52 protein-coding genes and 1 tRNA gene (2 of these 53 running past the window's edge) are annotated in these 56,255 nt (G+C 68.2%); 28 read left to right on the top strand and 25 right to left on the bottom strand.

From position 1 onward, the window contains the following. The 7 genes from K7G19_RS19155 to K7G19_RS19125 form a co-directional block, all read left to right on the top strand. Positions 1-6 carry the end of a pitrilysin family protein gene (locus K7G19_RS19155; RefSeq protein WP_149320101.1) on the top strand. The gene continues 1,380 nt to the left of window position 1, outside the view, so 6 of the gene's 1,386 nt are visible here — the last part of the coding sequence; the start codon falls outside the window, past its left edge; the stop codon is at positions 4-6. A 17-nt stretch (positions 7-23) separates the two neighbouring features. Further along, on the top strand, positions 24-1,409 hold the full coding sequence (locus K7G19_RS19150) for a pitrilysin family protein (protein WP_149320102.1): 1,386 nt from the start codon (positions 24-26) through the stop codon (positions 1,407-1,409). Positions 1,410-1,561: 152 nt separating this feature from the next. After that, complete coding sequence (gene rsmD, locus K7G19_RS19145; protein ID WP_226108594.1) at positions 1,562-2,221, top strand: 16S rRNA (guanine(966)-N(2))-methyltransferase RsmD; 660 nt, start codon at positions 1,562-1,564, stop codon at positions 2,219-2,221. A gap of 210 nt (positions 2,222-2,431) precedes the next feature. After that, a complete protein-coding gene (coaD, locus tag K7G19_RS19140; RefSeq protein WP_006576803.1) occupies positions 2,432-2,917 on the top strand; it encodes a pantetheine-phosphate adenylyltransferase in 486 nt (161 codons plus the stop codon). Positions 2,918-3,112: 195 nt separating this feature from the next. Next, positions 3,113-3,373 carry a YfhL family 4Fe-4S dicluster ferredoxin gene (locus K7G19_RS19135; RefSeq protein ID WP_149320103.1) on the top strand — a complete coding sequence of 87 codons (261 nt, stop codon included), beginning with the start codon at positions 3,113-3,115 and terminating at the stop codon, positions 3,371-3,373. A gap of 243 nt (positions 3,374-3,616) precedes the next feature. After that, entirely contained in the window at positions 3,617-4,834 is a 1,218-nt protein-coding gene (locus K7G19_RS19130; protein ID WP_149320104.1) for a hypothetical protein, read from the top strand. Positions 4,835-4,954: 120 nt separating this feature from the next. After that, positions 4,955-6,532, top strand: coding sequence for a valine--tRNA ligase (locus K7G19_RS19125; protein ID WP_226108593.1), 1,578 nt, complete (start codon positions 4,955-4,957; stop codon positions 6,530-6,532). Positions 6,533-6,602: 70 nt separating this feature from the next. On the opposite strand, the gene pth is transcribed toward K7G19_RS19125, so the two are convergent. The 7 genes from pth to K7G19_RS19090 all read right to left on the bottom strand — a co-directional run bounded on the left by pth (position 6,603) and on the right by K7G19_RS19090 (position 12,859). Further along, positions 6,603-7,193, bottom strand: a complete 591-nt coding sequence (gene pth, locus K7G19_RS19120; protein WP_149320106.1) for an aminoacyl-tRNA hydrolase — start codon at positions 7,191-7,193, stop codon at positions 6,603-6,605. Between the two features lie 155 nt (positions 7,194-7,348). Then, positions 7,349-7,960 (bottom strand): 50S ribosomal protein L25/general stress protein Ctc, encoded by a 612-nt coding sequence (locus K7G19_RS19115; RefSeq protein WP_053821027.1) that lies wholly within the window; start codon positions 7,958-7,960, stop codon positions 7,349-7,351. 147 nt (positions 7,961-8,107) lie between these two features. Then, on the bottom strand, positions 8,108-9,061 hold the full coding sequence (locus K7G19_RS19110) for a ribose-phosphate pyrophosphokinase (RefSeq protein WP_149320107.1): 954 nt from the start codon (positions 9,059-9,061) through the stop codon (positions 8,108-8,110). 79 nt (positions 9,062-9,140) lie between these two features. After that, a tRNA-Gln gene (locus K7G19_RS19105) sits at positions 9,141-9,217 on the bottom strand. A 57-nt stretch (positions 9,218-9,274) separates the two neighbouring features. Beyond that, on the bottom strand, positions 9,275-10,147 hold the full coding sequence (ispE, locus tag K7G19_RS19100) for a 4-(cytidine 5'-diphospho)-2-C-methyl-D-erythritol kinase (RefSeq protein ID WP_149320108.1): 873 nt from the start codon (positions 10,145-10,147) through the stop codon (positions 9,275-9,277). A 7-nt stretch (positions 10,148-10,154) separates the two neighbouring features. Further along, complete coding sequence (gene lolB / locus K7G19_RS19095) at positions 10,155-10,763, bottom strand: lipoprotein insertase outer membrane protein LolB (protein WP_226108592.1); 609 nt, start codon at positions 10,761-10,763, stop codon at positions 10,155-10,157. A gap of 134 nt (positions 10,764-10,897) precedes the next feature. Then, a complete protein-coding gene (locus K7G19_RS19090; RefSeq protein ID WP_226108591.1) occupies positions 10,898-12,859 on the bottom strand; it encodes a tetratricopeptide repeat protein in 1,962 nt (653 codons plus the stop codon). A gap of 135 nt (positions 12,860-12,994) precedes the next feature. Here K7G19_RS19090 and mutM point away from each other — a divergent pair, with 135 nt between their 5' ends. Both mutM and mutY read left to right on the top strand, forming a co-directional pair. Beyond that, positions 12,995-13,972 carry a bifunctional DNA-formamidopyrimidine glycosylase/DNA-(apurinic or apyrimidinic site) lyase gene (mutM, locus tag K7G19_RS19085; protein WP_226108590.1) on the top strand — a complete coding sequence of 326 codons (978 nt, stop codon included), beginning with the start codon at positions 12,995-12,997 and terminating at the stop codon, positions 13,970-13,972. Between the two features lie 59 nt (positions 13,973-14,031). Next, positions 14,032-15,288 (top strand): A/G-specific adenine glycosylase, encoded by a 1,257-nt coding sequence (gene mutY / locus K7G19_RS19080; RefSeq protein ID WP_226108589.1) that lies wholly within the window; start codon positions 14,032-14,034, stop codon positions 15,286-15,288. Positions 15,289-15,375: 87 nt separating this feature from the next. On the opposite strand, the gene K7G19_RS19075 is transcribed toward mutY, so the two are convergent. The 11 genes from K7G19_RS19075 to K7G19_RS19025 all read right to left on the bottom strand — a co-directional run bounded on the left by K7G19_RS19075 (position 15,376) and on the right by K7G19_RS19025 (position 24,987). Next, positions 15,376-16,029, bottom strand: a complete 654-nt coding sequence (locus K7G19_RS19075; protein WP_150084691.1) for an LON peptidase substrate-binding domain-containing protein — start codon at positions 16,027-16,029, stop codon at positions 15,376-15,378. A gap of 85 nt (positions 16,030-16,114) precedes the next feature. After that, the gene (gene rapZ / locus K7G19_RS19070) at positions 16,115-16,996 is read right to left on the bottom strand and encodes an RNase adapter RapZ (RefSeq protein ID WP_149320113.1); all 882 of its coding nucleotides are present in this window, start codon (positions 16,994-16,996) and stop codon (positions 16,115-16,117) included. Between the two features lie 247 nt (positions 16,997-17,243). After that, on the bottom strand, positions 17,244-17,534 hold the full coding sequence (locus K7G19_RS19065; protein WP_149320114.1) for a PsiF family protein: 291 nt from the start codon (positions 17,532-17,534) through the stop codon (positions 17,244-17,246). A gap of 199 nt (positions 17,535-17,733) precedes the next feature. After that, entirely contained in the window at positions 17,734-18,705 is a 972-nt protein-coding gene (gene hprK, locus K7G19_RS19060) for an HPr(Ser) kinase/phosphatase (RefSeq protein WP_006576781.1), read from the bottom strand. A 73-nt stretch (positions 18,706-18,778) separates the two neighbouring features. Then, positions 18,779-19,234 (bottom strand): PTS IIA-like nitrogen regulatory protein PtsN, encoded by a 456-nt coding sequence (ptsN, locus tag K7G19_RS19055; protein ID WP_149320115.1) that lies wholly within the window; start codon positions 19,232-19,234, stop codon positions 18,779-18,781. Between the two features lie 402 nt (positions 19,235-19,636). Next, positions 19,637-19,990 (bottom strand): ribosome hibernation-promoting factor, HPF/YfiA family, encoded by a 354-nt coding sequence (gene hpf, locus K7G19_RS19050; protein WP_149320116.1) that lies wholly within the window; start codon positions 19,988-19,990, stop codon positions 19,637-19,639. A gap of 49 nt (positions 19,991-20,039) precedes the next feature. Beyond that, on the bottom strand, positions 20,040-21,518 hold the full coding sequence (locus K7G19_RS19045; protein WP_150084715.1) for an RNA polymerase factor sigma-54: 1,479 nt from the start codon (positions 21,516-21,518) through the stop codon (positions 20,040-20,042). A 177-nt stretch (positions 21,519-21,695) separates the two neighbouring features. Continuing rightward, positions 21,696-22,520 (bottom strand): LPS export ABC transporter ATP-binding protein, encoded by an 825-nt coding sequence (gene lptB, locus K7G19_RS19040; protein WP_149320117.1) that lies wholly within the window; start codon positions 22,518-22,520, stop codon positions 21,696-21,698. Positions 22,521-22,619: 99 nt separating this feature from the next. After that, positions 22,620-23,249, bottom strand: a complete 630-nt coding sequence (lptA, locus tag K7G19_RS19035) for a lipopolysaccharide transport periplasmic protein LptA (protein ID WP_149320118.1) — start codon at positions 23,247-23,249, stop codon at positions 22,620-22,622. 116 nt (positions 23,250-23,365) lie between these two features. Next, the gene (gene lptC / locus K7G19_RS19030; RefSeq protein ID WP_149320119.1) at positions 23,366-23,995 is read right to left on the bottom strand and encodes an LPS export ABC transporter periplasmic protein LptC; all 630 of its coding nucleotides are present in this window, start codon (positions 23,993-23,995) and stop codon (positions 23,366-23,368) included. A gap of 8 nt (positions 23,996-24,003) precedes the next feature. Further along, complete coding sequence (locus K7G19_RS19025; protein ID WP_149320120.1) at positions 24,004-24,987, bottom strand: SIS domain-containing protein; 984 nt, start codon at positions 24,985-24,987, stop codon at positions 24,004-24,006. Between the two features lie 276 nt (positions 24,988-25,263). Between K7G19_RS19025 and K7G19_RS19020 the strand changes: the two genes are divergently transcribed. The 3 genes from K7G19_RS19020 (at position 25,264) to K7G19_RS19010 (ending at position 29,932) form a co-directional block, all read left to right on the top strand. Next, entirely contained in the window at positions 25,264-27,243 is a 1,980-nt protein-coding gene (locus K7G19_RS19020; RefSeq protein ID WP_226108588.1) for a monovalent cation:proton antiporter family protein, read from the top strand. A gap of 182 nt (positions 27,244-27,425) precedes the next feature. Continuing rightward, complete coding sequence (locus K7G19_RS19015) at positions 27,426-27,998, top strand: adenine phosphoribosyltransferase (protein WP_149320122.1); 573 nt, start codon at positions 27,426-27,428, stop codon at positions 27,996-27,998. 170 nt (positions 27,999-28,168) lie between these two features. Next, positions 28,169-29,932 (top strand): Na/Pi cotransporter family protein, encoded by a 1,764-nt coding sequence (locus K7G19_RS19010; RefSeq protein WP_150084692.1) that lies wholly within the window; start codon positions 28,169-28,171, stop codon positions 29,930-29,932. Here K7G19_RS19010 and uvrA read toward each other — a convergent pair. After that, positions 29,919-32,840, bottom strand: coding sequence for an excinuclease ABC subunit UvrA (gene uvrA, locus K7G19_RS19005; protein WP_226108586.1), 2,922 nt, complete (start codon positions 32,838-32,840; stop codon positions 29,919-29,921). The two genes, K7G19_RS19010 and uvrA, sit on opposite strands and share 14 nt — an antisense overlap. 534 nt (positions 32,841-33,374) lie before the next feature. Between uvrA and K7G19_RS19000 the strand changes: the two genes are divergently transcribed. The 5 genes from K7G19_RS19000 to K7G19_RS18980 all read left to right on the top strand — a co-directional run bounded on the left by K7G19_RS19000 (position 33,375) and on the right by K7G19_RS18980 (position 39,906). Further along, a complete protein-coding gene (locus K7G19_RS19000) occupies positions 33,375-34,652 on the top strand; it encodes an MFS transporter (RefSeq protein ID WP_149320125.1) in 1,278 nt (425 codons plus the stop codon). A gap of 185 nt (positions 34,653-34,837) precedes the next feature. Continuing rightward, positions 34,838-35,353, top strand: a complete 516-nt coding sequence (locus K7G19_RS18995) for a single-stranded DNA-binding protein (RefSeq protein ID WP_149320126.1) — start codon at positions 34,838-34,840, stop codon at positions 35,351-35,353. A gap of 221 nt (positions 35,354-35,574) precedes the next feature. Next, positions 35,575-36,792 (top strand): acyl-CoA dehydrogenase family protein, encoded by a 1,218-nt coding sequence (locus K7G19_RS18990; protein ID WP_226108584.1) that lies wholly within the window; start codon positions 35,575-35,577, stop codon positions 36,790-36,792. A gap of 17 nt (positions 36,793-36,809) precedes the next feature. Beyond that, positions 36,810-38,174, top strand: coding sequence for an LLM class flavin-dependent oxidoreductase (locus K7G19_RS18985; protein WP_226108582.1), 1,365 nt, complete (start codon positions 36,810-36,812; stop codon positions 38,172-38,174). Between the two features lie 148 nt (positions 38,175-38,322). Next, complete coding sequence (locus K7G19_RS18980; RefSeq protein WP_149320129.1) at positions 38,323-39,906, top strand: TerC family protein; 1,584 nt, start codon at positions 38,323-38,325, stop codon at positions 39,904-39,906. A gap of 77 nt (positions 39,907-39,983) precedes the next feature. Here the strand turns inward: K7G19_RS18980 and K7G19_RS18975 are convergent, their stop codons facing one another. The 3 genes from K7G19_RS18975 to K7G19_RS18965 form a co-directional block, all read right to left on the bottom strand. After that, on the bottom strand, positions 39,984-40,376 hold the full coding sequence (locus tag K7G19_RS18975; RefSeq protein WP_226108579.1) for a hypothetical protein: 393 nt from the start codon (positions 40,374-40,376) through the stop codon (positions 39,984-39,986). Between the two features lie 20 nt (positions 40,377-40,396). Beyond that, positions 40,397-40,681 carry a hypothetical protein gene (locus K7G19_RS18970; RefSeq protein ID WP_149320131.1) on the bottom strand — a complete coding sequence of 95 codons (285 nt, stop codon included), beginning with the start codon at positions 40,679-40,681 and terminating at the stop codon, positions 40,397-40,399. A gap of 103 nt (positions 40,682-40,784) precedes the next feature. Beyond that, a complete protein-coding gene (locus K7G19_RS18965; RefSeq protein WP_149320132.1) occupies positions 40,785-40,988 on the bottom strand; it encodes a cold-shock protein in 204 nt (67 codons plus the stop codon). A 304-nt stretch (positions 40,989-41,292) separates the two neighbouring features. Between K7G19_RS18965 and K7G19_RS18960 the strand changes: the two genes are divergently transcribed. The 8 genes from K7G19_RS18960 (at position 41,293) to K7G19_RS18925 (ending at position 51,283) form a co-directional block, all read left to right on the top strand. Continuing rightward, a complete protein-coding gene (locus K7G19_RS18960) occupies positions 41,293-41,463 on the top strand; it encodes a hypothetical protein (RefSeq protein ID WP_190286441.1) in 171 nt (56 codons plus the stop codon). Continuing rightward, positions 41,460-41,549 (top strand): K(+)-transporting ATPase subunit F, encoded by a 90-nt coding sequence (kdpF, locus tag K7G19_RS18955; RefSeq protein WP_149320133.1) that lies wholly within the window; start codon positions 41,460-41,462, stop codon positions 41,547-41,549. Before K7G19_RS18960 ends, kdpF begins: the two co-directional genes overlap by 4 nt. Beyond that, positions 41,549-43,357: a potassium-transporting ATPase subunit KdpA gene (gene kdpA / locus K7G19_RS18950; RefSeq protein ID WP_226108577.1), complete on the top strand. Its 1,809-nt coding sequence runs from the start codon at positions 41,549-41,551 to the stop codon at positions 43,355-43,357. Before kdpF ends, kdpA begins: the two co-directional genes overlap by 1 nt. A gap of 147 nt (positions 43,358-43,504) precedes the next feature. Further along, a complete protein-coding gene (kdpB, locus tag K7G19_RS18945; RefSeq protein WP_370639577.1) occupies positions 43,505-45,739 on the top strand; it encodes a potassium-transporting ATPase subunit KdpB in 2,235 nt (744 codons plus the stop codon). 87 nt (positions 45,740-45,826) lie between these two features. Beyond that, on the top strand, positions 45,827-46,450 hold the full coding sequence (gene kdpC / locus K7G19_RS18940) for a potassium-transporting ATPase subunit KdpC (RefSeq protein ID WP_149320165.1): 624 nt from the start codon (positions 45,827-45,829) through the stop codon (positions 46,448-46,450). Between the two features lie 89 nt (positions 46,451-46,539). Then, positions 46,540-49,500 carry a sensor histidine kinase KdpD gene (locus K7G19_RS18935; protein WP_226108575.1) on the top strand — a complete coding sequence of 987 codons (2,961 nt, stop codon included), beginning with the start codon at positions 46,540-46,542 and terminating at the stop codon, positions 49,498-49,500. Positions 49,501-49,650: 150 nt separating this feature from the next. Further along, positions 49,651-50,346: a two-component system response regulator KdpE gene (gene kdpE, locus K7G19_RS18930; protein ID WP_226108573.1), complete on the top strand. Its 696-nt coding sequence runs from the start codon at positions 49,651-49,653 to the stop codon at positions 50,344-50,346. Between the two features lie 145 nt (positions 50,347-50,491). Further along, the gene (locus K7G19_RS18925) at positions 50,492-51,283 is read left to right on the top strand and encodes a TorF family putative porin (protein WP_255650829.1); all 792 of its coding nucleotides are present in this window, start codon (positions 50,492-50,494) and stop codon (positions 51,281-51,283) included. A 36-nt stretch (positions 51,284-51,319) separates the two neighbouring features. Here the strand turns inward: K7G19_RS18925 and K7G19_RS18920 are convergent, their stop codons facing one another. Next, entirely contained in the window at positions 51,320-52,138 is an 819-nt protein-coding gene (locus K7G19_RS18920; protein ID WP_226108571.1) for an anti-sigma factor, read from the bottom strand. Then, positions 52,135-52,668 (bottom strand): RNA polymerase sigma factor, encoded by a 534-nt coding sequence (locus tag K7G19_RS18915; protein ID WP_226108569.1) that lies wholly within the window; start codon positions 52,666-52,668, stop codon positions 52,135-52,137. Before K7G19_RS18915 ends, K7G19_RS18920 begins: the two co-directional genes overlap by 4 nt. A gap of 288 nt (positions 52,669-52,956) precedes the next feature. On the opposite strand from K7G19_RS18915, the gene K7G19_RS18910 reads away from it, so the two are divergent. Together K7G19_RS18910 and K7G19_RS18905 are read left to right on the top strand one after the other, a co-directional pair. Further along, complete coding sequence (locus K7G19_RS18910; protein ID WP_226108566.1) at positions 52,957-53,499, top strand: DUF305 domain-containing protein; 543 nt, start codon at positions 52,957-52,959, stop codon at positions 53,497-53,499. Next, positions 53,496-54,992 (top strand): YncE family protein, encoded by a 1,497-nt coding sequence (locus K7G19_RS18905; RefSeq protein ID WP_149320141.1) that lies wholly within the window; start codon positions 53,496-53,498, stop codon positions 54,990-54,992. The genes K7G19_RS18910 and K7G19_RS18905 overlap by 4 nt, the downstream gene beginning before the upstream one ends. A 133-nt stretch (positions 54,993-55,125) precedes the next feature. Here K7G19_RS18905 and K7G19_RS18900 read toward each other — a convergent pair whose 3' ends face one another. Further along, entirely contained in the window at positions 55,126-56,025 is a 900-nt protein-coding gene (locus tag K7G19_RS18900) for a LysR family transcriptional regulator (protein WP_226108564.1), read from the bottom strand. A 95-nt stretch (positions 56,026-56,120) separates the two neighbouring features. On the opposite strand from K7G19_RS18900, the gene K7G19_RS18895 reads away from it, so the two are divergent. Then, positions 56,121-56,255: the start of a cysteine hydrolase family protein gene (locus tag K7G19_RS18895; RefSeq protein ID WP_226108562.1), read on the top strand. Its footprint extends 471 nt past the window's final position; the window shows 135 of its 606 coding nt (coding positions 1-135); the start codon lies at positions 56,121-56,123; the stop codon falls past the right edge of the window.

The following is a 56,255-nucleotide window of genomic DNA, read 5'->3' as shown; positions in this document are numbered from 1 at the left end:
CACTGAGGACCGCGATGTTCGCCATGGATTCGCTCTCGTTTTCCCGTCCCTCGGCGCGGCTGCGCCGGGCACTGGCGGTGGCCGCCGGCCTGCTGGCCGGCCTGGGCGCCGCCACCGCGCAGGCCGCCATTCCGATCGAACACTGGACCGCGTCGACCGGCGCCCGCGTCTATTTCGTGCGCAGCCCGTCGATTCCGATGCTCGACATCAATGTCGATTTCGACGCCGGCAGCCGCTATGACCCGCCGGGCAAGGCCGGGCTCGCAACGCTGACGGCCGCGCTGCTCGACAAGGGCACCGGCGCCGTGGAAGGCCAGCCGGCGCGCGACGAGGCGCAGATCGCCGACGCCTTCGCCGATACCGGTGCCAGCTTCGGCGGCGCGGCCGGCGGCGACCGCGGCGGCATCGGCCTGCGGACGCTGACCTCGAACCCCGAACTGACGCAGTCGGTGACGCTGGCCGCGCAGCTGATCAAGGCACCGACCTTCCCCGAGGCCGTGGTCGCCCGCGAGAAGGAGCGGATGATCGCTGCCATCCGCGAGGGCGATACGCGTCCGGGCGTGATCGCCGACAAGCTGCTGTCCAAGGCCATCTACCCGAACCATCCCTACGGCATGTCGGCGACCGCGGAGTCGGTCGCCTCGGTCACGCGCGCCGACCTGGAGCGCTTCTGGCGCGCCAATTACGCGGCCTCGCGCGCGGTGGTCACGCTGATCGGCGCGATCGACCGCCGCCAGGCCGAGCAGATCGCCGAGCTGCTGACGCGCGGGCTGCCCAACGGCGCCGCACCGCCGGCGATGCCGCCGGTCAAGATGGACATCGGCGCCAGCGTGCAGCGCGTTCCGCATCCGGCCCAGCAGGCCACCGTGGTGCTGGGCCAGCCCGCCATCGCGCGCGGCGATCCCGACTATTTCGCGCTGCTGGTCGGCAACTATGTGCTCGGCGGCGGCGGCTTCAGCTCCCGGCTGACCGAGGAGGTGCGCGAGAAGCGCGGGCTGACCTACGGCGTCGACAGCTATTTCGCCCCGTCCAAGCAGCCGGGACCGTTCGGCATCGGCCTGCAGACCAGCAAGGCGCAGACCGACGAGGCCCTGGCGCTGGTGCGGCAGGTGCTCAAGCGCTTCGTCGAGGAAGGGCCGACCGAGGCCGAGCTGAAGGCGGCCAAGGACAATCTGATCAACGGCTTCCCGCTGCGGATCGACAGCAATCGCAAGCTGCTGACCAATGTCGCCAATATCGGCTGGTACGGGCTGCCGCTGGACTACCTCGATACCTGGACCGCGCAGATCGCCAAGGTCGATCGCCAGCACGTCAGGCAGGCCTTCCAGCGCCATGTGCGCCCCGACGCGATGGCGACTGTAATCGTCGGCGGGCCTGCCGGCGGCGCACCGACGGCGGCCGCCCGCTGAGCCTGGGGCCAGCCAAGCCCGGCGGTGCATCGCGCGAGCGCCGATTCGTCGCCCCTTCGTGGGCTGGACTCGGTGCGCTGGCGCGCATAGCGTTCCGGCGCCGCCCGCGCGCCGGCGCCAGCCGCCCGCCCGCCAGGCTCTACAATCACGGAATGAGTCCGCGTTCCCCCTCTCCGCAGCCCGCCGCCGGCGGGCGCACCCAGACCGCCCCCCGTGGGCGCGTTCCCTCGTTCTCCTCCCGTCAGACCCCGGCGCAGGTGCGCATCATCGGGGGCCGCTGGAAGCGCACCCCGCTGCCGGTGCTCGATGCGGAAGGCCTGCGGCCTACGCCGGACCGCGTCCGCGAGACGCTGTTCAACTGGCTGGGCCAGGACCTCAGCGGCCAGCGCTGCCTGGATCTGTTCGCCGGCTCGGGCGCGCTGGGCTTCGAGGCCGCCTCGCGCGGCGCCGCCCATGTGGCGATGGTCGAGGCCAATCCGCGCGTGGTGCGTCAGCTGCGCGAGAACCAGGACCGGCTCGGCGCCGAGCAGATCCAGATCCTCCAGGGTGATGCCTTCGCCATCGCGGCGCAGATGCCGGCCGCCAGCTTCGATGTGGTCTTTCTCGATCCGCCGTTCGCCGAAGACTGGATCGGACCGGCGCTGGCCCATGCCGAGCGGCTGACCCATGCGGCGGGGCTGGTCTATGTCGAATCGGAAAGCCCCCTGAACGGCGCCGATGCGCCGGTGCCCGCATCGCTGGAAATCGTGCGCCACGCGCGTGCCGGCGCAGTCCATTTCCACCTGCTGCGCCATCGCGGCGCGGCCGACTGAATCCGGCCGCTGGCGCTTCGCGCGCCGGTGCGCGATGATCGCCCAGGGCCCTCGCGCCCGCTCCGCGCAGCGGCTTTCAAGCCGCGCATTTAGGGGTACACTACGCCGCTGTCGCCAACGCTCGCCTGGCGGCATCGGCGCAAGCCGGCTGCAAAGCCGGTGCCGGTGCGGCTTGCCGGTTCACGGCAGCGGGCAGAACAAGGAGGAAGCATGGTCGTCGCGGTCTATCCCGGCACGTTCGATCCATTGACCCGGGGACACGAGGATCTGGTGCGCAGGGCGTCCAATATCTTCGATGAGCTGGTGGTCGGAGTCGCCCATAGTCCCAACAAGCGCCCCTTCTTTTCGCTGGAGGAGCGCATCGGCATCGCCAAGGAAGTGCTGGGCCACTATCCGAACGTGCGCGTCGACGGCTTTTCCGGCCTGCTGAAGGACTTCGTGCGCAAAAACAATGCGCGCGTGATCGTGCGCGGCCTGCGCGCCGTGTCGGACTTCGAGTACGAGTTCCAGATGGCCGGCATGAACCGCTATCTGCTGCCGGACGTCGAAACGATGTTCCTCACCCCGTCCGACCAATACCAGTTCATCTCCGGCACCTTCGTGCGCGAGATCGCGGTGCTGGGCGGCGACGTCAGCAAGTTCGTTTTCCCCTCCGTCGAGCGCTGGCTCAAGGAAAAGATCGGCAAGGGCGACTGAGCCCTCGATCGGCCGCCGCCTGCCGTCCGCCGTCCGCCGCCGCGGGTCGGGGCCAAGGCCAGGGCCGGCTCGGCGGGCCGGCCCGAAAACGCCTAGAATACGGGGTTCGGAAACCGTCAGGACGCGGCCAGTCGGGCGCGGGCGGACTCCGGCGGCGTATCGCGCGGCGATGGCCGGATAGCAGAAGGAACCACCATGGCGCTGATCATCACCGACGATTGCATCAATTGCGACGTTTGTGAGCCCGAGTGCCCGAACGAAGCCATTTCGATGGGGCCGGAAATCTACGAGATCGACCCCAACAAATGCACCGAATGCGTCGGCCACTTCGACGAGCCGCAATGCCAGCAGGTGTGTCCGGTCGCGTGCATTCCGCGCGACCCGAACCGGGTCGAGACCCATGAGGTGCTGATGCAGCGCTACCGGCTGCTGACCGCCGCCAAGCACGCCGCCTGAGGCGGCCCCGCCGCCCCGCGGCTCTACAGCCGCCTGCATCGAACGCCGCAGCAAGAAACCCCGCATCGACGATGGCGGGGTTTTTTATGTCATTGGCTGCCGCTGCGGGTCGTCTATCCCGCACCCGGATACATCTTCGTAACAATCGCTATCAAAAGTTGTCCGTCTGCGGTTCATTGTTAAGCGTTGGCACTCGCCGCCGTGCAACCGTGCGTGGCATCCCCCACAGCTCGGGAGAGCGCCATGCCGCAAGTCCGCACCGAGGGTTACCCGATCCCGGCATTGCCGGGTACCAGCACCTGTGAGACCGCGCCGTTCCGCCGGTGCGAGGGCCGTCTTCACTTCGATGGCACCGCCTTTGCCATGCGCGACGGTTCGCACGGCGTCATGGCCGCACTGGCGCGAATGTTTTCGCGGACCAGCGTTCCCAGAGGCACGCCGGAAGCCGAGAACGGGCACCTTGCCTGCTTGCCCAAAATGGCGACCGACAAGATTGTCGCCTGCCTCGGCGATCCCTTCGAACGAGCGACGCTTGCCATGACGTGTCGCCTCCTGCATCGGCAGCTCAAGCCATATTGGTCCGAGTTCCAGCTGTTTCGCGATCTGATTGCAAGCAGGAAGAGCCTGGGCTTCCGGTCGCAGCCGTCATGCATGACCGACGTGGCGCTCCTGCTCAATCTACTGACCGGCGACCGTTGGACGAGCTGGCGCGCAAGAACCGTATTCGTGGAGACGTTCAAGAGGCTGGGCAGGATGTACCCGCGAATACCGGAGCGCGTCTTTCGCGAGGTATGGCCATTGTTCAGGGCGCTCACCCGAAACGCGAAGCAAGTCGTGCTACAGGAGGTGTTTCATCTCGCCATGGAGCGTTGCCCAGGTTGGGCCGTGATGGTGCTGACCGAATTTGCACGCCGCACGATTTATCAGGATGACATGGACGCCGATTTCCACGACAAGCTGCTTCGCTTCGCGGTACCGCTTCTGCATGACCCTATTATCGGGAAAGAAGCGGCGCTGCTGGTCGGCGCCATTGCACAGCGGCTGCACGACGCTACGCGGGTGCGGGACGAAAGGAGGTGGAAAACCATACTGCGGCTGGTTCCATCCTCGACGCCGGTGGATTCGGCCGCCGTGCTTGGGTTGGCCAGGACTGCCCTCCTCATTCAATGCCGTTGGGAAAACGAGGGCCAGTGCGGCAGCGGCTTTGCAGCCGTATCGCTGATGCAGAGCCGGTTCAAGGAGTTTCCGTCGGACGCTGCGATCGATGCGTTCGCGGCGTGCATTTCCACCTCGGACGAGCCGGACTCCGAAGAGCGCCACATCGTCCAAGACAGGGATCGTTTGCGGAATGCCAAAGACTGTGCCCGCAGACAACGCTGCCAGCATGAGATCCAAGCGGCCAGGTACGCGCGTCGCGCTGGTCCCTTGTGCGAAACCGCAGGAGGCGGTGCCCAGCGATGACGATGTCTTGCCGTGGGATGCTCAAAAAACCCCGGAGAAAATCGGCGAAAAGAATCGAAGACGGATCCAGGGGGCTGTAGTGGATCGAGGCACCGGCCAAGGCAGAGGAGGGGACGCTCGATGAGCGAGGGATGCGGTCACATTTCATGTGCAAGCCGGATCGTCGAACGGACAGACGCGCTGCCTCAGGCCCGGCATGTCGCCCTTGCGAATTCGGTCTTGTACTTCGGATGGAGCGGCATTGCGCTATATAAGGCCGGCGCTTTTGCCGAGGCCATCGTCGCCTTCTTCCGCGCCAATCCCTCGTCGTCTGTCTTGACCGCACGATTCAGCACCGATGGTCCGAGGCATGCGATTTCGCAAGAGGCAATGGGATTAAGCACCGCGGCCTCCATTGTGGAAATCGTGATCACGACAGTCGTGTTCGGCAGGCACCTGCGCGCGCGTTTTCGAATCGCACGGCAGCTTGTCGCAACCGGTGAATTGCGCGCGATCTTTATTGAGCGAATCGCCCACCAAAAGCGGGCGGCGAGAATATCGAAGGCGATGGCGGTGACGGCCGCAAGCCGTGGAGCGGTTGCCGCCTGTCCGCCCGACGGCAGCACGTCGGTCCAGCCATGTCCAACCAGCGTCCGAGCCGACGGGGGCGCCATGGCGGTGTTGGCAACCGGCTATCTGCACTATCAAACCGCGCAGATGGACCGCCGGGAAGCCACCGATACCTTGAAGCACTCCTTCGTCATGTTCACGCGCGACGGCGTCTTGCAGGCCGCGGGGGTCGGCTGCAACCTGGCGCTGCTCTGGGACAGCCTGAAGGTAAGTGAGCTACTGCACCTGGCGACAGTGCCGATCCATGCCACGGCGACTGCCATCTGCGGCTTTGCCTTCAGTCTGGGCTGCGGCGCGCTTCATGTCATCGCCGGTGCAGTGCGATGGCGCGACGGACTCAAGAAGCTGGCGGCAGCGAGCGAAGTGCTGAACGCGATAAGGCGCGCCAAAAGAACCGTCAAGGAAGCAAAGGAGAGTCAGCAAGCCGAACTGGTCGACGCCGCGACGGTTGCCGAGTCCTTGCTCTCGCATGCCAAGCGCAACGAACGGCGTGCCGAGGATGACGCCAGGCACCAGATCCGCCTGGGCAAATGGCGGATGACCTATGGTGGGGCGGCGATGGCAGTCGGTGGGATTTCGCTGGCGCTTTTTCTTGTCGCGGGTGGAGTGTCGACCGGTGGCATCCTCTTCGGCATCGTCGGTGGCCTGGTATTGGCGGGCTGGACCCTCTATGCGGGATATCGCCATCGTCACGCTGCGAGTTCCATTCAGGCCGCGATCGACAAGGGCAACAATGTCGTCACGGCGGGGACGGGCACGCGGCCGGAGAAGGCGTTGGATGAACAGCCGGACACGCAGCCGCTGTCGCTTGATGACGCCATCGAGCAGGCGATTCTCCTGCTCGACAGGACGCGCAATCCCCATCCGGATGCGCGCAGGTTGATCAAGCAAACGTTGAAGGAGTTGGGCGTGAGCCCCCGGGATCTTTGGCCGCTGCGGTACTGCTCATCGGATCCCGCCGCCAGGGACCCTGTCATCGAGGAACTGAAAATAAGGATCCACAACGTCGTGGACGGCGATGGTGCTCGGTGCGCCGCCGAAAAAAGGTTGGCGCCCGATCGGGAAGCCAAGCCTGTGGCGGTATCGTGAACCGCCTGCGAACCACAATGGCAACTCGCACCGACTCACCGCAGGCGTCGGCGGGCGGCCACTCAAGCCGTCATTTGGCCGAATGCAACTGCATCATCGCGCGTTCGGCCTCGCCCTTGGCGAGCAGCGACACGGGCGCAATACTGCGATCGATTGCCTCGTCGATCGCCTGCTGCTCCTCGCGGCGCGGGGGCTTGAGCACGAAGTTGACGACGTCCTCGCGATCGCCCGCACCGCCGGCGTTGCGCGGATGCCCCACGCCGATGCGCAGGCGCCAGTAATCCGGCGTCGACAGATGCGCGGAGATGTCCTTCAGGCCGTTGTGCCCGCCCGAGCCACCGCCGCGCTTGAGCTTGACCGCGCCGGCCGGCAAATCCATCTCGTCATGCGCGACCAGGATCTCGTCGGGCAGGATCTTGTAGAAGCGAGCGAGCGACACCACGGCCAGGCCGGAGCGGTTCATGAAGGTCGACGGCTTCAGCAGCCAGATATCCTGATCCCACAGGCGCGCGCGCGCCGCCAGCCCATGGAAGCGGCCTTCCACGCGTGGCGTGGCACCGCCCATGCGGGCCAGCTGGTCGATCAGCCAGAAGCCGGCATTGTGCCGGGTGGCTTCGTATTCCGCCCCGGGATTACCGAGGCCGACGATGAGCTTGATCATGGTGCAAACGGGTTCGGTGACGGACACGCACGGCATCCGGGACGCGGCGCAGCAGGAAAGCATACGCGAAAAAAAACCGCCGGACGAACCGGCGGTCTTTGTGGCGGCGCCTGTCGATACGACAGTGCCGCCGGTCAGCCGAGGGCTGGCGCCGATCAGGCAGCCGGCGTCTCGCCTTCGCCTTCGCTGGCCGCTTCCGACACGCCGCCGGCCGGCAGGGCGATGCTCGCCACGGCGGGGTTGTCGTCGCCGTGCGTGATCGGGGTCACGCCCTTCGGCAGCTTCAGGTCCGACAGGTGAACGGTCTGGCCCAGTTCGACGGCGCCCATGTCCACTTCGATGAATTCCGGCAGGTCGCCCGGCAGGCACGACACTTCCAGTTCATTCAGGATGTGGTTGATGATGCCGTGGCCCAGCTTCACGCCAGGAGCGGTTTCCTGGTTCATGAAGTGCAGCGGCACCTTGACGTGGATCTTCTCGGTGGCCGACACGCGCTGGAAGTCGACGTGCAGCACCAGCGGCTTGAACGGGTGCATCTGGAAGGCGCGCAGCAGGGCCTTCTCGGTCGTGCCGCCCACTTCCAGGTCGAGGATCGACGAGTGGAAGGCTTCCTTCTTCAGCGCGTGGAACAGCGCGTTGTGATCGAGCTCGATCATCTTCGGTTCGGCGGTGCCGCCGTAGATGATGCCGGGGGTCTTGCCGGCGTTGCGCAGGCGGCGGCTCGCACCCGTTCCCTGTACGCTACGCTCGAAAGCGATGACTTTCATTGTGGACTCCAAAAAGTAAGAGGGCTGCCCGCGACCAGACAGCCCGATGAACCGGCGCCAGGTACGGTGACCGGGCGCCTCTGCGTCGCATCGCCGCTTGCGGACAAGCCGGCGGACGCGACAAAGCCTTGAATTCTAACAGGAAGCTCAGGAATCGGCGAACAGCGACATGATCGAGTCGCCCTTGACGATCCGGGTGAACGTCTCGGCCAGCAGCGAGGCGGTCGACAGCTGGCGGATCTTGCCGGTCTGGCGGGCGTCGTCGCGCAGCGGAATGGTGTCGCAGACGACCACTTCGTCCAGCGCCGAGTCCGCGATGCGGGCGGCCGCGCCGCCGGACAGCACCGGGTGGGTACAGTAGGCGAACACCTTCTGTGCCCCGCGTTCCTTCAGCACCTGGGCCGCCTTGCACAGCGTGCCGCCGGTGTCGATCATGTCGTCCATGATCACGCAGTTGCGGCCGTCGACCTCACCGATGATGTTCATCACCTCGGCCACATTGGCCTTGGGACGGCGCTTGTCGATGATGGCCAGGTCGCAGTTCAGCTGCTTGGCCAGTGCGCGGGCGCGCACCACGCCGCCCACGTCGGGCGAGACCACCAGCAGATCGCCGTAGTTCTTTTCGCGCAGATCGCCCAGCAGCACCGGCGAGGCGTAGATGTTGTCGACCGGGATATCGAAGAAGCCCTGGATCTGGTCGGCGTGCAGGTCCATCGTCAGCACGCGCTCGACACCGGCCACTTCCAGCATGTTGGCAACCACCTTGGCCGAGATCGCGACGCGCGCCGAGCGCGGGCGGCGGTCCTGGCGGGCATAGCCGAAGTAGGGCATGGCGGCGGTGATGCTGCGTGCCGAGGCGCGCTTGAGCGCGTCGACCATCACCATCAGTTCCATCAGGTTGTCGTTGGTCGGCTGGCAGGTGGACTGCAGCACGATCACGTGCTTGCCGCGGACATTTTCCTGAATTTCGACCTGGACTTCGCCATCGGAGAATCGGCCCACCAGCGCCTTGCCCAACGGAATGCCGAGGTGCTGCACGACAGCCTCCGCGAGTTTGGGGTTGGCGTTGCCGGTGAATACCATCAAGCCGTCGCTACTCATGAGGGGCACCTGTCTTGCTGCTGGGGGAGGGTCGCCGGCGCTGCCGGCGACGGATTCTGCAGATCTGCGAGGAATGTAATGGCAGGGGAGGAAGGATTCGAACCCTCGAATGCCGGAATCAAAATCCGGTGCCTTAACCGACTTGGCGACTCCCCTACACAACCGGGACCGTTCTTCGTTGCGCCGACTGCCACAACGCCGAACGAAAACTTGCTATGCGAACGCTGCGAGCGGATGGCGCGACAAACTTCTCACGCATCTGCCATCCCATTCGGATGGCAACCGGTCGAGCACCTGTTGCGCAGTTTGCTCGTCACGATAACGTGCAAACACACAGGCACCGGAACCGGTCATCCTCGCCTCCGGACTGAATTGTTTCAGCCAGGCAAGGGCTCGGGCAACTTCGCCGAACTTCGCTGTCGCTATCGCTTCCAGATCGTTGCGACCGAAACCGAATTTGTTTGTGCAAGCAGCGAAGTCCGCAATTATGGAGATGGGCGTATCCCTTGTCAAGCGTTCGTCGGAAAAAATTGCTGCGGTCGGCACATGCTGGCGTGGATGGATGACCACGAACCAGCTGTCCGGCAGGTCGACGGCGGTCAGCTCCTCGCCGATCCCCTGCGCGAAGGCGTTCTGGCCGAACACGAAGAAGGGCACGTCGGCGCCCAGGCCCAGGCCGATCCGCATCAATTGCTCGCGCCCCAGGCCCAGGCCCCACAGCCGGTTCAGCGCCAGCAGCGTGGTGGCGGCGTCCGAGGAGCCGCCGCCGATGCCGCCGCCCATCGGCAGCGCCTTGTCCAGCGCGATCTCGACGCCGTACCGGGTTCCCGTGGCGGTCTGCAGCGCCCTGGCCGCGCGCACCACCAGGTCGCTGTCGGCCGGCACGCCGGGTACGTCGGTCACGCGCAGTACCGCGCCGTCGTCGCGGCGTTCGAAATGCAGCGTGTCGCTCCAGTCGATCAGCTGGAACACCGTCTGCAGCGTGTGATAGCCGTCGGGGCGGCGCCCGGTCACATGCAGGAACAGGTTCAGCTTGGCCGGGGCGGGGCAGTCGCGCAGTTGCGCGGGGGGCAAGGGGGCCGACATCGGGCGATCAATGCGAAGCCGGGGCGTCGATCACCAGCTTGACCGACATCGGTCCGCCGGCGCCGTCGCGCGCCAGGTCGATCCGGCGCGGCAGCGTTTCGGCGCCGTTCGGCGCGGCCTGCCAGGCCGCGTAGCGCACGGTCCAGCCGTTTTGCGACAGCGTCTCGAGCCGGCCCTGGGCGTCGCGCGTGGCGCTGGCCGGGGCACCGGGTGCCGGCCGGGCGCGCAGCCAGTCGCGCATGCCGGCCACCGGCAGCGCGAAGCCGAGGCTCTGCTCCAGCAGCGCATCGACCTGGGGCGCGTTGCGCGGCGGTTCGTTGGGCAGGTCGAGCGTCGCGCCCGAGGGCGTCGCCGTGACCACCGCCAGCGTCTGGCCCAGCGGCGAAATCAGGTCCAGCCGCACGTTCTCGCCCTGCTCGCGCCAGTGGAAGCTGCCCTGCACGCCTTCGTCGCGCCCATAGCGGACGTAGTTGGCGGCAAAGCGCCCGGTCAATTCGCTGGCGCGGGCGCCGGCGGCGGCATCGAACTGGCGCGACGGCGTGACGCTGGCACAGGCGGCGAGCCACAGCGGCGCGGACAGGCAAAGCAGGGTCAGGGTACGGCGGGATCGGTCCATGCGGAAAACGCAGATCGGTACCGGGTCACGGCGCGCGCGTTGGCGCGGACCGTGCCGGCGATGGATGTCGATGGAGGGCGATGAATCTCGATGAAGGGCACAGCCTGCCGGGTACGGGCGGCACGCCGGCGACGCTACTGCGCCAATCGCACGTTGTAGCGCCGCAGCGTTTCGACCAGCGTCTCATTGTTCGGGTCCAGCTTGACGCCTTCCTCCCAGGTCTTGCGGGCCTCGTCGCGCTCGCCGAGCTGCCACAGCACCTCGCCCAGATGCGCGGCGATCTCGGCCTCGGGCGCCTTGGCGTAGGCGTCGCGCAGCAGCTTGGCGGCCGGTTGCAACTGCCCCAGGCGGAATTTGACCCAGCCCAGGCTGTCCATGATGTACGGATCGTCGGGGCCCAGCTCGGTCGCCTTCTCCAGCAGCTTCAGCGCTTCCTGCAGGCGGATGTTGCGATCGGCCAGCGAATAGCCCAGCGCGTTGTAGCCCTGCTTCTGGTCCGGCTGCATCGCGATGAACTGGCGCAGCCGGCGTTCCATGCTGTCGTAGCGCTTCTCGCGCTCGTCGAGCATCGCCAGCTCGTACAGCCATTCGGCATTCCTGGGCTCGGCCTTGACGCGTTCGTCCAGTACCTTGCGGGCGCGGTCGTAGGCCTTGACTTCCATCAGCATGCCGACCTCGGCCTGGCGTACCGCCATCATCCGCTGCGCGCGCTGGTCGGGATCGGGGATGTCCTCGGCATCGGCCAGCATGTCGCCGAAGATCGCCTGCGCATCGTCGAGCCGGCCCATGCGGCCCAGCATCTGCGCGCGCTTGACCGATGCCGCCCCCACCATGCGCTGGTCCTCGATCCGGTCCAGCCACTGCACCGCGCCCGCGTAGTCCTTGCGCTCCTCGGCGATCTGCGCGAGGTATTGGTACGCGACGTCGGGGTTGGAACTCGGGGCCTTTTCGGCCAGCCGCAGATATTCGTGCAGATAGCGCTCGGCCTCGTCGTAGCGGCGCGCCTGCAGCCCGGTCAGACCCAGCGCCAGCGGCACGCGCGGATCGTCGGGCGCGACCTTGCGCAGCGCCTCGAACTCGCGCCGGGCCGCGTCCATCTCGTTGCGCTGCAGATAGACGCGCGCCAGCGTGATGCGGCCGTTCACCGAGGCCGGCGCCTTGTCGAGGAAGCGCTTCAGGCCGGCGATCGCCTGTTCGGGCGAGTTGTCGGCGCGCAGCTCGGCCGCCATCAGCGCCGCGGCTTCGTAGTCGGGACGCAGGCGCTGCGCTTCGTCGAGCTCGGCCAGCGCGCCCGGCACGTCGCCGGCGGTTTCCTTGGCCCGTGCCAGCGCGAGCCGCGTCTCGGCCGACTGCATGTCGTTGGCGACCAGCCGCTGCAGCAGCGCGGCCGCGCCGGCCGGATCGCTGGTGCGTGACAGTTGCTGCTGCAATTGCAGGATGGCCTCGGGCCGATGGCTCGGCGGCACGCCGTTCAACTGCAGCGACAGCAGCGGTTCGGCTTCTTCCCAGCGTGCGTTGAGCACCAGCAAGGTCGACAGCACCTGGCGCGCGGCCGGCGAAGTCGGGGCCAGGTCGGTCCACAGGCGGGCGCCGTCGAGGGCCTGCTGCGGGACGCGCGCATTGAAGGCGATTTCGGTGGCGCGCTGCGCGAAGCGTGGGTCGCGGGTCGAGCGGGCCAGTTCCACGTAGGTGCGATAGGCCGGGCCCGTCAGGCCGCGCTGCATCGAGATCTCGGCGGCCAGCACGCGGTACATGATGTCGGCCGTCAGCGGCAGCTCGGGCAGCGGCATCTTCGGCGGCAGCGGCGTCGCCGGGGTCGGCTCGAGCTCGCCGTCGCTGCCCAGCGTGAACATCGGCCGGCCGGTTTCGGCGCCGTCGGACTTCGCCTCCGCGCGTGCGGCATCGGCCTGGGCCGACCGGGCATCGCGCGCACTGGCGCAGCCGGTCAGCGCGCCGGCGCCGACCAGGGCCGCCACCAGCAGCGGCAGCAGGCGCCGGCCCGGTGCCGCGCGGCGCGCGGCGGTCTGCGCGGGCGGCTCGTCAAGCGGTACGTGGGAAGGGAGCAGAGCGGAGATGCGGTCCAGGCGGTCCGGCATGGGTGGGACTCCGGCACGCGTGGTGCCATATGACAAGTTAGGGCCATTGTAACGTGCCGCTACAATGCCCGGCTGCGGTGCACCATGGCTGGCATGGCGTCTGCCGCTTGGAGTCGTGCGCAAAGGAGAGGTTCGATGCCGGAATTGCCCGAGGTCGAGGTGACCCGACGGGGACTGCTGCCACATCTGGAGGGCAGCCGCATCGCCGGGGTGGCGGTGCGCCATCGCGGCCTGCGCTGGCCGGTGCCCGAGGAACTGGAGGCCTGCCTGCCGGGGCGGGTCATCCGGCGTGTCGAGCGGCGCGGCAAGTATCTGCTGCTCGAGTGCGTGCGCGAGGCGGAGGTGGTGGCCGACGGCGTTGCCGGTGGCGTGGCCGGTGGCGTTGCTGGTGGCGTTGCTGGTGGCGTGGCCGGTGGCGTTGCTGGTGGCGTTGCTGGTGGCGTGACCGGGAGCGTGGCTGATGGCGATGACGCCGGCTGGCTGCTGATCCACCTCGGCATGACCGGCACGCTGCGCGTCTGGCACGAGCCACCCGCGCCGGGCACGCACGACCATATCGACCTGCTGCTGCACGATGCGGCCGGTCGGCCTCTGACGCTGCGTTTCCGCGACCCGCGCCGCTTTGGCGCGGTGCTGTGGACCACGCTGCCAGAGGCGCTGCTGCCCACCCATCCGTTGCTGCGCAATCTCGGCATCGAGCCGTGCGACCCGGCCTTCGACGGCGACTGGCTGTACCGCCATACGCGCGGGCGCAGCGCGGCGATCAAGACGGTGCTGCTGTCGGGCGATATCGTGGTCGGCGTCGGCAACATCTATTGCTCGGAGAGCCTGTTCCGCGCCGGCATCCGGCCAACCACCGCCGCGGGCCGGCTGTCGCGTGCGCGTTGCGAACGGCTCGCCGCCGCGGTGCGCGAGACGCTGGCGCTGGCGATCGAGCGCGGCGGCAGCACGCTGCGCGATTTCGTCGGCAGCGACGGCGCCAGCGGCTATTTCCAGCTCGACTGCCTGGTCTACGATCGCACCGGCAAGCCCTGCCGGCACTGCGCCACGCCGATCCGGCAGATCGTGCAGGGGCAGCGCTCGACCTTCTATTGCCCGCAATGCCAGCGCTGAGCGGAGCGACACGCCGCGCCTGACTCGAAAAACACCGCCGATCCCCTCGCTACTTATCGATGCCTCGCCGCTCTACCACTCGATCCACCATTCGCGCCACCACGGATTCCGCTGCCGATCCCGCCGCCGCCGAGGTGCCGTCCGCCGAGGTGCCGTCCGATTTTGGCGCCCGGGTCGTGCAATGGCAGCGCCGGTACGGGCGCCACGACCTGCCCTGGCAGAACACGCGCGATCCCTACCGGATCTGGCTGTCGGAGATCATGCTGCAGCAGACCCAGGTCAGCGCGGTGATCGACTACTACCAGCGCTTTCTGGCGCGGCTGCCGACCGTGCAGGCGCTCGCCGAGGCGCCGGCCGACGAGGTGATGGCGCTGTGGGCCGGGCTGGGCTACTACTCGCGGGCGCGCAATCTGCACCGCTGCGCCAAGCTGGTGGTCGAGCAGTACGGCGGTCGGTTTCCCGGCGATCCGGCCCTGCTGGCGGAGCTGCCCGGCATCGGCCGCTCGACCGCGGCGGCGATCGCGGCGTTCAGCGCGGGCGTGCGTGCGCCGATTCTCGACGGCAACGTCAAGCGGGTCTTCGCGCGCTGCTTCGGCGTGCAAGGCCATCCCGGGGAGAAGGCGATCGAGAACAGGATGTGGGCGATTGCCGAGGCCGCGCTGCCCGCGCCGGGCCCGCGCCAGTCCGAGGACATGGTGGCCTACACGCAGGGGCTGATGGATTTGGGCGCGACCGTCTGCTCGCGCGGCAAGCCCGCCTGTCTCGACGACGCGGCGCGCTGCCCGCTGTCGGACCTGTGCGTGGCGCGGCGAGAGGGGCTGACCGCGGTGCTGCCGACGCCGAAGGCGCGTGCGCCGATACCGGAGCGCAGCACGGTGATGGTGGTATTGCGGCATGGCCGCGAGGTGCTGCTGCGGCTGCGCGCGGACAGCGGCATCTGGGGCGGATTGTGGAGCCTGCCGGAGCTGCCCGTGCCGGCGCTGCCGTTCGATGCCGAACAGGCCGAGGACGATGCGCTTGCCTTCGGGCGGGCCTTCGGCACCCCGGCGCGCGCCGCGATGGTGGCCGAGATGACGCACGTTTTCACCCACTTCCGGCTGCTGATCCGCGCGGTGCGGGTCGACATGGCGGCATTGGCGTTGCGCGATGGAAGCGGTGTTGGCGGTGTTGGCGGTGTGGGCGGTGTGGGGCCGGGCGATGCAAGCGATGCAGGCGCGGCGGCGGAGCAATGGCGCTGGCTGTCGCTGGACCGGCTCGATGAGCTGGGCATGCCGGCACCAGTGCGCAAGCTGCTGGTCGGCGAGGGACTGCCGTAATTGTTCTGAAGCAAGGAGTGGTACTGGTCGGCGCCTGCCTGCAGCGGGGCGCACGGGCTCGCACCGGCCGCGGGGGGCGGCCGCGCGCTACAGCATGTGGTGCTGGCGCATGAAGCGATGCACGATCTCGATCCGCATGCCGGCGTCGGGCAGCGCCATCAGCATCTGCCTGGCCTTCATCGGCACCGGCAGCAGTTCGCATAGCCGGTTGGCGACCCAGCTCGGGTCTTCCCACTGCATCGGCTCGGCGAATGGCAGCTTGTGCGGCGGCGCATGCAGCGAGGCCACGATGCGGCGCAGTGCCGCCAGGCATTCACCCAGCAATTCCAGCTTGCAGTCGATCACGTCGTCGGGCAGCAGCTCGGCGCGCGCGACCAGCAGGCCGTCGTCGCGGGTATGGTGCTCGAGCACGCGGAAGCGCTGCCTGCCGCGCGTCTCGATCAGCAGCACGCCCAGCTGCTCCATATTGCAGTCGACGATTTCGGCCAGGCAACCGACCGCTTCCGGCACCGTGGCGCTGCCTTCCTGCGCGACCTCGGGGCCGCTGGCGATCAGGCAGACGCCGAACGCCGCGTTGTCGCGCAGGCAATTGCGGACCATGTCGACATAGCGGGGTTCGAATACGCGCAGCGGCAACCGGCCGCCGGGAAACAGCACGGTATGGAGGGGAAACAGCGGCAGGCTGTCGACTTCGACGTGGAGCGGTGCCGCGTGATTGGACGCTGGGGAACTGGAAGACATGCGATCCCGAGAAGACTTTCGCTCACGGGGCGAGGGCACGCAGGTGGCGCCGCCGCCGGGATCCACCGCCTTGGCGCTGCCCGGTTCAGCCTACCGGCACCAGCTCGCGGTGTCTGACCAGCACATTACCATGCGCGCGGAAGTAGTTGGCAAGTCTTTCCGCGATGTACACGGAGCGGTGCTGGCCGCCGGTGCAACCGATCGCGACCGTCAGATAGCTGCGGTTGTCCGCGACGAAGCTCGGCAGCCATTTCTCCACATAGGCGCGAATGTCCTCGGCCATCGCCAGCACCATCGGCTGGCTCTGCAGGAAATCGATGACGGGCGCATCGCGTCCGGTCAGGGGCCGCAGTTGCAGGTCGTAATACGGATTGGGCAGCGAGCGCACGTCGAACACCATGTCGGCATCGCTCGGCACGCCGTGCTTGAAGCCGAACGACGTGAAGAGCAGCGTCAGCTCCAGATTGTCGTCGCGGATGAAATCCTTGATCCATGCGCGCAGCGTATTGGTGCGCACATTGCTGGTGTCGATGCGATGCGCCGATTCGGCCAGCGGGCTCAGCAGCTCGCGTTCCATCTCGATCGCTTCGACCAGCGGGGTCTCGTTCGGTACGGGCGCGCCGTCCGCCTCGCGCGCAGCCAGCCGCACCGACAGCGGATGGCGCCGCCGCGTTTCGGAATAGCGCTGCACCAGCGAATCGGTATTGGCGGTCAGGAAGACCACGCGGACCTCGTGATCGGCCGACAGGCTCCGCAGCGTCTCCGGCAGCCTGGCCAGCGATTCGCGGCTGCGGATATCGGTGGCGATACCCAGATGCGTGTAGCCCTCGGCCGCAAGGTAGCGGGCGAGTTCGGGGATGAACTGCGCGGGCAGGTTGTCGACGCAGTAGTAGCCTGCGTCTTCGAGCACGTTCAATGCAACCGATTTGCCGGAGCCGGAAATGCCGGTGATGAGGACGATGCGCATAACGCTTGAAGGATAGCATCGCGTGATGATTGCGTCATGACGGTCCGATGAAATCCGCGGCTCGTGAGGCGGCCATCGGCGGAAATGGCGGCGAAAGCGTGCGAAAGCCGCGCAATGGGTAGTGAGCCGGCAAAGAAAAAGGCGAACCGCCGTGTGCCGCGCGATTCGCCTTTATTTCTTTCCGACTCTTGTTTCGCCGTCTATTTCGCTTTCCGGCGCTCCGGAACAATGCCGGCTCGGTGTGCCGTCATGCGGACAGGCATTCCTTCATGAACGCCTTGCGTTCGTCGCCCTTCTTGCCGCTCGCCTGCGCATTGCACGCCTTCATCTTTTGCTGCTGCGAGTTGCCGGCGGTGGCGGGTTTGGCCGACAGGCATTCCTTCATGAAGGCCTTGCGCTCGTCGCCCGTCTTGCCGGCCGCCTGCGTGTTGCACGTCTTCATCTTGCTCTGCTGGCTGTTGCCGGAGGCGGTCTGGGCAAAGGCGCCCGTGGCGACCAGAGGGCACAGCAGCACGCAGGTTGCGATCAGTGTCTTCATGCTGAAATCTCCTGACTGAGGATCGGGTCGCCAAGCGCAGGATGCGCAACGGCGCAGGCTGGGCGTGATGCCCATTACAGCACAAAACGCTGAAAACCCCAATCAGGTTGACGCTGTCGGCGTGTCCGGCACGCCGATGCGTCAAGGCGCAGTTGCGGCGCGGCCCGGGCTGCCGAAGGAATCGGGCTCGGTCAGACGCTCAAAGCAGGCGGCCCTGGCCGCGCGACGCCGCATCGGCCTGCATCGCCGCACGCTGGCGGTCCATGAAATCGCGCAGCGTGTCGATGCCGCGCAGGCGCAGGATGGTATTGCGCACCGCCGCCTCCACCAGCACCGCAAGGTTGCGGCCGGCCGCCACCTGGATCTTCACCATATGGATCGGCAGGCCGAGCACGTCGAGATATTGCGAATCGAGCGGCAGCCGCTCGAATTCGCCGTCGTTGCGGCGAACCAGCTGGACCACGAGCTTGAGCTTCATCTTCCGGCGCACAGCGGTTTCGCCGAAGATCGTCTTGATGTCGAGCAGGCCCAGGCCGCGCACTTCCAGCAGGTTCTGCAGCAGCGGCGGGCAGCGGCCCTCGACGAAATCGGGGCCAAGACGCACGAAATCGACCGCATCGTCGGCGACCAGGCCGTGTCCGCGCGAGATCAATTCGAGGCCCAGCTCGCTCTTGCCAAGGCCCGATTCGCCCATGATCAGCACGCCCATGCCGAGGATATCGAGGAACACCCCGTGCATGGTCACGCGCGGCGCGGAAATGCGCGACAGATACAGCCGCAGGTGGTCGATGACCGCGGCCGAGGATACCGGCGTCGTGAACAGCGGCGTGGAAGAGCGCGTGCAGCGCAGTTCCAGGTCCGGCGGCGGCTCCATGCCGTCGGCCACCACCAGGAAGGGCGGCTCGAGCAGGATCAGCTCGCCCATCTGGCGCTTGCGCGTTTCGTCGTCGAGCCGCTGGTAGTAGGTGATCTCCGGCTTGCCGAGCACCTGGATCCGGTTCGGGTGAATCAGGTTCAAGTGGCCGACCAGGTCGGCCGCCGAGGTCGCCTCGCGTGCGAAGTCGAGATCGAAGGCGCGATCGGCGCCCTCCAGCCCGGCCACCCAGGACAATTTGAGGTCGGCTGCGTTGTCGTCGAAGATCGACTGGGAGGTAACGCCGGTGAGTTCCATGCGGGATGAGGCGGGGCGCTGGGGCGGTGGTGAATGCGGGTGGCGCGGCGGTGGGCCGCTTACGCCGAGAGGGTCAAGGATGCCATTGCACCAGCAACTGGTGAACCGCATCGGGCGTCGGCAAAGCGGCGAGGCCTTCACGCATATCGCGATCGGACAATAGCTGAGCGATTTCCGACAGGATTTCGAGATGCTGCTGCGTGGCCTGTTCGGGGACCAGCAGGAAGATCAACAGCGAAACGGGCTTGCCATCGGGCGATTCGAACGGAATCGGCTCGGCAAGCCGCATGAAGGCGGCCAGCGGCTGCTTCAGGCCCTTGATGCGGCCATGCGGAATGGCCACGCCGGCGCCAAGGCCGGTCGAGCCGAGCGATTCGCGGGCGAACAGATTGTCGGTCACCGTGGCGCGCGCCACGCCATGGTTGTTCTCGAACAGCAGCCCGGCCTGTTCGAACACGCGTTTTTTGCTGGTGACGCTGACGTCGAGCGAGATATTGCCGGGCGGCAGCAGTTTGGCCAAACGGTTCATTTGAAATGCGCGGAATTCCTGATACTGGCGCCGCCATGCGGTTTCTTGCCGGCGTGGGCCGGTCTGCCGTTGCTGGGCGGTGCGTTCGTTGCCGCCGCTTCCCGACTATCAGCGTGCGGCACATTATAGTGCAGGGGGGCTCCCTGCCGTCCGATGCCGATCGCCCCGAGCGGCATTGCGCAAGGAAACGGGGCGGGCATTCTCTATATGTATTGCACAGCATACACCGGGAAGCCGGCCAGACGGAACCCCATCCCGGTTTCATCCTATAGGTTGCACGGCGAGGCGGCACCGCGGCCTCGCTCGAACGTCCACGCGGGGCGCAAAAAAGCCGTGCTCCTGGCACGGCTTCTTTCCTCACTTCAAGGCCGGCCGGCGTTGTGGCCGAGCCGAATCTTCAAGCTACTGCTGGGCCTGACTGGCCACGAAGCTGTGGTACTTCAGCGATTCGCGGTCGTGGCTCTGCACCTTGTCCTTGTAGCGGATCACTTGCCGGTCCAGCTTGTCGACCAGCATGTCGATCGCCGCATAGAGATCTTCGTGGTGCGCCTCGACAAAGATGTCCTTGCCCTTCAGATGCACATTGATTTCCGCGCGTTGACGGCGATCCTTTTCCTTTTGATTGTCGACCGATAGCAGCACGCTGACGTCAATAACCTGATCGAAATGCCTGAGGATTCGCTCCAGTTTCGTTTCCACGTACTCACGCAGCGAAGGCGTGATGTCCAAGTGGTGTCCACTGATCTTGAAGTTCATAGCGCTTCTCCTTCTGAAAGAGCCGCACCAGGCAGGCGATGCGACTCGGCTACAAAGACTTGCGAAGGTTCACGGCGGGGATCTTCAAGGCTTCACGGTATTTGGCGACGGTACGTCGCGCCACGACGAAGCCTTGTTCCCCCAGCAGTTCGGCAATCCGGCTGTCGGACAACGGGTTTCTGGGGTCTTCGGCTCCTATCAACTGCTTGATCAGCGCACGGATTGCGGTGGAAGAGGCGGCACCGCCGGTTTCGGTCGATACATGGCTGCCAAAGAAATATTTCAGCTCGAATGTCCCCATCGGGGTGGCCATGTACTTATTGGTAGTCACACGAGAAATGGTCGACTCGTGTAGACCCAGTGTATCGGCTATCTCCCTCAAAACCAAGGGGCGCATCGCAATTTCACCGTGCGTGAAGAAATTCTTTTGCCGCTCCACGATGGCTTGTGCGACGCGCAAAATGGTGTCGAAACGCTGCTGGATATTCTTGATGAGCCAGCGCGCCTCCTGCAGTTTCTGCTGCAATCCCGCGGCGCCGGTATCGCCTTTTGCACCGCGCAAGATTTGCGCATACATGTCGTTGATGCGCAGCCGCGGCATCACATCGGGATTGAGCTGGGCGATCCAGTTATGGCCGCTCTTGCGCACGAACACGTCGGGCACGACGAAATCCGCTTCCGGCCGGCTGTAGGCGTGGCCGGGATAGGGCGCGAGCGAGCGGATCAGCTCGTGCGCGGCCTTCAGCTGCATGTCGTCGACCTGCAGCGCCTTCTTCAGGCGGGTGTAATCGCGCGCGGCCAGCAGTTCGAGGTGATGGCGCACGATCGTCATCGCCAGCTCGCGCTGCGGATGTTCGATGCGGCGCAGTTGCAGCGACAGGCATTCGGCCGCGTTGCGCGCCCCGACCCCGGGCGGGTCGAAGCTTTGCAGCAGCGTCAGCATCGCATGCACTTCGTCGAGCTCGAATTCGAGCTCTTCAGGCAATTCGGAAAGGATTTCCTCGAGCGAGGCGCTCAGGTAGCCGTCGTCGTCGAGCGATTCGATCAGGAAAATCGCCAGGCCCTTGTCGCGCGTGGAGATTTTCAGCGGCGCCAATTGCTCCATCAGATATTCGCGCAGCGTGGGCTCGGCATCGCGCAATTGCAGCGGCGTTTTCTCGTCCTCGTCGCTTTGCGGACGGCGGGCGAAATCGTCCAGGCTCCAGTCGCCGCCATAATCGTCGCCCGCGCCGTCGGCATAGCCGTCGTCGGCGGACGCGGCGCCATCCGCGCGCGAATCGGCGGGGGCCGTCGGCTCGGAAGACGGGGTCGTGGTGGTGGTCTGGACATTGACCGACCCGTCGGCGGCGACCCGCAGCGGGCTTTCGATCCAGTCGTTTTCGCGTTCGAGCAGGGGATTCTCGGTCAGCGCCTGCTCGACTTCCTGTTGCAGTTCCAGCGTGGAGAGCTGCAACAGCCGGATCGACTGCTGCAGCTGCGGCGTCAGGGCCAGATGCTGGGAGAGGCGTAGCTGTAGCGACGGTTTCATGCGGCCTATTTTATGCGCAACTTCGGCCGCGATGGAACGGAATTTGCTATCGGAAGTTTCGATTGCGTGGTCAGAAGCGATTGCCTGATGGATCACCAGGGAAGGAACGGTACATGAACCGCGCACGAACGAAAACGGCCGCCCTCTGTACGAGGGCGGCCGCGCGCCAAACCGCCATTACATGCGGAAGTTTTCGCCCAGATAGACGCGCCGCACCGATTCATTGGCGATGATGTCCTTGGGCTCGCCGGCCGCGAGCACCGCGCCTTCGCTGATGATGTACGCGTGGTCGCAGATGCCCAGCGTCTCGCGCACGTTGTGGTCGGTGATCAGCACGCCGATATTGCGTGCCTTCAGGAAGCTGACGATGCGCTGGATCTCGCCGACCGCGATCGGATCGACGCCGGCGAACGGCTCGTCGAGCAGGATGAAGCGCGGCGCCGAGGCAAGCGCCCGTGCGATCTCGACGCGGCGGCGCTCGCCGCCCGACAGCGACAGCGCGGGGTTGTTGCGCAGGTGCGCGATCTGCAGATCGTCGAGCAGGCTGTCCAGCCGCCGCTCGATCTCGGCGCCGGACAGCGCCTTGCCGTTGTCTCGCTGCAGTTCCAGCACCGCGCGGATGTTCTGCTCGACATTGAGCTTGCGGAACACCGACGCTTCCTGCGGCAGGTACGACAGGCCCATGCGCGCGCGCTCGTGGATCGGCAGGCCGCTGATGTGCTGGCCGTCGAGCACGATGTCGCCTTCGTCGAGCGCGACCAGGCCCACGATCATGTAGAACGAGGTGGTCTTGCCCGCGCCATTGGGGCCGAGCAGGCCGACGACCTCGCCGCTCTTGACGTCCAGCGACACGTCCTTGACCACGGTGCGCGAGCCGTAGCGCTTCTTCAGATGACGCACCACCAGGTTGCTGGTGGCCGGCATCGTGCCCGCGCCGGCACCGGCTGCGGTGTTGGCGTTGGCGGCGGGAGCGGTGGCGGTAGCGGTGTCGGCAACGGACATGTGGGCAATCCTTTGATACTGCGTCATGCGAAGCGGGCGTGGCGAAGCGTACGTGGCGGAGCGTGCGCGGCGTGCGGGTACGTCAGGCCCGGGAAGCGATCAGGGCTTGGCCGTCGGCGAGCCTTTCAGGTCCACGCCGGCGCCACTGCCGCCGGTCCCCTGGCTCTGGCGCGGCGACAGCACGGCGCGTACGCGGCCGGACGGGTTCGCCGGCGCCGCGTTGCCGCTGCCACCGGCCGCGGTGTAGAACTCGTTGCGGCTGTCGTAGGTCAGCACCGCGCCGCGGATCTCGTCGACCACCTTGGCGCCCGCCAGCCGCGCCATGCGCGCATTGCCGATCAGCTTGGCCACTTCCTGCTTGCCGTCGTATTCGATGCGGTCGCCCCAGCCGTCGATGTACTCGTCGACGTTGTCGCGCTTCTGCCGGATATAGGCCTGCTTGCCGCCCTTGGACGTGGCCACCGCGTACTGGTAGCCCTCGGGATCGGTGCGGACCTCGGCGGCATCGGACTTGAGCACCATGGTCCCCTTGGTCAGCACCACGTTGCCGGTCAGCGTATAGATCTGCTTGACGTCGTCGTAGCTGGCGTTGTCGGCCTCGAGCACCAGCGGCTTGTCGCGGTCGGCGCGTTCGGCGAGCGCCGGCAGGGCGAGCGTCATGCCGGCGGCGAAGGCGAGCAGCACGGCGGTGGCGCGGCGGCGGGTCCAGGTCGTCAGGGTCAGGGTCATGTTGGCCACGATGGCGTTGATTGGCGTTGTCCGGGAATCGTCCAGACGGGGCGGGTGGCCCGGACTGGCGCGGAGATCGTTCGAATGGTGCGCGCCTGGCGCGGGGGCGCGATGCGTCATGGCTGTTTCGCGCCGCCGCCGCGCGGCGCCATCACGATGGTGCCGCGCACATTGCCGAGCAGATTGACCTCGCGCGTGACATTGTTGAAGACCAGGCCGTTGGCCGTCATCACCGACGGTCCGCGGGTCAGCTTGACCGGCTTGTCGGTCTTCACGATGTCGTCGTTGATCAGGATCTGGAAGTAGCTCGAGGTCGCGCTCATCTGCGGGTCCTGCGATGGATCGGCGCCCTGCACGCGAACGATATGGGCGTTGCCGAACAGGTCGATCACGCTGGCGTCGGCGTTCATCTTGCCCAGGTCCGCGGTACCGGTCACCGGCGGCCGGTCCGGTTCGTAGGCGCGCATCGCCGGCCGCGTGACCTCGTAGGTCTGGTCGTCCTCGTAATGGATCATCCGCTCGCCGGTGAAGCGCATCTTGGTGCTGCCGTCCTCGGCCAGTTCGGTCGCGGTGAAGCGCTCCATCCAGTAGTCGGGCACATGGCGCTTCTGGCGTTCGGTATCGCTGACCTGGCGCGGCGTGTTGATCTGCACCAGCCAGAACGTACTGCCGGCAACGAGCGCCATCAGCAGCAGCGGCATCAGCCGCAGCGCGAGGCGGGACAGGGAAGGGAACAGATCCCGCATGGCGTTCGTCAGATGACCTTGGCCCGGGTCAGGTCATGGATATGCAGCGCGCCCACCAGGCGCTGGTCGGCGTCGACCACCAGCAGCTGGTTGATGCGGTTTGCTTCCATGACCTGCACCGCCTCGACCGCGAGCTGGTCCGGCCCGACGGTGAAGGGGTTGGCATGCATGACCTCGCCGATCGGCACGGTCTTCCAGTCGCGCGGCGTTTCCAGCAGCCGGCGCAGGTCGCCGTCGGTGAAGACGCCGATCGCGCGGCCCTCGGCATCGACGATGGCGGTCATGGCCATGCCCTTGCGGGTGATCTCCATCAGGGCCTGTGCCAGCGGCGTGCTTTCGCGGACTTCGGGCACCGCATTGCCGGTGCGCATCACGTCCCGCACATGGGTCAGCAGCTTGCGGCCGAGCGCACCGCCGGGGTGCGAGCGGGCGAAGTCCTCTTCGCCGAAACCGCGCGCGTCGAGCACCGCCACCGCCAGCGCGTCGCCCAGCGCCAGCGCCGCCGTCGTGCTGGCGGTCGGGGCGAGATTCAGCGGGCAGGCTTCCTTCTCGACGCGGGCGTCCAGATGCGCGTCGGCCAGCTGCGCCAGGTTCGATTCGACATTGCCGGTCACCGAGATCAGCTTGGCGCCGATGCGCTTGACGATCGGCACGATCGACAGCAGCTCGGAGGTTTCGCCCGAATTGGAGAAGGCGATCAGCACGTCGTCGCGCGTGACCATGCCGAGGTCGCCATGCGAGGCCTCGGCGGGATGGACGAAGAAGGCGGGCGTGCCGGTCGAGGCCAGCGTGGCCGCGACCTTGCGGCCGATATGGCCGGACTTGCCGATGCCGGAAACGACCACGCGGCCCGAGCACTCCAGCACCAGCTGCACCGCCCGCGCGAAGTCCGGCGTCAGCCGCGACGACAACGCGGCGACCGCATCGGCTTCGATCTGCAGGGTATGGCGTGCGAGCTCGAGTGCTCTTTCCGCATTGAAATTGGCTATCATGGCGACGAAGTATACCAATGAATGCGATGACGCCCGGGCCGGTCGCGGCGCGTCCGGCCCGGCGTCTGCCTCCGCGTCCGGGTTCGGTCTGCGCCGGCTGGCCGCCCCCGGCAACATGCCGCCGTGCCGGGCAGGCCGTTCCTGGTCCACCGCTTGCTTTACCGCCGGCGCAACCGCCGCACTGCTGCACCGCTATTCGGACCACAGCTCGCACCACAACCAGTACCGCACGAGCACCGCTCGCACCACCGCTCGCACCACCACCGGCCCGCCCGAATGCATTCTCCGCTGGACTTGACCCTTGTGCTGCTGGCCGCCGCCGTGCTCGGCGTGGTTGCTTTCCGCATGCTGCAGCTGCCGCCGATGCTCGGCTATCTGGCGGTCGGCATCCTGATCGGACCGCACGCGCTTGGCCTGGCCAGCGATTCGGGGCAAACCAAGTACCTGGCCGAGTTCGGCGTGGTCTTTTTGATGTTCTCGATCGGGCTGGAGTTCAATCTGGCCAAGCTGCGCTCGATGCGGCGGCTGGTGTTCGGCCTGGGCGGCAGCCAGGTGGTGCTGACCATGCTGGCGGTGGCGCCGGTCGGCTGGCTGTTCAGCGCGGTGTTCGACCTGAGCTGGCAGGCCTCGATCGCGCTGGGCGGCGCGCTGGCGATGTCGTCGACCGCGATCGTCTCCAAGATGCTGTCCGAACGGCTGGAGCTGGAGACCGAGCACGGCCGCAACATCTTCAGCGTGCTGCTGTTCCAGGATCTGGCGGTGGTGCCGCTCTTGATCGTGATTCCCGCGCTGTCGCGCGACCCCGGCGAGCTGCCGATGGCGCTGGGCCTGGCCATCATCAAGATCGTGGTGGCGCTGACGCTGATCTTCGTGCTCGGCAAGGAAGTGGTCAGCCGCTGGTTCCATGTGGTGGCCGCCCGCCGCTCGCAGGAACTGTTCATGCTGAACCTGCTGCTGGTCACGCTGGGCATGGCGGCGCTGACCGAGCGGCTGGGGCTGTCGATGGCGCTCGGCGCCTTCATGGCCGGCATGCTGATCGCGGAAACGCCGTACCGGCATCAGGTCGAGGAGGACATCAAGCCGTTCCGCGACGTGCTGCTCGGGCTGTTCTTCGTCACCATCGGCATGCTGCTCAATGTCCGCGTGGTGATCGACAACCTGTGGCTGGTGCTGACGCTGCTGATCGTGCCGGTGCTGTTCAAGTTTCTGCTGATCGCGGGCCTGGCGCGGCTGTTCGGCTCGCGTCCCGGGGTGGCGATCCGCACCGGCCTGGGGCTGGCGCAGGCCGGCGAGTTCGGCTTCGTGCTGCTGAACCAGATCGACGGGCTGGGCCTGGTCGATCCGGTGCTGACGCAGGTGATTCTCGCGTCGATGCTGCTGTCGATGCTGGTGGCGCCGTTCCTGATCCAGTACAGCGACGCGATCGCGATGCGCTTTGCCGCGAACGAATGGCTGCTGCAATCGCTGAACATGACGCGCATCGCGGCGCAGAGCCTGCAGACCGAGAAGCACGCAATCATTTGCGGCTACGGCCGCAGCGGCCAGAACCTGGCGCGCATGCTCGAGCGCGAGGGCATCGGCTATGTCGCGCTGGACCTGGACCCTGACCGCGTGCGCGAGGCCGCCGCGGCCGGCGATACGGTGGTCTACGGCGATGCCGGCCGGCGCGAGGCGCTGATCGCCGCCGGCATCCACCGCGCCGCGGCGGTGATCATCACCTATGCCAACACGCCGTCGGCGCTGAAGGTCCTGCACCATGTGCACGAACTCGAGCCGGCCCTGCCGGTGATCGTGCGCACGGTCGACGATTCGGAGCTGGAGGCGCTGCAGCGCGCCGGCGCCACCGAGGTCGTGCCCGAGATCATCGAGGGCAGCCTGATGCTGGCCTCGCATGCGCTGGTGCTGCTGGGCGTGCCGATGCGGCGCGTGGTGCGCGGCGTGCAGCAGGCGCGCGATGCGCGCTACAGCCTGCTGCGCGGCTACTTCCACGGCCGCGACGACGAGGAGGACATGATCGAGCGCGACTCGGTGCGTCTGCATTCGCTGTCGCTGGGCCCGGACGCCACCGCGGTCGGCCGGCGCCTGGGCACGCTGGGGCTCGAGCATATCGGCGTCGAGGTCACCGCCGTGCGGCGGCGCGGCATCCGCGCCTTCGATCCGCAGCCCGATACCGTGCTCGAGCCCGGCGACATCCTGGTGCTGCGCGGCACGCCCGAGGCGCTCGAGGCGGCCGAGCAGCGCCTGACCGAACGCTGACGGAGCACGCCCCCTCTCCGCGGCCCCCACGCGCAAGTGGGAGCGGGGCGAAATAGACAGCAAGCACAGCGACGGACGCAAACCGATCTCCTCTCCCACCGCGGGAGAGGGGTAGGGGACAGGAAGCCGTTATCCTAGATGGCTGGCGCTTCAGCCACCCCTTTCATCCGCAGTTTCAGACCATGCCCGCTCCCACCATCCAGTCCCCGCCCCTGGGCGACGTCACCACCTATCTGCGCGACCGCATCCGCACCGTGCCCGACTGGCCGCAGCCCGGCGTGATGTTCCGCGACATCACGCCGCTGCTGCAGGACCCGAAGACGCTGCGCGTGCTGATCGACGTGTTCGTGCACCGCTACATGGATGCCGGCCTCGACGTGGTGGCCGGTATCGACGCGCGCGGCTTCATCCTCGGCGCGATCGTCGCCTACGAGCTGAACCTGGGCTTCGTGCCAATCCGCAAGAAGGGCAAGCTGCCGTTCCAGACCGTGGCCGAGGAATACGAGCTCGAATACGGCAGCGCCACCGTCGAGATCCACGCCGATGCCTGCAAGCCGGGCGACCGCGTGCTGCTGGTGGACGACCTGATCGCCACCGGCGGCACCATGATGGCCGGACGCCGGTTGCTGGAGCGGCTCGGCGCGACCGTAGTGGAGGGCGCGGCGATCGTCGACCTGCCGGAGCTTGGCGGCTCGCGCCATCTGCTCGACAGCGGGCTGCCGCTGTTTACCGTGTGCCGATTCGAAGGCCACTGAACCGCAAAGTCGCAACGCCGCAGCGCCGCGAAGCGTTGCAAAGCCCACCATCGCTGGCGCCCCGCGTTGCCCTTGCCCGCGGCGCGGGCGCATAATGGCCGTTCATTCACAACAAGGGCCGGGCGGCCCCTGCCTCTGACCGCCGCACCGGCCGCAATGGGTGCCACACCATGGGCGTTCTGCTTCATCTGCTCTCCGGGGTCGCGCTGCTGGTCTGGGGCACGAATATCGTCAAGGTCGGCATTCTGCGCGTCTACGGCGCGAATCTGCGCCACGTGCTCTCGGCCAGCGTTGCCAATCGCTTCACCGCCTTTGCCGCCGGCCTCGGCGTGACCGGCCTGGTGCAAAGCAGCAATGCGACCGCCGTCATCGTCAGTTCCTTCGTCAGCCAGGGCCTGATCGCGGTCGCCCCCGCGCTGGCCATCATGCTTGGCGCCAACGTCGGCACCGCGCTGATGGTGCAGGTGTTCTCGCTGGACCTGTCGTGGCTGTCGCCGCTGCTGATCTTCGTCGGCGTGATCGCGCATCTGAGCTGGAAGGGCAGCCGGCCCGGCCACGTCGGCCGCGTGCTGATCGGCCTGGGGCTGATCACGCTGGCGCTGGAGCTGATCTCCAATGCGACCCGTCCGGTGGTCGAGGCCGCCGGCGTCAAGGTGCTGTTCGCCAGCCTGACCGGCGATACCGCGCTCGACATGCTGGTCGGCGCCTTCCTGACCGTGCTGTCCTATTCGAGCCTCGCGGTGGTGCTGTTCTGCGGCGCGCTGGCCTCGGCCGGCGTGGTGTCGATCCCCGTCGCGCTGGCGCTGGTGCTGGGCGCCAACCTCGGCTCGGGCATCTCGGCGTTCCTGACCACCTCCGGCAACAACCAGCCCGGCAAGCGGGTGACGCTGGGCAATCTGCTGTCGCGCCTGCTCGGCTGCGTGGTGGCGCTGCCGCTGCTGGACGAAGCCCAGACGCTGTTGCGCGCGCTCGATGCGGACCCGCAGCGGCTGATCGTCAATTTCCACCTGCTGTTCAACGTGGTGCTGGCGGTCGCGCTGATCGGCCTGACCGCGCCGCTGGCGCGGCTGTGCGAAACCATCCTGCCGGGCCGCAACACCGGCGAGAGCCAGGTCACGCCGCGCCATCTCGACCCGGCCGCGCTGTCCACGCCGACGCTGGCGCTGGCCAACGCGGCGCGCGAGGTGCTGCGCATCGGCGACCGCGTCGAGCAGATGCTGGACAACATGCTGCGCGTGCTGCGGACCAACGATGCCAAGCTGGCCGCCGCCACCTGCCGCATCGACGACGAGATCGACGATCTCTACACCGCGATCAAGCTGTACCTGACGCGCATCAGCGTCGAGGCGCTCGACGAGCGCGACGGCCGCCGCTGGACCGAAATCATCTCGCTCAATATCAACCTGGAGCATGCGGCGGACATCATCGAGCGGATCCTGCTCGACGCGCGCGACAAGAAGATCGCGCACAACCTGGTGTTCTCCGAGGCCGGCATGCAGGAGATCACCGAGATGCACGCCCGGCTGATCAGCAATCTGCGGCTGGGGCTGTCGGTGTTCCTGAACGGCGACCTGAAGAGCGCGCGGCAGCTGATGCGCGAGAAGGCGACCTTCCGCGAGCTGGAGCGCAAGTATTCGCATACCCACCTGCGCCGCGTGGCCACGCAGACCATCGAGAGCATCGACACCAGCTCGCTGCACCTGGACGTGATCAGCGACCTGAAGCGCCTGAACTCGCTGTTCTGCGCCACCGCCTATCCGGTGCTGGAGGAAGCCGGCGCCCTCGATCGCAGCCGGATGCGGGAAGAGGACGGCCAGCCGCAGGAGGAGGGCATCCCCGCGCCCGCGGCCGCCGGCGGCACGCCTGCCCCGGCGCGCGCACCGATGGTGCCCGCCGACGAGGGCAGGGCGCCGCCGCGCGTCAGCGGCGCCTGACCCGCGCCGGGGCCCGTGCCGCGGCCTGCGCTGCGGCCGCTTCCACGGGCCGCTTCAGCAGCGGCGCCAGATACTTGCCGGTAAAGCTCGCCTTGCTGGCGGCGATGTCCTCCGGCGTGCCCCGCGCGATGATCTGCCCGCCCCCGGCGCCGCCCTCGGGGCCGAGGTCCAGCACCCAGTCCGCGGTCTTGATCACATCGAGGTTGTGTTCGATGATGACCACGGTATTGCCCTGGTCGCGCAGCTTGTGGATGACCTTGAGCAGCAGCGCGATATCGTGGAAGTGCAGGCCGGTGGTGGGCTCGTCGAGGATGTACAGCGTGCGGCCGGTATCGCGCTTGGACAGCTCCAGCGACAGCTTGACGCGCTGCGCCTCGCCCCCCGACAGCGTGGTCGCCGCCTGCCCCAGGCGGATATAGCCCAGCCCCACGTCGAGCAGCGTCTGCAGCTTGCGCCGGACCACCGGCACCGCGCTGAAGAACTCGTAGGCCTGCTCGACCGTCAGCTCCAGCACCTCCGAGATGTTCTTGCCCTTGTACAGCACCTCCAGCGTCTCGCGGTTGTAGCGCTTGCCGTGGCAGACGTCGCAGGGCACGTAGACATCGGGCAGGAAGTGCATCTCCACCTTGAGCACGCCGTCGCCCTGGCAGGCCTCGCAGCGCCCGCCCTTGACGTTGAACGAGAAGCGGCCCGGATCGTAGCCGCGCTCCTTGGCCGACGGCACGCCGGCGAACAGCTCGCGGATCGGCGTGAACAGCCCCGTATAGGTGGCCGGATTCGAGCGCGGCGTGCGGCCGATCGGGCTCTGGTCGACGTTGATGACCTTGTCGAAGTGCTCCAGCCCGTCGATGCGGTCGTGCGGGGCCGGCTCCGGCGTCGAGCCGTACAGATGGCGCGCCACCGCCGGATACAGCGTGTCGTTGATCAGCGTCGACTTGCCCGAGCCCGACACGCCCGTCACGCAGGTCAGCAGGCCGACCGGAATCTCGGCATTGACCTGCTTCAGGTTGTTGCCGCTGGCGTTCAGGATGCGCAGCATCCGTTCCGGGTCCGGCGGCGTGCGCGTGGCCGGCACCTCGATGCTGAGCTCGCCCGACAGGTACTGCCCGGTCAGCGAGGCCGGCGAGGCCTCGATCTGCGGCGGCGTGCCCTCGGCGACGATCTGCCCGCCATGCACGCCCGCGCCCGGGCCGATGTCGACCACATAGTCGCTGGCGCGGATCATGTCCTCGTCGTGCTCGACCACCAGCACCGAATTGCCGATGTCGCGCAGATGCTTGAGCGTGCCGATCAGCCGGTCGTTGTCGCGCTGGTGCAGCCCGATCGACGGTTCGTCCAGCACGTACATCACGCCGGTCAGCCCCGAGCCGATCTGCGAGGCCAGCCGGATGCGCTGGGCCTCGCCGCCCGACAGCGTGTCGGCGCTGCGCTCCAGCGACAGATAGTCGAGCCCGACGTTGTTCAGGAAGTTCAGCCGCGCCGAGATCTCGCGCACGATCTTGTCGGCGATCTCGCGCTTGGCGCCCTGCAGCTGCAGCGTCAGGAACCAGGTCAGCGCGTCGCGCAGCGGCCAGCCGCTGATCTCGTAGATCGCGCGCGCCTGTTCGCCGTCGCCGACCTTGACGTGGCGCGCCTCGGTGCGCAGCCGCGTGCCATGGCAGGCGGGGCAGGGCTGGTGGTTCTGGTACTTGGCCAGCTCCTCGCGCACCGCTACGGAATCGGTCTCGCGATAGCGGCGCTCCAGATTGGGGATGATCCCCTCGAACACATGCGAGCGCGTCGTGGTGCGGCCGCGTTCGTTCATGTAGGTGAACGGAATCTCGGTCTCGCCCGAGCCATGCAGCACCACCTGCTGCACCTCGGCGGGCAGGTCCTCGAAGGCGGTGTCCAGGTCGAAGTCGTAGAACGCCGCCAGGCTCTGCAGCATCTGGAAGTAGAACTGGTTGCGGCGGTCCCAGCCCTTGATCGCGCCCGAGGCCAGCGACAGGTTCGGGAAGGCCACCACCCGCTTCGGATCGAAGAAGGTGATCTGGCCCAGGCCGTCGCAGCTCGGGCAGGCGCCCATCGGGTTGTTGAACGAGAACAGCCGCGGCTCGAGCTCGGGCAGCGAGTACGAGCAGATCGGGCAGGCGAACTTCGAGCTGAACAGATGCTCGGCGCCGCTGTCCAGCTCGAGCGCGATGGCGCGGCCGTCCGCCAGCCGCAGCGCGGTCTCGAACGATTCGGCCAGGCGCTGCTTGATGTCGGCGCGCACCTTGACGCGGTCGACCACCACTTCGATGCTGTGCTTCTCGGTCTTCTTCAGCTTGGGCAGCGCATCGACCTCGTAGACCTTGGCCTGCGCCTCGTGCGCGGCCCCGCCGCCCGAACGGATGCGAAAGCGCACGAAGCCCTGCGCCTGCATCGTCTCGAACAGGTCGGTGTGCTCGCCCTTGCGGTCGGCCACCACCGGCGCCAGGATCATCAGCTTGGTGTCCTCCGGCAGCGCCAGCACCGCGTCGACCATCTGCGACACGCTCTGGGCCTGCAGCGGCAGGTCGTGGTTGGGGCAATACGGCGTGCCGGCGCGCGCGTACAGCAGACGCAGGTAGTCGTGGATCTCGGTGACGGTGCCGACCGTCGAGCGCGGGTTGTGGCTGGTGGCCTTCTGCTCGATCGAGATCGCCGGCGACAGGCCTTCGATCAGGTCGACGTCCGGCTTTTCCATCAGCTGCAGGAACTGGCGCGCATAGGCCGACAGCGACTCGACGTAGCGGCGCTGGCCTTCGGCATAGAGCGTGTCGAAGGCGAGCGAGGACTTGCCCGAGCCCGACAGGCCGGTGATCACGATCAGCTTGTTGCGCGGCAGATCGAGATTGATGTTCTTGAGATTGTGGGTGCGGGCCCCACGGATTCTGATTTCTTCCATATACCGTTTGTCTTCGCCAGGCGGGGCCGCCAGTCGGGGTCGACAGGCCGGTCTCACGGAGCGCCCGCGCCATGGCTGGCGGCAGGCGTACGCTCAAAGCAGGAAGCAGGCCGGGGCCTCGGCGCGGGCCGGCGGGGAAGGGGTGCCGGCGGCCGTCTTGGCGCGGCTTCGGCCGCGGCTTTTGCCTTTGCCTGCCGGCCTCTGCGGCGATCTGCCGCTGCCTCGGCCGCTGCCTGCCGCAACCTGTCCACCGCTGGCCGCCACGTCCGTGCCGCTGGCCGATTTTCCTCGCCAGCCCGGGCCACTTCCCGCCGATCCGGCGTCTGGCGCCGGGAGCAAACCTGCTAATATACCGAACTTCGGTTTCCGGGGTTGCCCCTGCCTCTGCCCCCTGCCGGCGAGGGGGCGCGGCTCCGGCGCCCGGCACGGTGGCCACGGTGGCGGTTCGCATGGCGCCCCGGCATGGCCGCGCACCGCGGCGCGGGGCCCGGCGCATGGCCGGCCACCCGTCTCCCCCGAGTCCCCACGAGCGCAATGCCGTCGACCCAGTCTTCTTCCCCAGCCGCGGCCGATGGTGCCGAACGAACAGCCGGCACGGTCTCCGCACGGATGAGCCGTATCGAACTGCGCGCCAGCGTGTCGCTGGCCAGCATCTTCGCGCTGCGCATGCTGGGCCTGTTCCTGATCCTGCCGGTCTTCGCCGAATACGCCCGTACGTTGCCCGATGGCCATGACGCCCAGCGCATCGGCCTGGCGATGGGCATCTACGGCCTGATGCAGGCCTTCCTGCATATCCCGCTCGGCTGGCTGTCCGACCGCATCGGCCGCAAGCCCGTGATGGTCGGGGGCCTGCTGCTGTTCGTCGCCGGCGGGCTGGTGGCGGCGTTCTCCGACACGCTGACCGGCATCATCGCCGGCCGCGCGCTGCAGGGCATGGGCGCGATCTCGGCCGCGATCACCGCCTGCATCGCCGACCTGACCAGCGAGCGCCATCGCACCAAGGCGATGGCGATGGTTGGCGGCAGCATCGGCCTGACCTTCGCGCTGTCGCTGGTGATTGCCTCGCCGCTGCTGCGCACCATCGGCATGCCGGGCATCTTCACGCTGATGTCGGTGCTCGGCCTGCTGGCGATCGCCGTCACGCTGTTCCTGGTGCCGACTCCGCCGCCGCCCCACCCGGACCAGCTGCCGCTGCACCGGGTATTGCCGAAGGTGCTGCTCAATCCCGATCTGGCCCGCATGAACGTCGGCGTGCTGGCGCTTCATGCCTCCCAGGTGGCGATGTTCATGGTGGTGCCGGGCATGCTGGCCGATGCCGGCATGCCGGTCGACTCGCACTGGAAGGTCTATCTGCCGGTCGTGCTCGTGTCGTTCCTGCTGATGCTGGCGCCGATGATGGCGGCCGAGCGCTACGGCCGGATCCGCCCGGTGCTGCTCGGCGCGGTCGCGCTGATGACGGCGGTGCAGCTGCTGTTCGCCGCGGTGCATGGCCTGTGGCCGATCGTCGGGGTGCTGCTGCTGTTTTTTGTCGCCTTCAACGTGCTGGAGGCGATGCAGCCCTCGCTGGTGTCGCGCTACGCGGCGGCCTCGCGCGGCGCCGCGCTCGGGGTCTACAACACCACCCAGGCGATCGGGCTGTTTCTCGGCGGCGCCGTCGGCGGCTGGCTGCTGCAGCACGCCGGCCGCAGCGCGGTCTTCCATGGCTGCGCGGCCGTGCTGGTGCTCTGGCTTATAATCGCCTGGGGCATGAAGCCGCCGCCCGCCAGGGTCCGCCACGGCGGCCCGGACAGCGAGCCGCAGCCGGCGCACTGACGCGGCGGCCTGCCGGGCACGACGTCTCCAGCGCGGTCCACGGCAACGGCCGCATCACGCGGAAACGCTTTCCGGCGCCGGGCCGCACTACCATCGGCGCGCCGGGCGCAAATCAGTCGAAAGAGTCAAATCAGTCAGCACATTGCCGCGCCGCCCATCGGGGCGCGGTTCTCGGAGAACACCTCATGGCATCCGTCAACAAAGTCATCCTCGTCGGCAACCTCGGCGCGGACCCCGAAACGCGCTATATGCCCAGTGGCGATGCCGTGACCAATATCCGGCTGGCCACCACGGACCGCTACAAGGACAAGCAGAGCGGCGACATGAAGGAGCTGACCGAATGGCACCGCGTGGCCTTCTTCGGCAAGCTCGCCGAGATCGCCGGCCAGTACCTGCGCAAGGGCTCCCAGGTCTATATCGAAGGCCGCATCCGCACCCGCAAGTGGCAGGACCAGTCCGGCCAGGACAAGTACAGCACCGAGATCGTCGCCGAGCAGATGCAGATGCTGGGCTCGCGCCAGGGCGGCGGCGGCGGCGAGGAAGGCGGCGGCTACGCGCGCGAATCGTCGGGCGGCGGCTATGGCGGTGGCGGCGGCCGTGGCGGTGCGCAGGGCGGTGGTGGCGGCCAGGGCGGCGCACGCCGGCCGCAGCAGTCGCCGTCGAACGGCTTCGAGGATATGGACGACGATATTCCGTTCTGAGTCCAGGTTCCGCGCTTCACCGGCATCCGATCGAGCCCGCTTCATGCGGGCTCTTTTCATTGGGTGGCGTTCATCGGCGGATGGCATTTCGGCGGCGCGACTGTGCGCGCTCCTATCCAAAGAACGTCGCCGCAGATATCGATATCCCGTTTCCTTCGTTCCCCTCCGCAGGTCCCGTCCCTATCCTCTCAGGCTCGTATTGCAGACGAGAGGACCCGCCAATGAATGCCCCGTTGGACTTCGATGCGCGCCACGCCCTGCGCGCCGCGCTGGAGTCGCTGCCCGAGCTGGCACAGAAGATCGGTACCGATGCCGCGGCGCGCGAGGCCCGGCGCCTGCTGCCCTATGAGGGCTTCGCGCTGTTCCGGCAGTCGGGCCTGGGCCTGTTGCGGATTCCGGTGGAGCAGGGCGGCCTGGGCGGCTCGCTGGTCGATCTGTTCGAGGTGATCGCGACCATCGCGGCGCACGAGTCCAACGTCGCGCATGCCTTGCGCATCCATTTCGATCAGACCGAGGCGCTGCGCCTGTCGCCGCGCTCGGCCTTCAACGACCTGCAGGTGCAGCGCATCGTCGGCGGCGCGATCTTCGGCGGGGCGTCGACGGAGGTCGGCACCGCCCGGCCCGGCGAAATCACCACGGCGCTGCGCCGCGACGGCGGCCATTACCGGCTGTCGGGCCGCAAGTACTACTCGACCGGCACGGCCTTCGCCGACTACGCGCGCATCAACGTCAAGGATGCCGACGGCGCCGATGCGTCGATCGTGATTCCGACCGATCGCCCGGGCTTCGGCGTGCTCGACGACTGGGACGGCATGGGCCAGCGCATGACGGCCAGCGGCAGCCTGGTGCTCGACAACGTGCAGGTATTTGCCGACGAGGTGACCCGGCGCGGCAACAGCACGCTGGTCGGCCGCCATTGCGGCGCGTTGCGGCAGCTGCATCTGGTCGCGGTGGCCGCCGGCATCGTGCGCAACGCGTGGGCCGATGCGCGGGACTACGTGCAGCGGCATGGCCGTCCCGCGCTGCACAGTCCCGCGCCATCCGCGCGCGAGGACCATGTCATCCAGCAGGTGATTGGCGATCTGGCCGCGCACAGCCACGCGATCGACGCGCTGGTCCGGGAGAACGCGCGCGTGCTGGACCGCTCGGCCGACGCGCTGCAGGCGGGCGCCGACGATGCCGAGGCGCTGGTGCTGCAGGGTGCGCTGGCCACCGCGCAGACGCAGCTGGTGGTCAGCAAGCTGGCGCTGCACGTCGGCGAGCGGATGTTCGAGGCGGGCGGGGCGTCGTTCACGGCGAAGCGCTACAACTTCGACCGCCACTGGCGCAATCTGCGCACGATCTTCAGCCACAACCCGCTGCTGCACAAGGCGCGCGTTATCGGCGCCTACCACCTGAACGGCGAGACCACCCATCTGACCGAGGGCCGGGTGTTCTGAACACCGGCAGACGAGCCATGGCAACGACAATCAAACCGACAACGACCTCGACAGCGCCCCCGCGCCAGCTGCACCTGAACATCAACGCGCTGCATTCCGGCTTCGTGCCCTCGGCATGGCGCCTGCCCGCCAGCGATCCGGGCGCCTTCGTCGACGTGCAGCACTACGTCCGCGTCGCGCGCATCGCCGAGGCCGCGAAGTTCGATGCGATCTTCCTCGCCGACAACGCCTCGATCGCGGACCAGATCCATTTCCGTCCGATCACCGCGCTGGAGCCGACGCTGCTGCTGGCCTGCGTCGCCGCCGCGACCACGCACATCGGCCTCGTCGCCACGGTATCGACCAGCTACAACGAGCCCTACAACATCGCGCGGCGCTTCGCGACGCTGGACCATGTCAGCGGCGGCCGCGCCGGCTGGAATGTGGTGACAACCGCCGATGCGGGCTCGGCGCGCAATTTCGGCCGCGGCGCACCGCCCGACCACGGCCAGCGCTATGCGCGCGCCGACGAATTCACGGCGCTGGTCAAGGCGCTGTGGGACAGCTGGGAGGACGATGCCTTCATCGGTGACAAGGCCGGCGGGCGCTTCGTCGATACCGGCAGGCTGCAGCCGGTGGCCCATCACGGCGCGTTCTTCGACGTACACGGACCGCTGAACCTGCCGCGGCCGCCGCAGGGCCATCCGGTGCTGTTCCAGGCCGGCGGTTCCGACGATGGACGCGAGCTGGCGGCGCGCCATGCCGAGGCCGTGTTCTCGGCCGCCCAGTCGTTCGAGGAGGCGCTGGCCTACCGGCGTGCGGTCAATGCGCGGGCGGAAGCGCTGGGGCGCGGCCCGAATGCCGTCAAGGTGCTGCCGGGCCTGACCACGATCATCGGCGCCACGGAGGCCGAGGCCCGGCAACGGCGCGATGCGCTGGTCGATCTGATTCCGTGGGACTACAGCCTGAACCGCCTGGCCGGCACGCTGGGAATCGAGGTCGGGCGGCTCGAACTCGATGCGCCCTTGCCGGACGATCTGGCGGTGCCGGCCAATGGCAACCACACGTTCTTCCGCGCGACGCTGGCCGCGGCGAAAGGGCGCAACCTGACGGTGCGCGCGTTGATCCGCGAGCTGGCGGGCGGCGGCGGGCACCGCGTGATCGTCGGCACGCCCGAGCAGATCGCCGACGACATCGAGCACTGGTTCCGCGATGGCGCCGCCGACGGCTTCAACCTGATGCCCGATGCACTGCCCGACGGCCTGCAGGACTTCGTCGACGGCGTGGTGCCGATCCTGCAGCGGCGCGGCATCTTCCGCACCGAGTACACGGGCGCGACGCTGCGCGACCATCTGCAGCTGGCGCGTCCCGCCGGCAGGGCACCGGCGCGCGCGGCTGCCTGATCGAAGGCGCGCCGCGGTCTTGTCATCCTCCCACCTATTGACGCGGTAGCCGGCCCAGGCCCTACACTGTGGCGTATCCGGCTGCCGCGGCCATTCCCGTTCCGTGCGCAGCGTCCCCCTTGCTCCTTCCCCACGCGACGATGCCCACATGGAATGGCTGACTGACCCCACGATCTGGATAGGCCTGGCGACGCTGATCGTGCTCGAGATCGTGCTGGGCATCGACAACCTGGTGTTCATCGCGATCCTGGCGGACAAGCTGCCGCCGGAGCAGCGCGACAAGGCACGCATCATCGGCCTGTCGCTGGCGCTGTTCATGCGGCTGGGTCTGCTGTCGGTGATGTCGTGGCTGGTCACGCTGACGCGGCCGCTGTTCGCGCTCGGGCCGCTGGAATTCTCGGGGCGGGACCTGATCCTGCTGGGCGGGGGCATCTTCCTGCTGGTCAAGGCCACGCTGGAGCTCCACGAGCGGATCGAGGGCAAGTCCCACCATGAGACCGAGAAGCCTGCCTATGCCGGCTTCTGGCTGGTGGTGACGCAGATCGTCATCCTGGACGCGGTGTTCTCGCTGGACTCGGTGATCACCGCGGTCGGCATGGTCGACCATCTGAGCGTGATGATGGTCGCGGTGGTGTTCGCCATCGCGGTGATGCTGTTTGCATCCAAGCCGCTGACGCGCTTCGTCAACGCCCACCCCACCGTGGTCGTGCTGTGCCTGAGCTTCCTGCTGATGATCGGCCTGAGCCTGGTCGCCGACGGCTTCGGCTTCCATATCCCCAAGGGCTATCTGTACGCGGCGATCGGCTTCTCGGTCGGCATCGAGGCGCTGAACCAGCTGGCACGCCGCAATCTGCTGCGCTACGAGGCGCGCCGCCCGATGCGGCAGCGCACCGCCGATGCGGTGCTGCGCCTGCTGGGCGCGCGCCGGGCCGCCGAGGGCGAGGCCGGCGAGCCGGTCAGGCGCGACACCGCCGCGCCCGCGGCCTTCGCGCCGGAGGAGCGCACCATGGTCAGCGGCGTGCTGTCGCTGGCCGAACGCTCGGTGCGCTCGATCATGACGCCGCGCTCGGAACTGTCGTGGATCGATATCGAGCAGGACGCCGACACGCTGCGCCGCCAGATCCTCGCCACGCCGCACAGCTTCTTTCCGGTCTGCCGCGGGCAGCTGGACGATATCCTCGGCGTCGCGCGCGGCAAGGACCTGATCGGCACGCTGGCCGAGCAAGGCCGCATCGACGAAGCCAGCCTGCGGCCGCCGATCGTGGTGCCGGAATCGATCCGCATCCTGCCGCTGATGGAGACGCTGCGCGCGTCGCGCGGCCAGCTGGTGCTGGTGACCGACGAATACGGCGCGGTGCTGGGCGTGGTGACGCCGGTCGATGTGCTGGAAGCGATCGCGGGCGAATTCCCCGACGAGGACGAACTTCCGACCATCGCGGCGGCGGGGGAGGGGCGCTGGCTGATCGACGGCAGTGCCGATCTGCATGCGGTCGCCCACGTGCTGGAGCTGGGCGAACCGTGGACGCAATCGCAGGGGCGCTATGCGTCGCTGGGCGGCCTGCTGCTGGACCGTTTCGGCATCGTGCCGCCGGTGGGCAGCGCGATCGATCTGGACGGCTATCGCTTCACGGTGGTCGAGGCGACCGAACGGCGCATCGATCGGATCGAAGTGGTGCGCCTGGGCGCCGAATCGGTGCAGGCGGGCGCCGATGCCGAGCAGCGGGAGCGCTGAACGAGATCGACGGTGCGGGCGGTGATACGCGGAACCGTACGCGCTGGTCCTTCTATCCCGGTTCTTTTACCCGCCCCTTACACGCCGAACGACTGCAGCCGCGAACGGGCCGGCCGGCTGGCGTCGCGCGATCGTACCGGGCGCAGTTCCCCTTGCCACGGGGCGGCCAGCGCATCGAGCAGATGATCGCCGGCGAGGGTCTTGTCGTGCAGCGCGTCGCGCAGCGCCTGGCCGATCGCCAGCCGGCACAGCGCCTCGCCGTCGCGGGTCAGCGTGCCGCGGGCCGCAACCGTATCCGCATCCGCATCCGCATCGGCGCGGATCGTGAACGAGCGCCGGCCCACGCCGACGAAACTGGTGAATCGAACGCAATCGCATTCGCCGGAACCGGCGAAATTGACGCTGACATGGTAGGCGAGGCTGGTACCGGCCCATGGCAACGTACAGAGGTAACTGACGGCTTCGCTCATGGCGGGCTCGCTTTGGCGCTTCAGGCCGTAGGCAGCGTTTCGGTCGGGACCAGGCCGTCGATGATGGCGCGGCCGTAGTCGACGGCGGCGCGTCGGGCGGTGCCGACGTTCTCGCACGAGCCGCTGGTCAGGCGGTACAGGCGTGATTGCTCGTTGCCAGGGGGCTGGCCTTCGATGCAGATCATCACCGAGACGTCAAAAGCAAGTTCGGGTTTGGTACGCGGCCATGTCTGCACCGGGGTGCGCCGGTAGACCAGCGGGTAGAGCTCGTAGCCCTTGTAGCTGGCGGTAGGAAGGGAGTCCATGCATCGCTCCTGTTGAACAACGTGGACGCCGGCTGGCTGCGACAGGCAGAAAAAGCGGCCGGCAATAAAAAACCCCGCAAGCGCGGGGTTTTCGTGGCAAGCGTCAGACCGGTTCGATCTTCGTGGCGGCCGGGCCCTTCTGGCCGACGCCGCGCACGTAGCGCACCTTCTGTCCTTCCTGCAGCGACTTGAAACCGCTGCCCTGAATTTCCGAAAAATGCGCGAACAGATCGTCGCCGCCGGCGTCCGGCGTAATGAAGCCGAAGCCCTTCGAATCGTTAAACCACTTTACGGTACCGGTATCCATGTATATCTCCTGGATTGTTCCCATCGGACGAATGTCCCGAGGGGCATGACGATCAAGAAGAAACATGGAGAAGAAGTGGCGGAGCCGGGGGCGGCCAACTCGGTAATCGACGTGCTTGCTTGAAGATCCTGCGGTTCCCGTTATACAGGTCATGTGCCGGACTGTCAAAACAATGCGACAAATCCATTGACGGATGCCCTCTGCCGCATCTTTATACCTTCTTTACGGCACCCCTCCACCTTTCTACCCCGTTTTTAGCCGCCCCTCCCTAATCTGCAAGCCGGTATCACTCTCGGTATTTGCCATGGACGGGATTTTCCTGATCGTACTGTTCGGCTTCGCCGGACTCTGTGCCGTGCTGCTGCAGCTGTGCGTCGTGCTGGCGCCGCGCGCGCCGGCGAATGTGCGCCCGCACGGGCCGGCCAACGACACGCCGCCGCAGTGCGGTGCCACCCCGGGCAGGGGGCAACGATGAACTGGACCGATCTGCTGGCCGCGGCGATGGCCGCGGCCATGTTCGTCTATCTGCTGATCGCGCTGCTGCGCCCGGAGAAATTCTGATGACCACGCAGTTCATGGGCCTGCTGGCCCTGTTTCTCGCCATCCTGCTGACGATGGCGCCGCTGCTGGGGCGCTATCTGCGCCGCGCCGTCGAGGACGGCCAATACGCCTTGACCGCATGGGGTCGGCCCGTCGAGCGTCTGCTCTATCGCGTTGCCGGCGTACGCGCCGATGCCGAGATGGGCTGGAAGCGGTATGCCGTCGCCGTGCTCGCGTTCAACGTGCTGGGCGTGCTGGTGGTCTATGGCCTGCAGCGGCTGCAGGGCGTGCTGCCGCTCAATCCCCAGGGCTTCGGCCCGGTGTCGCCCGATTCCGCGTTCAACACGGCGATCAGCTTCGTCGCGAACACCAACTGGCAGGGCTATGCCGGCGAATCGACGATGGCCTATCTGACGCAGATGCTGGGCCTGACCGTGCAGAACTTCGTGTCGGCGGCGACCGGTATCGCGGTGGTATTCGCGCTGATCCGCGGCTTCGCGCGCCAGAGCGCGGCGACCATCGGCAACTTCTGGGTCGACATGACCCGCACCACGCTCTATGTGCTGATGCCCATCGCGACCGTCATCGCGCTGGCCCTGGTCAGCCAGGGCGTGATCCAGAACTTCGACGCCTACAAGCCGGTGTCGATGGTGTCCGCGGTCGAGTACACCATGCCGAAGACCGATGCCGCCGGGCAGCCGGTACTGGACGCCGAGGGCAGGCCCGTCGCGGAGCCGGTCCGCACGGACCGGCAGACGCTGGCGATGGGTCCGGTCGCGTCGCAGGAGGCGATCAAGATGCTGGGCACCAACGGCGGCGGCTTCTTCAACGCCAACTCGGCGCATCCCTTCGAGAACCCGACCGCGCTGGCGAACCTGATCGAGATGCTGGCGATCTTCCTGATTCCCGCCGCGCTGTGCTTCACCTTCGGCGAGATGGTCGGTGATCGCCGCCAGGGCATCGCGGTGCTGGCGTCGATGGCCGCGATCTTCGTCGCGATGGCCTGCGTGGCCGCGCTGGCCGAGCAGCAGCCCAACCCCGCGCTGGCGGGATTGCCGGTGGACAGCCTCGCGTCGGCCTGGCAGGACGGCGGCAACATGGAAGGCAAGGAAACGCGCTTCGGCCTGGCCGCATCGGCGCTGTTCGCCACGGTCACGACCGCGGCGTCGTGCGGCGCGGTCAATGCGATGCACGACTCCTTCACGGCCCTCGGCGGACTGGTGCCGATGCTGCTGATGCAGCTCGGCGAGGTCGTGTTCGGCGGGGTCGGCTCGGGCCTGTACGGCATGCTGGTGTATGCGGTGCTGGCCGTGTTCATCGCCGGCCTGATGATCGGCCGCACGCCCGAATATCTCGGCAAGAAGATCGAGGCCTACGAGATGAAGATGGCCGCCGTGGTGATCCTCGTCACGCCGTTGCTGGTGCTGCTGGGCACGGCGGCGGCGGTGTCGATGGAGGCCGGCCGCGCCGGCGTGCTCAATCCCGGCACGCACGGCTTCTCCGAGATCCTGTACGCGCTGTCCTCGGCCGCGAACAACAACGGCAGTGCCTTCGCCGGCCTGTCGGCCAACACGCCCTTCTACAACACGCTGCTGGCCGCCGCGATGTGGTTCGGCCGCTTCTGGGTCATCATCCCGGTCCTCGCGATGGCCGGCGCCCTCGCCGCGAAGAAGCGCGTGCCGGCCAGCGGCGGCACCATGCCCACGCACGGGCCGCTGTTCGTGGTGCTGCTGGTGGGCACCGTGCTTCTGGTCGGTGCGCTGACCTATGTGCCCGCGCTCGCGCTCGGTCCCGTGGCCGAGCAGCTGCAGGGCGCCGCCGTTCGATGAGCCGGTTCGGTTCGATGAGCCGGTTCGATGAGGCAGTTCGATGAGCCAGTTCGATGAGCCGGGCGTTCCCCTGATGACATCGGACGCCGCGCGTGTTCCGACCGCGTCGGCGTTCCTCCCTCCTCTCTAGCGCACTGCGGAGATCCCATGCAACAAGAATCCACGGCCAATGCGGCCGAGATCGGCGGCAATCCGGGCGAAGTGTCGGCCGGCACGCCCGTGACCGATCGCCAACCCGCGCTTTCCGATCGCGCCCCGGCGCGCGGCATGTTCGCGCCGCAGCTGCTCAAGCCGGCGCTGGTGGCGGCCTGGCGCAAGTTGTCGCCGCGCCAGCAGCTGCGCAATCCGGTGATGTTCGTGGTCTATGCCGGCAGCATCCTGACCACGATCCTGTTCCTGCGCGCGGCCTTCGCGCCCGAAACCTCCGCCGGCGGCGAGAGCGCCGGCTTCATCCTGGCCGTGTCGGTCTGGCTGTGGTTCACGGTGCTGTTCGCCAACTTTGCCGAGGCGCTCGCCGAAGGGCGCAGCAAGCAGCAGGCGGCGGCGCTGCGCGGGCTGCGCACCACGGTGACGGCGCGCGTGCTGAAGGACGGCCGGCGCGGCGGCCCGACCGAGCCGCGCGCCGCCACGGCGCTGCGCCGCGGCGATGTGGTGCTGGTCGAGGCGGGCGACATGATTCCCGGCGACGGCGAGGTGATCGAAGGGGTCGCCTCGGTCGACGAAAGCGCGATCACCGGCGAATCGGCGCCGGTGATCCGCGAATCGGGCGGCGACTTCTCGTCGGTGACCGGCGGCACGCGCGTGCTGTCCGACTGGCTCGTGGTGCGCATCACCGCCAACCCGGGCCAGAGCTTCATCGACCGGATGATCGCGATGGTCGAGGGCGCGAAGCGCCAGAAGACGCCGAACGAGCTGGCGCTGACCATCCTGCTGGTAGGCCTGACCATCGTGCTGCTGCTGGCCACCGCGACGCTGCAGCCGTTCTCTGTCTACAGCGTGCTGGTCGCCAAGGCCGGCGTGCCGGTGACCGTCACGGTGCTGGTGGCGCTGCTGGTCTGCCTGATTCCGACCACCATCGGCGGCCTGCTGTCCGCGATCGGCGTGGCCGGCATGAGCCGCATGATGGCGGCCAACGTGATCGCCACCTCGGGCCGCGCGGTCGAAGCGGCCGGCGACGTCGACGTGCTGCTGCTCGACAAGACCGGCACCATCACGCACGGCAACCGCCAGGCCTCGCGCTTCATCGCCGCGCCCGGCGTGGCGCCGTCGCGCCTGGCCGAAGCCGCGTGGCTGTCCTCGCTGGCGGACGACACGCCGGAAGGGCGCAGCATCGTCGCGCTGGCCCGCCAGCAGGCGGATCCGCGCACCCCCGAGGTGGCGCCGCGCCATGCCCAGTTCGTGCCCTTCACCGCGCAGACGCGGATGAGCGGCGTCGACGTTCACGAGGACGGCGAACGAGGGCACGTGCGGCACGTGCGCAAGGGCGCGGCCGACGCGGTGCGCCGCTACGTCGCCGAGCGCGCCGGCAAGTTTCCCGATGCGGTGGCGCAGGCGGTCGAGGAAGTCGCCCGCGCCGGCGGCACGCCGCTGGTGGTGGCCGACGAGCAGGGTATCCAGCAAGGCGGCGAGCAGGGCAGCGACATCCGCGTGCTGGGCGTGATCGAGCTCAAGGACATCGTCAAGACCGGCATCCGCGAGCGCTTCGGCGAGCTGCGCCGGATGGGCATCAGGACCGTGATGATCACCGGCGACAACCGGCTGACCGCGGCCTCGATCGCCGCCGAGGCGGGCGTCGACGACTACCTGGCCGAGGCCACGCCCGAGGCCAAGCTCAAGCTGATCCGCCAGTACCAGGCCGAAGGGCGGCTGGTGGCGATGACCGGCGACGGCACCAACGACGCGCCGGCGCTGGCCCAGGCCGACGTGGCGGTGGCGATGAACACCGGCACGCAGGCGGCCAAGGAGGCCGGCAACATGGTCGACCTCGACAGCAACCCGACCAAGCTGATCGAGATCGTCGAGATCGGCAAGCAGATGCTGATGACGCGCGGCTCGCTGACCACCTTCAGCGTGGCCAACGATATCGCCAAGTACTTCGCGATCATTCCGGCGGCCTTCGCCACGACCTATCCGCAGCTGGCATTGCTGAACGTGATGGGGCTGTCCACGCCGGCGTCGGCGATCCTGTCCGCGGTGATCTTCAACGCGCTGATCATCGTCGTGCTGATTCCGCTGGCGTTGAAGGGGGTCGCCTACCGGCCGCTGGGCGCCGCGGCGCTGCTGCGGCGGAACCTGCTGGTCTACGGGCTCGGCGGCATCCTGGTGCCGTTCGTGGGCATCAAGCTGATCGACATGCTGCTGACCTTGCTGGGCTGGGCCTGAGCGCCGGGCCGCGCAGTTACCGAGTCACCGGACCACCGGATCACCGGACCACCGGATCACCGAACCACACAAGGACATCGATCCATGATGAACACCAACGCATCGCTGCAGCCCGCGTCCGTCCCCGCACCGCAGGCGGGCCTGTTGCGCCCGCTGCTGACCGTCTTCGCCGCGCTGTCGGTGCTGACCGGGCTGCTGTATCCCGCCGTCGTCACCGGCCTCGCCCAGGGCCTGTTTCCCCATCAGGCGGCCGGCTCGCTGATCGTCAGGGACGGCACGACGATCGGCTCGGCGCTGATCGGGCAGCCGTTCTCCGAGCCGCGCTATTTCTGGGGCCGGCTGTCCGCCACGGCGCCGATGCCCTACAACGCGGCGGCCTCGGGCGGCTCGAACCTCGGCCCGAGCAATCCCGCGCTGGCGGATGCGGCGCGCGCGCGCATCGAGGCGCTGCGCACGGCCGACCCCGGCAACACGGCCCCGGTGCCGGTGGACCTCGTCACCGCCTCGGGCAGCGGCCTCGATCCGCATATCAGCCCGGCAGCGGCCGAGTATCAGGCGGCGCGGGTTGCCCGCGCCCGCGGCCTGCCGCTGGAGCAGGTACGCCAGCTGATCGCTGCCCACACCGACCGGCCTGCCCTGGCGGTGCTGGGCGCTGCCGGCGTCAACGTGCTGCGGCTGAACCTGGCGCTCGACGCGCTCGGCCCGAAGTAGTGCCGCGCGGGCCGTGGCAGAATGGCCTTCGCCTTGCCCTCCCTTGTTCTGCCATTGTTCTGCCATAGTCCAGCCCGGTTGCATTGCCGATGACCGAAGCCGAATTGCGCGATGCCGGTGCGCGCGCCGATCCCGATGCCCTGCTGCAGATGGTCCAGCAGGAGGGCGAGCGGGCCGCGCGCGGCAAGTTGCGCGTGTATTTCGGCGCCTCGGCCGGCGTGGGCAAGACCTTCGCGATGCTGACCGCGGCGAGGGCGGCGATGGCAGAGGGCGCCGATGTGGCGATCGGCGTGGTCGAGACCCACGGCCGCGCCGAGACCGAGGCGCTGCTGGCCGGCATGGAGCGGCTGCCGATGCGCGAGGTGCCCTATCGCGGCCGCGTGCTGCACGAATTCGATCTCGACGGCGCGCTGGCGCGCCAACCCGCGCTGATCCTGGTGGACGAGCTCGCGCATTCGAATGCGCCGGGCAGCCGCCACCCGAAGCGCTGGCAGGACATCCAGGAGCTGCGCGCGGCCGGCATCGATGTCTGGACCACCGTCAACGTCCAGCACCTGGACAGCCTGAACGAGGCGGTGGGCGGCATCACCGGCATCCGCGTCCGGGAAACGGTGCCCGACGCGGTGTTCGACGGCGCCGACGAGGTCGTGCTGGTGGACCTGCCGGCCGACGAGCTGCTGCGCCGGCTGAAGGAGGGCAGGGTCTACCTGCCCGAGCAGGCGCGCCATGCCGCGCGCCATTTCTTCCGCAAGGGCAACCTGATCGCGTTGCGCGAGCTGGCGCTGCGCCGCACCGCCGAGCGTGTCGATGACGACGTGCGTGCGTGGCGGCAGTCCGAACCGGTGCAGCCGGTATGGCGCACGCGCGAGGCGGTGCTCGCCTGCATCGGCAGCGGCGACGATGCCGAGCAGGTCGTCAGGAGCGCGCGCCGCCTGGCGGGCCAGCTCGATTGCGACTGGCATGTGGTGACGGTCGCCACGCCGCGGCTGGCGCCGCCTTCTGAGCGCGCCAGGGCCCGGCTCGAGGATGCGATGCGGATGGCCGAGCAGCTCGGCGCACGCACCGAGACGCTGGCCGGCGCGGACATGGTGCAGGCGGTCGCCGGCTATGTGCGGCGCCACAACCTGACCAAGGTGGTGATCGGGCGCGCGCCGGGCGATTGGCGGCGCGGCGGCGCGTCGCTCGCCGATCGCGCGCGTTCGCTGTTGGCGCTGGGCCTGTCGCCGCTGGTCGGCGCGCCGGCGGCCTGGTTCGGCAGGCGCAGCTTTGCCGACGCGCTGGCGAGGGGCTGTCCCGAGATCGACATCATCCGCGTGGCCGCCGATACCATTCACAACCCCGCTCGCAACCCCGCGCGCACCGATCCGCGGCCGGGCCACGACGCCGCCGAGGGGCAGCCCGACGCCGGCACCGCAGGCGCGGGGCGGGGCGACTACCTGTGGGCCGTGGTCTGGTGCGCCGGCGCCTCGGCGCTGTCGGCGCTGGCCACGCCGTGGTTCGACGTGGTCAATATCGCGATGCTGTTCCTCGCTGCCGTGATGGGCGTCGCGCTGCGGCACGGCCGCGGGCCGGCGGCATTGGCCTCGGTGCTGTCGGTGGCCGCGTTCGATTTCTTCTTCGTGCCGCCGCGGCTGTCGTTCGCCGTCACCGACGTGCAGTACCTGCTGACCTTCGTGGTTCTGTTGTCGGTGGGCCTGGTGATCGGCCAGCTGACCGCGGGGCTGCGCGAGCAGGCGCAGGTCGCGGTGCGGCGCGAGACCGATGCGCGCACGCTGTACGAGCTCGCGCGCGAACTGTCGTCGGCGCTGACGCTGGAGCAGATCGTGCCGATCGGCAGCCGCTTCCTGCGGGCGGCGTTCGATGCCAATTCGGCGTTCTTCCTGACGTCCCCCGACGGCAAGCTGCTGCCGCCGGTGATGGACGCCGAGCAGCAGGACACCGCCGCGCGCACCGATTCGATCGACCGCGTGCTGGCGCAATGGGTGTTTGACCACGGCCAGCCCGCCGGCACGGGCACGCACACGCTGCCCGGCAGCACCGTGCTCTATCTGCCGCTGAAGGCGCCGATGCGGACGCGCGGCGTGCTGGCGGTGGAGCCGGCCGCGTGGCGCGCGTTCGCGCAGCCTGCGCTGCGGCGCCAGGTGGATGGCTTCTGCACGCTGATCGCGATCGCCATCGAGCGGCTGCACTATGTCGAGGTCGCGCAACAGGTGCTGCTGTCGATGGAGTCGGAGCGGTTGCGCAGTTCGCTGCTGGCCGCCGTATCGCACGATCTGCGCACGCCGCTGACCGGCCTGATCGGCATGGCCGAGACCCTGCGGCGTGCCGACCCGCCGCTGGCGCCTTCGGTGGCCGATACCGTCGACGCGATGCTCGAGCAGGCGCAGCGGATGCGCACGATGGTGGTCAACCTGCTCGACATGGCGCGGCTGCAAAGCCGCGACGTGCGGATGAAGCGGGCGTGGCAGTCGGTCGAAGAGCTGGTCGGCTCGAGCCTGGCCGCGATGCGCGAGTCGTTGTCGCGGCACCGCGTCGAGGTGGCCGACCTGTCGCGCGTGCCGCTGGTCGAGTGCGACGCGGTGCTGATCGAGCGCGTGCTGTGCAATCTGCTGGAGAATGCGGGCAAATACACGCCGGCGGGAACGACGATTCGCGTGTCTGCCGAGGCCGTCGAGGCTGGCGAGGACGGCAAGGCCAGCGAGGGCCGCGAGGACGGGGAGGACAGCGAAGACGGCAAGGGCAGCGTGGGAGGGGAGGGCGAGATCCGCATCGCCGTGGAGGACGAGGGTCCCGGCGTGCCGGCCGGCAGCGAGCGGCAGATCTTCGAGAAGTTCACGCGCGGGCAGCGCGAGTCGGCCACGGTCGGTGTCGGCCTCGGGCTCGCCGTCTGCGAGGCGATCGTGCAGGCCCACGGGGGACGGATCTGGGTCGAACCGGCGCGGTCCGCGGCGCGCCGGGCCGTGCACGGGCCCGGCGCCCGCTTCGTGGTCGCGTTGCCGCGCGGCAACCCGCCGGCGGTGGAGGCCGAGTCCGACATGCCACCCGCTTGAACCGGCGGACTGTTCGTTCGAATCCGCGCACCGCCATCCGCAACACATTCGGCCCACGTCCGCACCACGTCCTCGCTACGTCCGCACCACGTCCGCACCACGTCCGCACCACGTCCGCACCACGTCGATCCCAAGGAAACCACTACCGTCATGCCATTCGAATTCTCTCCCACGGTGTTGCTGGTCGAAGACGAGCCGCATATCCGCCGCTTCGTACGCGCGACGCTCGAGGCCGAGGGCTGCACCGTGCATGAGGCCGAGACGCTGAAACGGGGGCTGATCGACGCCGGCACGCGTCAGCCCGATCTGGTGATCCTCGATCTCGGCCTGCCCGACGGCGATGGGGTCCAGCTGATCCGCGAGATGCGCAGCTGGACCCAGGTGCCGATCCTGGTGCTGTCCGCGCGCAGCGGCGAAGCCGACAAGATCGTCGCGCTCGACGGCGGCGCCGACGACTATCTGACCAAGCCCTTCGGCGTGGGCGAGATGGTGGCGCGCGTGCGCGTGCTGCTGCGCCGGCACGCCAGGACCAATCCGCAGGGCACCCACCTGATCGCCTTCGGCGACGTGCAGGTGGACCTCGCCAGTCGCGTGATCACGCGCGCGGGGCAGCCCGTACATCTGACGCCGATCGAGTATCGCCTGCTGTCGGTGCTGATCGCCCACCGGGGCAAGGTGATGACCCATCGCGAACTGCTGCGCGAGGTATGGGGGCCGTCGCAGTCGGAGAGCAGCCAGTATCTGCGCGTCTACATGGGTCATCTGCGGCACAAGCTCGAGCGCGATCCCGCGCAGCCCGTGCACCTGCTGACCGAGACCGGCATCGGCTATCGCTTCGCGGGGTGAGCGACCCGGGGCATGAACGGCCGGCGTGCGCCTTTACGCGGTTCGCATGCCGCGCCTCGCACTCTTGACACCGTTTTTACGCGCCGATGCCTATCTTGGCGAAGGTCCCCAACGGGACTGTACCTTCTACTTCGCCACGATTCTCATGATCCGAATCACGCTACCGCGCCATCCCGCCGCGGCGCTGCTCGCCGCTTCCCTGCCCGCCGCTTCTCTGCTCTCCTTCACGCTGCTGTCCGCGATGCCGGCGGCCGCGCAGACCGCGCCGCACACGTTGACGGCCAATCTGTCGCTGGCCACCGACTACCGCTATCGCGGCATCACGCAGACCGATCGCCGGCCCGCGATCCAGGGCGGCTTCGACTACAGCCATGCCAGCGGCTTCTATCTGGGCAACTGGAACTCGAGCATCAGCTGGCTGGGCGACAGCAACGACCAGGTGTCGGCGCCGATCGAGATGGACTTCTACGCGGGCTTCAGGAACACCTTCGGCACCGAGGGCAAATGGAGCTACGACGTCGGCGTGCTGCAGTACTACTACCCCGGCGATTACCCGGGCGGCTTCACCCGTCCCCATACCACCGAAGCCTATGCCGGCGTCGGCTACGGTCCGGTGTCCCTCAAGGTCTCGTATGCGCCGACCAACCTGTTCGGCCTCGCCGACAGCCGGCACAGCTGGTATGCGGACCTGTCGGCCAACGTGCCGCTGCAGGTCTGGGGCCTGACGCTGAACACGCACATCGGCTACCAGAAGGTGCAGGTGGCTGACGCCTCGTATGTCGACTGGAAGCTCGGCCTGACCAGGGACCTGGGCAACGGCTTCGCGCTGGCCGTGGCCTATGTCGACACCAACGCGGACCGCACCGTCTACACCAACGCCAGCGGACGCTACATGGGCCGCGGCACGGCCTGGGCCTCGCTGACGAAGACGTTCTGAGGCCGCGCCGCCATCGCCCACCGCCGCCCGGCGGCGCTACTGCGCGGCGACCTGCGCGTGCACGTCGTGCGCCAGCTCGAGCAGCCGCTGGCGGTCGATGCCGCCCGACACCGCGTAGCCGAACTTGCCGTCGATCCAGTAGAAGACATTGACCGGACCGTCCTGATACAGCCGGAACGCGGTCACGTCGGCGGCGAGGTCGCGGTGCGAGATGCACAGCGTGATGCGCTCGCCGTTGGCGTCGTGGTACATGAACTGCGCGACCGGGCCGTGGTTGCTCGGCAGCAGGCGTCCGCCCATCAGCGAGAAGCCGGTGCGCGTCAGGATCGGCGGGCGGACATCGGCCCCCAGCCGGTTCGATACCCATTTGACCAGCTCCTGCTCGCGGTCCGCGCCGACCTCCACCGGCCGGCGTACCTCGGGGGCATAGATCACGTGGGCGATCGCCGATTGGCGCGCGAACGATTCGCCGGTATCGAGCCCCGTCGGCGCGCGCCGGGCCAGCTCGCCGCCGAAGGACGGCACCGCGCGGCGCCACGCATCGGCATTGGCGCCGATGCCGATGCCCACCACCAGCGCCGCGGCCATGCCGCCCAGCAGCTTCCAGTCCAGCCGGCGCAGCCATGCGCCGCGCCGGCCGGGGTCGCGCAGCCGCGACGGCAGCGGTTCGTTCAGCACGCGGTCGTAGCGCGCGTGCAGCATGTGGTTCAGCGCGTAGTACTGGCTGATCCTCTGGGCGAGCTGGGGGTCGTGCTCGAGCCGCTGCTCGATTTCGGCGCGCCGCGCGTCGGGCAGCATGCCGTCGACGTAGGCGTGGATCTCTTCCTCGCTGATCGCGAATGCTTCGTTGCTCATCGCACCACCCTCAGTCGGGCTTCGGGTTTGACACCGGCCATCAGGCTGCGCAGGCGCTCGCGCCCGCGCGACAGCCGGGACATCACGGTGCCGACCGGGATGCCGAGCGCCAGCGCGACCTCGGCATAGCTCATCGATTCGAGGCCGATCAGCAGCACCACCTCGCGCTGTTCGGCCGGCAGCCGCTGCAGCGCGTAATCGAGGTCGCGCACTTCCAGCGAGCCCGCCGGATTGGCCGCCGTGCTGTGCCAGTCGGCGCCGGACAGGCCGTCGGACAGCGTGTCGTCGTCCATCGGCACATGCGTCGCGCGCATGCCGGCGCCGCGCATCTGGTTGACGAAGGCGTTATGCATGATCGTGAATAGCCAGGCCCGCAGATCGGTGCCGTCGTGGTATTGCCGCGCATGGCGCAGCGCGCGCTCGAGCGTGTCCTGCACCAGATCGTCGGCCAGCTCGCGGTTGTGGACCAGCGCGCGCGCATAGCGGCGCAGCCGCGGCACGTGGTCGATCAGTTCTTCACGAACCCCCATCGCTGTTCCTTTGTCGGTCGGCGGGCCGCGCCGGGTTTGTCCGCCGGCGCTGTGCCCTTGCAGCGTGAACACCATCGGGGCGATTTTATTCCGGCCAATGCCGGCCACCGTCCGGATTTTTTTGCCGCTCGGCGGGAATAAGCGGGGCGGGAGCGCTGTTCACCTGTGGGTACGGACCTCGAGGAGTGCAGCATGCCAGTCTGTTTTCGATGGCGCGGCCGCGACCGCGGCGCCGCGCGGGTGGCGTCGGCCATGCCGTTTGCCATGCCGTTGGTCATACCCGTGGCCATGTCCGTGACCCTGGTCGGGGCGCTGGCGATATTCGTTGCGCCGGCAGCCGCGGCCGAGCCCTCGGCGGCCACGGGTGCGGCCTCCACCGAAGCCGCCAACCACGCCGCCTTCCTCGCCGAGAACGACCGTGCGATGGAGCGGATGATGAACGAGATGGCGATCACGCCGAGCGGCAACGTCGACCGCGACTTCGTCCACATGATGGTGCCGCACCACCGCGGCGCGATCGAGATGGCGATGGCTCAGCTGCGGCACGGGCGCAATCCGCAGCTGCGCCGGCTGGCGCAGGAAATCATCGCCACGCAGCAGCAGGAGATCGCGGCGATGTATCTGGCGATCGGGTTGGCGCCGCCAGCTGCCGATACGTCGGCCGATACGTCGGCGATTACGTCGACCACTACGGCAGCCACTGCGCCGGCCACAACGCCGGCCACAACGCCGGCCACTAGCTCGGCTGACATGTCATCCGATCCCCCCGCCGTCGCCGGGGGCGGCCACCGCCACCGCACCGTCCACCATTCGCACAAGGAGCCACGATGAAGCCCACCCCGACCGCCGCCGTCGTCGCCGCCATCGCGGCCCTGGCGCTGGCCTTGCCGGCCGCCACGCAGGCCGGGCAGCCGCCCCGCGCCGCCACCGATCCGGATCGGCCCATCAGCCATCGCGACCGCATCTATGCCGCGGAGCAGTTCTCCAACACGGTGTCCGTCACCGACCCCGCCTCCAACGAGGTGCTCGGCATGATCCGGCTGGGCGAGCCGACGCCGGCGAACTTCAGCCCCTTGTACAAGGGGCAACTGCTTGTGCATGGCCTCGGCTTCTCGCCGGACGGCCGCACGCTGGCGGTGGTGTCGATCGGCTCGAACTCGGTGTCCTTCATCGACACGCAGACCAATGCGGTCAGGCACGTGACGTATCTCGGCCGCTCGCCGCACGAGGCGTTCTACACGCCGGACGGCAAGGAGGTCTGGGTCACCGTGCGCGGCGAGGACTATGTCGCCGTGATCGACGCGGCCACCTATCGGGAGAAGACGCGCATCACGGTGCCTGCGGGTCCCGGCATGCAGATCTTCTCGCCGGACGGCAAGTACGGCTATGTCTGCTCGTCGTTCCAGCCGCGCACCAGCGTGGTCTCGGTGGCCGAGCACAAGGTGATCGCCACCATCGAGCAGGCCAGCGCCTTCTGCCCGAACATCGCGGCGACGCCCGACGGCAAGCAGGTCTGGTTCACGCTGAAGGACATCGGCAAGGTGCAGGTGTTCGATGCGCGTCCGCCGTTCGCACCAATCCGCACCATCGATACCGGGCCGATCACCAACCACGTCAATTTCGTCCGCAACCGCAACGGCCAGTTCGCCTACGTGACGGTGGGCGGGACCAACGAGGTCAAGGTGTTCCGCACCGACGACTTCGCGCCGGTCGCCACCATTCCGGTCGGCAAGCTGCCGCACGGCCTGTGGCCGTCGGGCGACGGCAGCCGCATCTATGTCGGGCTGGAGAACGAGGACGCGCTGGCGGCGATCGACACGCTGAGCCAGCGCGTGGTCGCGACGATCCCCGTCGGTCAGGCGCCGCAGGCGGTGGTCTACGTGCCGGACGCGGTCAGGCAGGGAGATGGGCGGCAGAACCTGCAGCCTGCGGGAACGATCGCCCGGGCCACGCAACTGTCGCTGGTGCCGGTCGCTGCCGGCGGACAGCCGCTTGCGCAACAACCACCTTCCCAGCAGGCGCCGACCAGCGTCGCGCTGTTCGATCAGGGGCTGGTGCAGGTGCTGCAGGCCTCGGTCACCGGACTGCAGCCGAAGCAGGCCTATGTGCTGGGCCTGGCGGAGCGGGCCGACGGCGGCGGCCGCATCGAGCCGCTGGCGCGCTTCATGGCGAATCCGGCGGGATCGGCGATCGTCAATACGGTCGGACCGATCCGGCAGGTGGTCGCCGGCGGCGGCGAGCGCCAGGAGGCGCGGCGCTATCTGGTGATCGCGCCCGTGACGGACGCCGGCATCGGGGCGCCGGTGCAGCGGCAGACACCGTAGCGGCTGGCGTGCTGGGGCTGACCTATGGCTCCCTATGGCCCCGTATGGCTGCCTGTGGCCCCATGGCCCCCATGGCCCCATGGGCCCCCAATGACCCGCCAATGGCCCCCCCCAATGGCCCCCCAATGGCCCCCTATGGCATCTCCGCGAAGCACTCGGCGAGCCAGTCGGCGACGGCGCGAAAGCGCGGCTGGCGCCGGTATTCGGACGGATAGGCCAGCCAGACGTCGCGCCTTACGTCGGGGCAGTCCTGCAGCAGATGCAGCGATGGCTGCGTCCGCGCGGCAAAGTGCGGCAGCAGCGCGGCCCCGGTGCCGGCCGCGGCGGCCATCAGCAGCGTGTCGACGCTGTTGCTCGACAGCACGATGGCGTCGCGCGCGATCTGCCGGTCGACCCAGCGAATCTCGGGCAGCGCCACGCCCGGGGCGAGCGACAGCGCGAGCTGGCAGAACGGCAGCGCGGTCAGGCCCTCGTCGGCGTAGCGGCGGCGCATGGCCGCGTTGCCGTAGACGCCGTAGTGGATCGTGCCGATGCGGCGCGCCACCACCTGCTCCTCGACCGGGCGATTGAGCCGGATGGCCAGATGCGCCTCGCGGCGTGCCAGGCTGGCGCGGCGCGCCTCGACGATCAGTTCCACCGTCAGCCCGGGATGACGCTCGCGCAGCGCCGGCAGCCGCTCCGCGATGAACAGCGTCGCCACGCCCTCGGTGGCGGTCAGCTTGACGGTGCCCGAAACGCTGCCGGGACTGGCGCGGCGCGCTTCGAGTTCGCGGCCGATGCGCGCGGCATGCCGCTCCATCTGCTCGGCGGCGGCCAGCGCGATGCGCCCGGCTGGCGACAGTTCGATCCGGCCCTGCATCGATTCGGCCACCGATGCGCCCAGCGCCGTCTCCAGCCGCCGCAGCCGGCGAATCACGGTGGCGTGCGTCAGTCCGAGCTCGCGCGCGCAGGCGGCGTAGCTGCCCGAACGGGCCAGCACGGCCAGCGTCAGCAGATCGTCCCAATGGGTGGTCCCGGCTGTTCGTTTTTGCACAGTGCCTCGTCGGAATTTGGCATGGTGAATCGGCAAGCCGAACCCTATCATGGCGGCACCGCACGATGTCGTGCATTCGACGAGGAAGAGACTCCATGCCGCAAGCCAAGACCCTGATGGATTTCGCCGGCGCGACCCGCCAGCCGGCCGACTGGCAGCAAGCCAGCCTGGTGCTGATCGACCACCAGCGCGAGTATGTCGACGGCAGCCTGCCGCTGTCCGGCATGGCC

Origin of the sequence: Cupriavidus sp. DB3, from assembly GCF_020418465.1 — a bacterium.
GTDB lineage: Bacteria > Pseudomonadota > Gammaproteobacteria > Burkholderiales > Burkholderiaceae > Cupriavidus > Cupriavidus cauae.
This window is presented reverse-complemented; position numbering and strand designations above follow the sequence as displayed.

Coding starts and splice junctions, on each gene's coding strand:
- lolB (WP_226108592.1), bottom strand. CDS start 10,763: ATGGACCGATCCCGCCGTACCCTGACCCTGCTTTGCCTGTCCGCGCCG.
- K7G19_RS18905 (WP_149320141.1), top strand. CDS start 53,496: ATGAAGCCCACCCCGACCGCCGCCGTCGTCGCCGCCATCGCGGCCCTG.
- K7G19_RS19025 (WP_149320120.1), bottom strand. CDS start 24,987: ATGATAGCCAATTTCAATGCGGAAAGAGCACTCGAGCTCGCACGCCAT.
- K7G19_RS18935 (WP_226108575.1), top strand. CDS start 46,540: ATGACCGAAGCCGAATTGCGCGATGCCGGTGCGCGCGCCGATCCCGAT.
- K7G19_RS19075 (WP_150084691.1), bottom strand. CDS start 16,029: ATGTCTTCCAGTTCCCCAGCGTCCAATCACGCGGCACCGCTCCACGTC.
- hprK (WP_006576781.1), bottom strand. CDS start 18,705: ATGGAACTCACCGGCGTTACCTCCCAGTCGATCTTCGACGACAACGCA.
- rsmD (WP_226108594.1), top strand. CDS start 1,562: ATGAGTCCGCGTTCCCCCTCTCCGCAGCCCGCCGCCGGCGGGCGCACC.
- kdpF (WP_149320133.1), top strand. CDS start 41,460: ATGAACTGGACCGATCTGCTGGCCGCGGCGATGGCCGCGGCCATGTTC.
- lptC (WP_149320119.1), bottom strand. CDS start 23,995: ATGCGGGATCTGTTCCCTTCCCTGTCCCGCCTCGCGCTGCGGCTGATG.
- K7G19_RS19045 (WP_150084715.1), bottom strand. CDS start 21,518: ATGAAACCGTCGCTACAGCTACGCCTCTCCCAGCATCTGGCCCTGACG.
- K7G19_RS18965 (WP_149320132.1), bottom strand. CDS start 40,988: ATGGATACCGGTACCGTAAAGTGGTTTAACGATTCGAAGGGCTTCGGC.
- kdpC (WP_149320165.1), top strand. CDS start 45,827: ATGAACACCAACGCATCGCTGCAGCCCGCGTCCGTCCCCGCACCGCAG.
- K7G19_RS19020 (WP_226108588.1), top strand. CDS start 25,264: ATGCATTCTCCGCTGGACTTGACCCTTGTGCTGCTGGCCGCCGCCGTG.
- K7G19_RS19090 (WP_226108591.1), bottom strand. CDS start 12,859: ATGCCGGACCGCCTGGACCGCATCTCCGCTCTGCTCCCTTCCCACGTA.
- K7G19_RS18990 (WP_226108584.1), top strand. CDS start 35,575: ATGAATGCCCCGTTGGACTTCGATGCGCGCCACGCCCTGCGCGCCGCG.
- pth (WP_149320106.1), bottom strand. CDS start 7,193: ATGATCAAGCTCATCGTCGGCCTCGGTAATCCCGGGGCGGAATACGAA.
- K7G19_RS19000 (WP_149320125.1), top strand. CDS start 33,375: ATGCCGTCGACCCAGTCTTCTTCCCCAGCCGCGGCCGATGGTGCCGAA.
- K7G19_RS19150 (WP_149320102.1), top strand. CDS start 24: ATGGATTCGCTCTCGTTTTCCCGTCCCTCGGCGCGGCTGCGCCGGGCA.
- K7G19_RS19115 (WP_053821027.1), bottom strand. CDS start 7,960: ATGAAAGTCATCGCTTTCGAGCGTAGCGTACAGGGAACGGGTGCGAGC.
- K7G19_RS18920 (WP_226108571.1), bottom strand. CDS start 52,138: ATGAGCAACGAAGCATTCGCGATCAGCGAGGAAGAGATCCACGCCTAC.
- ispE (WP_149320108.1), bottom strand. CDS start 10,147: ATGTCGGCCCCCTTGCCCCCCGCGCAACTGCGCGACTGCCCCGCCCCG.
- ptsN (WP_149320115.1), bottom strand. CDS start 19,234: ATGAACCGTTTGGCCAAACTGCTGCCGCCCGGCAATATCTCGCTCGAC.
- K7G19_RS18985 (WP_226108582.1), top strand. CDS start 36,810: ATGGCAACGACAATCAAACCGACAACGACCTCGACAGCGCCCCCGCGC.
- K7G19_RS18925 (WP_255650829.1), top strand. CDS start 50,492: ATGATCCGAATCACGCTACCGCGCCATCCCGCCGCGGCGCTGCTCGCC.
- coaD (WP_006576803.1), top strand. CDS start 2,432: ATGGTCGTCGCGGTCTATCCCGGCACGTTCGATCCATTGACCCGGGGA.
- K7G19_RS19010 (WP_150084692.1), top strand. CDS start 28,169: ATGGGCGTTCTGCTTCATCTGCTCTCCGGGGTCGCGCTGCTGGTCTGG.
- uvrA (WP_226108586.1), bottom strand. CDS start 32,840: ATGGAAGAAATCAGAATCCGTGGGGCCCGCACCCACAATCTCAAGAAC.
- K7G19_RS19130 (WP_149320104.1), top strand. CDS start 3,617: ATGCCGCAAGTCCGCACCGAGGGTTACCCGATCCCGGCATTGCCGGGT.
- K7G19_RS18915 (WP_226108569.1), bottom strand. CDS start 52,668: ATGGGGGTTCGTGAAGAACTGATCGACCACGTGCCGCGGCTGCGCCGC.
- K7G19_RS19015 (WP_149320122.1), top strand. CDS start 27,426: ATGCCCGCTCCCACCATCCAGTCCCCGCCCCTGGGCGACGTCACCACC.
- lptB (WP_149320117.1), bottom strand. CDS start 22,520: ATGTCCGTTGCCGACACCGCTACCGCCACCGCTCCCGCCGCCAACGCC.
- kdpE (WP_226108573.1), top strand. CDS start 49,651: ATGCCATTCGAATTCTCTCCCACGGTGTTGCTGGTCGAAGACGAGCCG.
- mutY (WP_226108589.1), top strand. CDS start 14,032: ATGCCTCGCCGCTCTACCACTCGATCCACCATTCGCGCCACCACGGAT.
- K7G19_RS18910 (WP_226108566.1), top strand. CDS start 52,957: ATGTCCGTGACCCTGGTCGGGGCGCTGGCGATATTCGTTGCGCCGGCA.
- K7G19_RS19135 (WP_149320103.1), top strand. CDS start 3,113: ATGGCGCTGATCATCACCGACGATTGCATCAATTGCGACGTTTGTGAG.
- K7G19_RS18980 (WP_149320129.1), top strand. CDS start 38,323: ATGGAATGGCTGACTGACCCCACGATCTGGATAGGCCTGGCGACGCTG.
- kdpA (WP_226108577.1), top strand. CDS start 41,549: ATGACCACGCAGTTCATGGGCCTGCTGGCCCTGTTTCTCGCCATCCTG.
- rapZ (WP_149320113.1), bottom strand. CDS start 16,996: ATGCGCATCGTCCTCATCACCGGCATTTCCGGCTCCGGCAAATCGGTT.
- hpf (WP_149320116.1), bottom strand. CDS start 19,990: ATGAACTTCAAGATCAGTGGACACCACTTGGACATCACGCCTTCGCTG.
- mutM (WP_226108590.1), top strand. CDS start 12,995: ATGCCGGAATTGCCCGAGGTCGAGGTGACCCGACGGGGACTGCTGCCA.
- K7G19_RS18995 (WP_149320126.1), top strand. CDS start 34,838: ATGGCATCCGTCAACAAAGTCATCCTCGTCGGCAACCTCGGCGCGGAC.
- K7G19_RS18960 (WP_190286441.1), top strand. CDS start 41,293: ATGGACGGGATTTTCCTGATCGTACTGTTCGGCTTCGCCGGACTCTGT.
- K7G19_RS19110 (WP_149320107.1), bottom strand. CDS start 9,061: ATGAGTAGCGACGGCTTGATGGTATTCACCGGCAACGCCAACCCCAAA.
- lptA (WP_149320118.1), bottom strand. CDS start 23,249: ATGACCCTGACCCTGACGACCTGGACCCGCCGCCGCGCCACCGCCGTG.
- K7G19_RS18975 (WP_226108579.1), bottom strand. CDS start 40,376: ATGAGCGAAGCCGTCAGTTACCTCTGTACGTTGCCATGGGCCGGTACC.
- K7G19_RS19065 (WP_149320114.1), bottom strand. CDS start 17,534: ATGAAGACACTGATCGCAACCTGCGTGCTGCTGTGCCCTCTGGTCGCC.
- K7G19_RS18970 (WP_149320131.1), bottom strand. CDS start 40,681: ATGGACTCCCTTCCTACCGCCAGCTACAAGGGCTACGAGCTCTACCCG.
- K7G19_RS19125 (WP_226108593.1), top strand. CDS start 4,955: ATGAGCGAGGGATGCGGTCACATTTCATGTGCAAGCCGGATCGTCGAA.
- kdpB (WP_370639577.1), top strand. CDS start 43,505: ATGCAACAAGAATCCACGGCCAATGCGGCCGAGATCGGCGGCAATCCG.